The organism is Streptomyces sp. NPDC003247, assembly GCF_042888135.1.
In the GTDB taxonomy this organism is placed as follows: Bacteria; Actinomycetota; Actinomycetes; order Streptomycetales; family Streptomycetaceae; genus Streptomyces.
The window spans coordinates 572,665-628,984 of the sequence record NZ_JBIAPF010000005.1 but is presented as its reverse complement, the minus strand read 5'-3'; the positions used below and the strand labels follow the sequence as shown (position 1 = coordinate 628,984).

At 74.7% G+C, this 56,320-nt stretch carries 48 protein-coding genes and 2 pseudogenes (2 of these 50 running past the window's edge); 19 read left to right on the top strand and 31 right to left on the bottom strand.

From position 1 onward, the window contains the following. Positions 1-267 carry the end of an ATP-grasp ribosomal peptide maturase gene (gene tgmB, locus ACFYWQ_RS20365; protein WP_389518206.1) on the top strand. Its footprint begins 720 nt before the window's first position, so 267 of the gene's 987 nt are visible here — the last part of the coding sequence; the start codon falls outside the window, past its left edge; the stop codon is at positions 265-267. A gap of 107 nt (positions 268-374) precedes the next feature. Here the strand turns inward: tgmB and ACFYWQ_RS20360 are convergent, their stop codons facing one another. The 11 genes and pseudogenes from ACFYWQ_RS20360 to ACFYWQ_RS20310 all read right to left on the bottom strand — a co-directional run bounded on the left by ACFYWQ_RS20360 (position 375) and on the right by ACFYWQ_RS20310 (position 15,951). Then, complete coding sequence (locus ACFYWQ_RS20360) at positions 375-680, bottom strand: DUF5133 domain-containing protein (RefSeq protein ID WP_389518205.1); 306 nt, start codon at positions 678-680, stop codon at positions 375-377. A 122-nt stretch (positions 681-802) separates the two neighbouring features. Next, the gene (locus tag ACFYWQ_RS20355; protein ID WP_389518341.1) at positions 803-2,572 is read right to left on the bottom strand and encodes an ABC transporter ATP-binding protein; all 1,770 of its coding nucleotides are present in this window, start codon (positions 2,570-2,572) and stop codon (positions 803-805) included. Positions 2,573-2,707: 135 nt separating this feature from the next. Next, positions 2,708-3,239: pseudogene (locus ACFYWQ_RS20350) on the bottom strand (aldo/keto reductase); the annotation flags it as partial. A gap of 241 nt (positions 3,240-3,480) precedes the next feature. Further along, positions 3,481-4,758 carry an ABC transporter substrate-binding protein gene (locus tag ACFYWQ_RS20345; RefSeq protein WP_389518204.1) on the bottom strand — a complete coding sequence of 426 codons (1,278 nt, stop codon included), beginning with the start codon at positions 4,756-4,758 and terminating at the stop codon, positions 3,481-3,483. Further along, positions 4,755-5,882 carry a branched-chain amino acid ABC transporter permease gene (locus ACFYWQ_RS20340; protein WP_389518203.1) on the bottom strand — a complete coding sequence of 376 codons (1,128 nt, stop codon included), beginning with the start codon at positions 5,880-5,882 and terminating at the stop codon, positions 4,755-4,757. Before ACFYWQ_RS20340 ends, ACFYWQ_RS20345 begins: the two co-directional genes overlap by 4 nt. Continuing rightward, positions 5,875-6,771, bottom strand: coding sequence for a branched-chain amino acid ABC transporter permease (locus ACFYWQ_RS20335; RefSeq protein ID WP_389518202.1), 897 nt, complete (start codon positions 6,769-6,771; stop codon positions 5,875-5,877). The genes ACFYWQ_RS20340 and ACFYWQ_RS20335 overlap by 8 nt, the downstream gene beginning before the upstream one ends. Then, on the bottom strand, positions 6,768-7,583 hold the full coding sequence (locus ACFYWQ_RS20330) for an ABC transporter ATP-binding protein (protein WP_389518340.1): 816 nt from the start codon (positions 7,581-7,583) through the stop codon (positions 6,768-6,770). Before ACFYWQ_RS20330 ends, ACFYWQ_RS20335 begins: the two co-directional genes overlap by 4 nt. A 170-nt stretch (positions 7,584-7,753) precedes the next feature. After that, positions 7,754-8,536, bottom strand: a complete 783-nt coding sequence (locus ACFYWQ_RS20325) for an ABC transporter ATP-binding protein (RefSeq protein WP_389518201.1) — start codon at positions 8,534-8,536, stop codon at positions 7,754-7,756. A gap of 1,412 nt (positions 8,537-9,948) precedes the next feature. Next, positions 9,949-11,349 (bottom strand): PucR family transcriptional regulator, encoded by a 1,401-nt coding sequence (locus ACFYWQ_RS20320; protein WP_389518200.1) that lies wholly within the window; start codon positions 11,347-11,349, stop codon positions 9,949-9,951. A 139-nt stretch (positions 11,350-11,488) separates the two neighbouring features. After that, positions 11,489-14,539 (bottom strand): LuxR C-terminal-related transcriptional regulator, encoded by a 3,051-nt coding sequence (locus ACFYWQ_RS20315; RefSeq protein ID WP_389518199.1) that lies wholly within the window; start codon positions 14,537-14,539, stop codon positions 11,489-11,491. Between the two features lie 479 nt (positions 14,540-15,018). Next, positions 15,019-15,951, bottom strand: coding sequence for an alpha/beta hydrolase (locus tag ACFYWQ_RS20310; protein ID WP_389518198.1), 933 nt, complete (start codon positions 15,949-15,951; stop codon positions 15,019-15,021). 300 nt (positions 15,952-16,251) lie between these two features. On the opposite strand from ACFYWQ_RS20310, the gene ACFYWQ_RS20305 reads away from it, so the two are divergent. The 3 genes from ACFYWQ_RS20305 (at position 16,252) to ACFYWQ_RS20295 (ending at position 19,218) form a co-directional block, all read left to right on the top strand. Continuing rightward, complete coding sequence (locus ACFYWQ_RS20305) at positions 16,252-17,616, top strand: diaminopimelate decarboxylase (protein WP_389518339.1); 1,365 nt, start codon at positions 16,252-16,254, stop codon at positions 17,614-17,616. A 94-nt stretch (positions 17,617-17,710) separates the two neighbouring features. Continuing rightward, on the top strand, positions 17,711-17,941 hold the full coding sequence (locus tag ACFYWQ_RS20300; protein WP_389518197.1) for a hypothetical protein: 231 nt from the start codon (positions 17,711-17,713) through the stop codon (positions 17,939-17,941). A gap of 392 nt (positions 17,942-18,333) precedes the next feature. Continuing rightward, a complete protein-coding gene (locus ACFYWQ_RS20295) occupies positions 18,334-19,218 on the top strand; it encodes a Gfo/Idh/MocA family protein (RefSeq protein WP_389518196.1) in 885 nt (294 codons plus the stop codon). 30 nt (positions 19,219-19,248) lie between these two features. Here the strand turns inward: ACFYWQ_RS20295 and ACFYWQ_RS20290 are convergent, their stop codons facing one another. Beyond that, entirely contained in the window at positions 19,249-19,527 is a 279-nt protein-coding gene (locus ACFYWQ_RS20290; RefSeq protein ID WP_389518195.1) for a GlsB/YeaQ/YmgE family stress response membrane protein, read from the bottom strand. Between the two features lie 475 nt (positions 19,528-20,002). Between ACFYWQ_RS20290 and ACFYWQ_RS20285 the strand changes: the two genes are divergently transcribed. Both ACFYWQ_RS20285 and sthA read left to right on the top strand, forming a co-directional pair. After that, on the top strand, positions 20,003-20,209 hold the full coding sequence (locus ACFYWQ_RS20285; protein ID WP_385068197.1) for a hypothetical protein: 207 nt from the start codon (positions 20,003-20,005) through the stop codon (positions 20,207-20,209). A gap of 74 nt (positions 20,210-20,283) precedes the next feature. Further along, positions 20,284-21,687, top strand: a complete 1,404-nt coding sequence (sthA, locus tag ACFYWQ_RS20280) for a Si-specific NAD(P)(+) transhydrogenase (RefSeq protein ID WP_389518194.1) — start codon at positions 20,284-20,286, stop codon at positions 21,685-21,687. Positions 21,688-21,724: 37 nt separating this feature from the next. Here the strand turns inward: sthA and ACFYWQ_RS20275 are convergent, their stop codons facing one another. Next, a complete protein-coding gene (locus ACFYWQ_RS20275; RefSeq protein WP_389518193.1) occupies positions 21,725-22,198 on the bottom strand; it encodes a DUF5709 domain-containing protein in 474 nt (157 codons plus the stop codon). A 114-nt stretch (positions 22,199-22,312) separates the two neighbouring features. Here ACFYWQ_RS20275 and ACFYWQ_RS20270 point away from each other — a divergent pair, with 114 nt between their 5' ends. Next, positions 22,313-23,110 (top strand): Type 1 glutamine amidotransferase-like domain-containing protein, encoded by a 798-nt coding sequence (locus ACFYWQ_RS20270; RefSeq protein WP_389518192.1) that lies wholly within the window; start codon positions 22,313-22,315, stop codon positions 23,108-23,110. Between the two features lie 114 nt (positions 23,111-23,224). On the opposite strand, the gene prcB is transcribed toward ACFYWQ_RS20270, so the two are convergent. The 5 genes from prcB to ACFYWQ_RS20245 all read right to left on the bottom strand — a co-directional run bounded on the left by prcB (position 23,225) and on the right by ACFYWQ_RS20245 (position 29,816). Next, the gene (gene prcB / locus ACFYWQ_RS20265; RefSeq protein WP_389518191.1) at positions 23,225-24,085 is read right to left on the bottom strand and encodes a proteasome subunit beta; all 861 of its coding nucleotides are present in this window, start codon (positions 24,083-24,085) and stop codon (positions 23,225-23,227) included. A gap of 75 nt (positions 24,086-24,160) precedes the next feature. Further along, on the bottom strand, positions 24,161-25,105 hold the full coding sequence (locus ACFYWQ_RS20260; RefSeq protein ID WP_389518190.1) for a lysylphosphatidylglycerol synthase domain-containing protein: 945 nt from the start codon (positions 25,103-25,105) through the stop codon (positions 24,161-24,163). Further along, complete coding sequence (locus ACFYWQ_RS20255; RefSeq protein WP_389518189.1) at positions 25,102-26,598, bottom strand: hypothetical protein; 1,497 nt, start codon at positions 26,596-26,598, stop codon at positions 25,102-25,104. The genes ACFYWQ_RS20260 and ACFYWQ_RS20255 overlap by 4 nt, the downstream gene beginning before the upstream one ends. Before the next feature lie 126 nt (positions 26,599-26,724). Then, positions 26,725-29,067: a glycoside hydrolase family 65 protein gene (locus ACFYWQ_RS20250; RefSeq protein WP_389518188.1), complete on the bottom strand. Its 2,343-nt coding sequence runs from the start codon at positions 29,065-29,067 to the stop codon at positions 26,725-26,727. Further along, the gene (locus ACFYWQ_RS20245) at positions 29,064-29,816 is read right to left on the bottom strand and encodes a beta-phosphoglucomutase family hydrolase (RefSeq protein WP_389518187.1); all 753 of its coding nucleotides are present in this window, start codon (positions 29,814-29,816) and stop codon (positions 29,064-29,066) included. The genes ACFYWQ_RS20250 and ACFYWQ_RS20245 overlap by 4 nt, the downstream gene beginning before the upstream one ends. A gap of 173 nt (positions 29,817-29,989) precedes the next feature. On the opposite strand from ACFYWQ_RS20245, the gene ACFYWQ_RS20240 reads away from it, so the two are divergent. Next, entirely contained in the window at positions 29,990-30,700 is a 711-nt protein-coding gene (locus tag ACFYWQ_RS20240; protein WP_389518186.1) for a nucleoside/nucleotide kinase family protein, read from the top strand. Next, positions 30,636-31,247 (top strand): hypothetical protein, encoded by a 612-nt coding sequence (locus ACFYWQ_RS20235; RefSeq protein WP_389518185.1) that lies wholly within the window; start codon positions 30,636-30,638, stop codon positions 31,245-31,247. Before ACFYWQ_RS20240 ends, ACFYWQ_RS20235 begins: the two co-directional genes overlap by 65 nt. A 56-nt stretch (positions 31,248-31,303) precedes the next feature. Here ACFYWQ_RS20235 and ACFYWQ_RS20230 read toward each other — a convergent pair whose 3' ends face one another. The 5 genes from ACFYWQ_RS20230 to ACFYWQ_RS20210 all read right to left on the bottom strand — a co-directional run bounded on the left by ACFYWQ_RS20230 (position 31,304) and on the right by ACFYWQ_RS20210 (position 37,797). Continuing rightward, on the bottom strand, positions 31,304-33,130 hold the full coding sequence (locus ACFYWQ_RS20230; RefSeq protein WP_389518184.1) for a hypothetical protein: 1,827 nt from the start codon (positions 33,128-33,130) through the stop codon (positions 31,304-31,306). An 8-nt stretch (positions 33,131-33,138) separates the two neighbouring features. Beyond that, positions 33,139-34,026, bottom strand: a complete 888-nt coding sequence (locus ACFYWQ_RS20225) for a carbohydrate ABC transporter permease (protein ID WP_389518183.1) — start codon at positions 34,024-34,026, stop codon at positions 33,139-33,141. An 18-nt stretch (positions 34,027-34,044) separates the two neighbouring features. Next, positions 34,045-35,022 carry a carbohydrate ABC transporter permease gene (locus ACFYWQ_RS20220; RefSeq protein ID WP_389518182.1) on the bottom strand — a complete coding sequence of 326 codons (978 nt, stop codon included), beginning with the start codon at positions 35,020-35,022 and terminating at the stop codon, positions 34,045-34,047. 47 nt (positions 35,023-35,069) lie between these two features. Further along, a complete protein-coding gene (locus ACFYWQ_RS20215) occupies positions 35,070-36,389 on the bottom strand; it encodes an ABC transporter substrate-binding protein (protein WP_389518181.1) in 1,320 nt (439 codons plus the stop codon). Between the two features lie 274 nt (positions 36,390-36,663). Next, complete coding sequence (locus ACFYWQ_RS20210) at positions 36,664-37,797, bottom strand: ROK family transcriptional regulator (RefSeq protein WP_389518180.1); 1,134 nt, start codon at positions 37,795-37,797, stop codon at positions 36,664-36,666. Positions 37,798-38,593: 796 nt separating this feature from the next. On the opposite strand from ACFYWQ_RS20210, the gene ACFYWQ_RS20205 reads away from it, so the two are divergent. From ACFYWQ_RS20205 to ACFYWQ_RS20190, 4 genes are all read left to right on the top strand, one after another. Then, positions 38,594-40,510, top strand: a complete 1,917-nt coding sequence (locus tag ACFYWQ_RS20205; RefSeq protein WP_389518179.1) for a phosphatase PAP2 family protein — start codon at positions 38,594-38,596, stop codon at positions 40,508-40,510. A gap of 224 nt (positions 40,511-40,734) precedes the next feature. Further along, a complete protein-coding gene (locus ACFYWQ_RS20200) occupies positions 40,735-41,658 on the top strand; it encodes a MurR/RpiR family transcriptional regulator (protein ID WP_389518178.1) in 924 nt (307 codons plus the stop codon). A gap of 357 nt (positions 41,659-42,015) precedes the next feature. Then, positions 42,016-42,390, top strand: coding sequence for a hypothetical protein (locus tag ACFYWQ_RS20195; protein WP_389518338.1), 375 nt, complete (start codon positions 42,016-42,018; stop codon positions 42,388-42,390). Between the two features lie 148 nt (positions 42,391-42,538). Next, positions 42,539-44,899 carry a SpoIIE family protein phosphatase gene (locus tag ACFYWQ_RS20190; protein WP_389518337.1) on the top strand — a complete coding sequence of 787 codons (2,361 nt, stop codon included), beginning with the start codon at positions 42,539-42,541 and terminating at the stop codon, positions 44,897-44,899. A 40-nt stretch (positions 44,900-44,939) separates the two neighbouring features. Here the strand turns inward: ACFYWQ_RS20190 and ACFYWQ_RS20185 are convergent, their stop codons facing one another. Continuing rightward, positions 44,940-45,614 (bottom strand): peptidoglycan-binding protein, encoded by a 675-nt coding sequence (locus ACFYWQ_RS20185; RefSeq protein WP_389518177.1) that lies wholly within the window; start codon positions 45,612-45,614, stop codon positions 44,940-44,942. A 59-nt stretch (positions 45,615-45,673) separates the two neighbouring features. Then, the gene (locus tag ACFYWQ_RS20180; protein ID WP_389518176.1) at positions 45,674-46,501 is read right to left on the bottom strand and encodes a hypothetical protein; all 828 of its coding nucleotides are present in this window, start codon (positions 46,499-46,501) and stop codon (positions 45,674-45,676) included. Between the two features lie 233 nt (positions 46,502-46,734). Here ACFYWQ_RS20180 and ACFYWQ_RS20175 point away from each other — a divergent pair, with 233 nt between their 5' ends. The 3 genes from ACFYWQ_RS20175 (at position 46,735) to ACFYWQ_RS20165 (ending at position 49,012) form a co-directional block, all read left to right on the top strand. After that, on the top strand, positions 46,735-47,583 hold the full coding sequence (locus tag ACFYWQ_RS20175) for a bifunctional methylenetetrahydrofolate dehydrogenase/methenyltetrahydrofolate cyclohydrolase (protein ID WP_389518175.1): 849 nt from the start codon (positions 46,735-46,737) through the stop codon (positions 47,581-47,583). Between the two features lie 170 nt (positions 47,584-47,753). Then, positions 47,754-48,434, top strand: coding sequence for a TetR family transcriptional regulator (locus ACFYWQ_RS20170; protein ID WP_389518336.1), 681 nt, complete (start codon positions 47,754-47,756; stop codon positions 48,432-48,434). A gap of 164 nt (positions 48,435-48,598) precedes the next feature. After that, positions 48,599-49,012 (top strand): Zn-ribbon domain-containing OB-fold protein, encoded by a 414-nt coding sequence (locus ACFYWQ_RS20165; protein WP_389518174.1) that lies wholly within the window; start codon positions 48,599-48,601, stop codon positions 49,010-49,012. Between the two features lie 52 nt (positions 49,013-49,064). Here the strand turns inward: ACFYWQ_RS20165 and ACFYWQ_RS20160 are convergent, their stop codons facing one another. Both ACFYWQ_RS20160 and ACFYWQ_RS20155 read right to left on the bottom strand, forming a co-directional pair. Beyond that, positions 49,065-49,445, bottom strand: a complete 381-nt coding sequence (locus ACFYWQ_RS20160; protein ID WP_389518173.1) for a PPOX class F420-dependent oxidoreductase — start codon at positions 49,443-49,445, stop codon at positions 49,065-49,067. Positions 49,446-49,504: 59 nt separating this feature from the next. Continuing rightward, entirely contained in the window at positions 49,505-50,683 is a 1,179-nt protein-coding gene (locus tag ACFYWQ_RS20155; RefSeq protein ID WP_389518172.1) for a MalY/PatB family protein, read from the bottom strand. Between the two features lie 212 nt (positions 50,684-50,895). Between ACFYWQ_RS20155 and ACFYWQ_RS20150 the strand changes: the two are divergent. Further along, positions 50,896-51,505, top strand: a pseudogene (locus ACFYWQ_RS20150) (SAM-dependent methyltransferase); the annotation flags it as partial. A gap of 117 nt (positions 51,506-51,622) precedes the next feature. After that, positions 51,623-53,023: a S1 family peptidase gene (locus ACFYWQ_RS20145; RefSeq protein WP_389518171.1), complete on the top strand. Its 1,401-nt coding sequence runs from the start codon at positions 51,623-51,625 to the stop codon at positions 53,021-53,023. Positions 53,024-53,227: 204 nt separating this feature from the next. Here ACFYWQ_RS20145 and ACFYWQ_RS20140 read toward each other — a convergent pair whose 3' ends face one another. Next, a complete protein-coding gene (locus ACFYWQ_RS20140; RefSeq protein WP_389518170.1) occupies positions 53,228-53,401 on the bottom strand; it encodes a hypothetical protein in 174 nt (57 codons plus the stop codon). A gap of 121 nt (positions 53,402-53,522) precedes the next feature. Then, entirely contained in the window at positions 53,523-54,218 is a 696-nt protein-coding gene (locus tag ACFYWQ_RS20135; protein ID WP_389518169.1) for a L,D-transpeptidase family protein, read from the bottom strand. Between the two features lie 172 nt (positions 54,219-54,390). On the opposite strand from ACFYWQ_RS20135, the gene ACFYWQ_RS20130 reads away from it, so the two are divergent. Then, positions 54,391-54,927 (top strand): hypothetical protein, encoded by a 537-nt coding sequence (locus tag ACFYWQ_RS20130; protein WP_389518168.1) that lies wholly within the window; start codon positions 54,391-54,393, stop codon positions 54,925-54,927. 28 nt (positions 54,928-54,955) lie between these two features. Here the strand turns inward: ACFYWQ_RS20130 and ACFYWQ_RS20125 are convergent, their stop codons facing one another. Both ACFYWQ_RS20125 and ACFYWQ_RS20120 read right to left on the bottom strand, forming a co-directional pair. Beyond that, positions 54,956-55,870 (bottom strand): SDR family oxidoreductase, encoded by a 915-nt coding sequence (locus ACFYWQ_RS20125; protein WP_389518167.1) that lies wholly within the window; start codon positions 55,868-55,870, stop codon positions 54,956-54,958. A 153-nt stretch (positions 55,871-56,023) separates the two neighbouring features. Beyond that, a protein-coding gene (locus tag ACFYWQ_RS20120) for an MBL fold metallo-hydrolase (protein ID WP_389518166.1) crosses the window boundary here: on the bottom strand, positions 56,024-56,320 show its 3' portion. 333 nt of this gene lie beyond the right edge of the window; the window shows 297 of its 630 coding nt (coding positions 334-630); the start codon falls outside the window, past its right edge — the gene reads right to left on this strand; its stop codon occupies positions 56,024-56,026.

Here is a 56,320-nt window from a genome sequence, read left to right as displayed (position 1 = left end):
TGGCGCCCGGCGGAGGTCCCGCCGCGCCTGGCCGACTCCGTGCGCACGTATCTGCGTGAGGCGGAACTGGCCTACGGCGCCTTCGACTTCGCGGAGGACGCCGACGGGACGTGGTGGTTCCTGGAGTGCAACCAGTCGGGGCAGTTCGGTTTCGTCGAGGTGGACACCGGCCAGCCGATCGCGCTCACCGTGGCGCGGTGGCTCGCCCGGGCCGAGCCCGGGGGGTACCCGCGGCCGGCGGACTGCTGCGGTTCGGCGGCCCACTGATCCCCCTCCCTGTTCCTCCGCCCGCCCGGGCCGGAAGCCTGTGGAAGCGCTTCCGGCCCGGGCGGGCACAAGGGTGCACATCGTCTGTTCCCCGGTGGTCCGGGCGCTCAGACGGCCAGGGACAGCCCGCTCTCCCCGTCCCGCTCCGGGTCCCTTCCCTGGCTCTTCCCCTGGTCCGGTTCCTGCCTCGGCACGCGGGCCGCCGGAGGGCTCCCCACCGCGGAGACCAGCAGGGCGTCCGCCGCGGCGACCGCCTCGCGCACGTCGGAGGTGCCCATGAGGACACACAGCGTGTAGGTGACGTCCTCCAACTCGCGGGCCGTCTGCGGGCTCTCCCGCTCCGCCTGAGCGATCTTCAGCGACGCGTACCGGGTCAGCAACGTCCTGACGGCCTTAGGGTCCGGAACGATCACGAGCGCCCCTCTCTCCAGATGTAGTGCGCAGCGTGTGCCCGAACCCGGGCGATTCATGCGTGGGCGCGCCGGAGGTCACCCGCCGGGGGTACGATTTCCGCCACTTGGTCCCCGTCCGGGCATCAGGCGGCCTGACCCCCGTGCAGTGCCGTGTACGCGCCGCCGCGGTGCAGGAGTTCCTCGTGGGTGCCGGTCTCCAGGATCTCGCCGTCCCCCATCACGACGATGCGGTCGGCGCCGCGCACGGTGGACAGGCGGTGCGCCACCACGAACGTGGTACGGCCGCGCAGCAGACGGGCGAGGGCCTGCTGGACGAGCGCCTCGGAGCGGGTGTCGAGCGCGGAGGTGGCCTCGTCCAGGATCAGCACCTTGGGGTCCCTGATCAGGGCGCGGGCGATCGCCAGCCGCTGCTTCTGCCCGCCCGACAACCGGGCCCCGCGCTCACCGACGAGGGTGTCCAGGCCCTCGGGCAGCCGGTCGACGAACTCCAGGGCGTTGGCGTCCCGCAGGGCCGTGCGCACCGCCTCCTCGTCGGCCTCGTCCTCCATGCCGTAGGCCACGTTCTCCCTGACGGTGCCGTCGAAGAGGATCGACTCCTGCGGGACGACGGACACGAAGCGCCGATAGGTGCGCAGGTCCAGCGTGTTCATGTCGGTTCCGTCGAGCAGCAGCCGTCCCGAGGTCGGCCGGATGAAGCCGATGACGAGGTTGAGGACGGTGGACTTGCCCGCTCCGGAGGCGCCGACCAGGGCGACGGTCTCGCCCGGCGCCACGGACAGCGTGAAGTCGCGCACCGCCGGCCGGCCGCTCTCGTACGCGTACCCGACGTGATCGAAGGTCACCGCGCCGTGCAGACGGGCCAGTTCGGCCTTGCCCTCGTTGTCCTCCAGTTCGGGCGCCTGGAGCACCTCGCCGACCGAGCGGACCGACTCCAGTCCCTTGGTGATGATCGGGGCGAGACCGGTGAGCGTGGTGGTGGAGTTGGTGAGGGTGGTGAGGAAGGCGCTGAGCATGACCACGTCGCCCGGGGTGACGCCCCACACCTCGTAGTACGAGACCAGCGCGGCGCCGGTCAGCACGAGCACCCCGACGACGTTGAGGACGACCCAGGAGATCGAGCCGAAGCGGCCGTTGAGGAGGTCGAGGCGCATCCCGGAGGTCAGCAGGCGGTGCAGGGTGCCGTCCATGCGGCGCAGCGCCTTGCCCTCCAGGCCGTGGGCGCGGGTGACCGGGATCAGCCGGGTCATCTCCGTCACCCGCGAGGAGAGCGTCTCCACCTCGTGGCGGAAGTCCTCGTTGTGGGTGCGCAGCCGGGACCGGAGCCGGGCCACGACGAACGCGGCGGCGGGCACCACGACCAGGAAGACCGGCAGGAACTCCGGGGTGCGCACGGCGATGATGACCAGACCGCCGGTGAGGACGGTGATCGCGCCGAGGCCGTTCTCCGCGGTCTGCTGCACCATCTGCTCGACGGCCTCGACGTCCCGGACGACCTTGGCCTGGAGGACGCCGGCGCTGACCCTGGAGTGGTAGCCGATGGACAGCTGCTGCATACGGGTGCACAGCGCGGAGCGCAGGGTCGTGCCCATGCGGCGGACGCTGCCGTAGAGGAGGCGGACGTAGAGCAGGTGCAGCGGGAAGTTGACGACCAGGATGAACATGATGACGCCGGCGCTCGTCCAGAGTTTGCCGATCGGCTGGTGCTGGACGACGGTGTCGATGATGGACGCGGTGATGAGGGGCAGCAGCCAGATGGGGCTGTGCTTGACGGTGAACACGACGACCGCGCCGGCCAGGCGTCGGCGGTCGGCGCGCAGGAGGTAGGCGAGCGTGCGGATCGGGTGTTCGTCCCGGTAGCGATGGTCGAGGGGTCTGTCGTGCGACGACGCCATCGGCGGTGGTCCTCCCTGGTGCCGGATGAAGGGGCCGTTGCGGGGGGGCTCTGGTCGCACCCCCGCACGGCAAGCGCTTTCTTTCCCTGTGCGGCCGGGGATAACCCCCGCGCCGCGCGGTCCCGTCGGCCGGACGGCGTCGGGCTCCGCCGGTTCACCGGCCGTCAGGACGGGGCCGGCGGCGGCCGCCGAGTCGCGGATCGTCTCCGGGCGGATCGCCCCCGGGATCGGCACGACGACCGGGGGCTTGGCCGGCATCCGGGCCCGAGCATCCGGGCCAGGCAGACGCGCCGCGGACCGACGCCGTGCGCCGCGGCGCCGAGCCGCCGCAGCGACGCCTCGCAGGCCGCCTCGAGGTGTTCGGGGCGGCCGTCGACGGTCCAGCTGCCGTCGCCGGGGCGCCGATGGCCGCCCTTGCCGGCGACCAGACGTCCGCGCCCCGGTCGTGGCCGGTGAGGGCCCGGGCGGTCAGGGCCTCGTCGGGGCCCCGCTCGCCGGCGCGGAGGCGGCCGGCGTCCGCGGTGTCGATCAGCGTCACCCCGGCGTCCGGGGCGGCGCGCAGGGCGGCGAGGGAGCGCGCCTCGTCGGGGCGGCCCTCGATCGACAGGGGCATCGCGCCCGGTCCGACCGCGCTGATCTCGGCCTCACCGGTACGGCGGGTGTGCATGACCTCGTGACCTCTCTGCGACGGTCGGGGGAGGACCGTCGCGGGAACCGGACAGGTCCGGTGCGCCGACGGGGGTACGGCACACCGGACTCGACGGGTCCGGTGCGCCGACGGGGGGGTGCGGCACACCGGACTCACAGGTTCCAGCCTGGCCCGGCCGACGCCGGAGGTCCAACGACAGAAAGCGATTCCATTCAGCAGCGCGGGCGCTGAATCCGGCCGGGTGTCACCAGGTCCCGTGTCACGAACGGGACGTCAGGTACTCCTCCACACCCGGGGCGACGTGCGCCTCCTCGACGTTCACCGTCCCGCCGACCGCCTTAGCGTCGGGCTTGAGCACGTACGTCGACTGCGAGGCGGGCCGGGAGACGTCGGAGAAGTCCTGCGGGGTGCCCAGGCCGGTGTCGGCGTTCTTCTGCGACCGGTGCGCCTTCACCAGGTCCTCCCGGGTCAGGCTGCCGGCCGCGCAGGCCTTCTCCAGGTCGGCGCCCAGCAGCCGGGCCGCGTTGTAGCCCGACAGGACACCGGAGTCGACCTGCGAACCGGGGTACTTCTTCGTGTAGGCGGCGACCATGCTCCTGACCCCGCCGAGGTCGGAGCTGACGGCCGGCGCGGCGCTGACCACGTTCAGCAGGGCCGTCAGGGCGGGCGCGGCCGGGGTCTTCATCAGCTGCGGGGCGAAGCCGGGGGCGCTGCTCACCACGGGGACGCTGAGGCCCCGGGAGGCGGCGACGCCCACCAGGGAGGCGGTCTGCGCGGGTCCGGCGCTGATCAGGACCGCCTTCACCCCGGCCTTCTTCAGCGCCGAGACCTGGGCGGACAGATCCGTGTCCGTCGCCTTGATCTTCTGGTCGACGATCTTCAGGCCGGCTTTCCGCGCGGCCCAGGTGGAGCCTTCGAGCGCGTTGGAGCCGTAGTCGCCCTCGAAGTAGACGTGGCCGACGCTGTCGCCCTTCTTCAGGCCCTTGGTGCGGGTGAGGAAGTCGACCGCGGCGATCATGTCGAGGTCGTAGGTGGTGCCGAGGACCTGGATGGAGTCCTTGCCGAGCAGCGAGGCGGCCCACGCCTGCGGGAAGGTGAGCAGGTGGTCGCGTTCGACGTCGTCGAGGAGGGCCGCGACCACGGGCGAGCCGATGACCTGCGGCAGGGCGAGGACGTCGGGGGCGATGTCGGCGTAGGCGGTGACGGCCTTCTGCACGTCGTAGCCGTGGTCCTTGACGACGATCTCGACCTTGCGGCCGCAGATGCCGCCGTCCGCGTTGGTCTCGTCGGCCCACATCTGCTGGGCCTGGACGATGCTCTTGCCGAGGGTGGCGTAGGGGCCGGTGAGGTCGGTGAGGGCGCCGAGCCTGATCGACTTCTCGGTCACGCCGGGGCCGGACTTGACGCCGTCGGCGCCGTCGGAGGTGCTGCCGCCGTCCGCCTTGGAGCTGCAGCCGGTGGCCGCGATCAGCAGCGCGGCGAGGGCCGCGGCGAGGGCGGTGCCGGGGGTGCGGTGTCTGTGGTGCTCGGTCTTCACGGGGTGGGCTCCTTGGCTCGTGCGGGTGAGGCGGGTGTGGCGGGCGGGCGGGGCGCCGGGGCGCGGTCCGGGGAGGGGGCGCGGCGCCGGCGGGCACGGAGGCGGCGGGTCAGGCCGTGCAGTCCGTCGGGCGCGTACAGCAGGATGAGGACGATGGCCGCGCCGTACAGGTAGCGGGCCGCCTCGGTCGGGCCGACCGCGCCCTCGCCGCCCGTGCCGGGGGCGGCGACCAGGGGCAGCTGGTCGGCGTAACGGGTCATCAGCAGGGGCAGGGCGGTGACGAAGACGGCGCCCGCGGTGGCGCCGGCGACGGACCCGAGACCCCCGATGACGATCATGGCGAGGTAGTCGACGGAGAGGGCCAGGCCGAAGTAGTCGGGCACGACGCGCCGGAAGGACAGGGCGAGGAGGACCCCGGCGAGGCCGGCGTACATCGACGACACGACGAAGGCCGCCGAGCGGTAGCGGGCGACGTTCACGCCCATCACGGCCGCCGCGGTCTCGCTGTCCCGTACGGCCGCCAGGGCGCGTCCGGGACGGCCGCGCAGCAGTCCGCGCGCGGTGAACCAGGTGAGCGCGAGCAGGGCGAGGCCGAGGTACCACAGGCGTTCCTCCGCGCCGAACGGCACGCCGAGCACGACGAGTCCGGGGTCGTCCGCGGTGAACCCGAAGCCGCCCAGGGTGAGCGGCGGGACGGACCGGCCGTTGAAGCCGCCGGTGACCGAGTCGGCGGTCAGCAGCACATGGTGGCCGAGGAAGACCAGCGCGAGGGTGGCGACACCGAGGTAGATGCCGCGCACGCGCCCGGCGACGGGGCTGAACAGGCCGCCCGCCGCGCCGGCCAGCAGGACGGCGAGGACGGCGGCGAGCGCCGGGGGCAGCGCCGGACCGGGATCGCCGGCCAGCCAGGTGTAGCCGTAGGCGCCCACGGCGAGGAAGAAGGCGTGGCCGAGGGAGAGCTGGCCGGCGGTGCCGGAGAGCAGGCCCAGGCCGACGGCGCCGATGGCGGCGGCCATCGAGAACAGGCCGATGCGCAGCCAGAAGGCGTCCAGGTAGAAGGGCAGGGCGCACAGCAGGAGGGCGGGCAGCAGCAGCCGGGCCGCCTTGGGGAGCAGCTCAGACACGGACGGCTCCCTTCCCGCCGAACAGGCCGGTGGGCCGCACCAGCAGCACGACCACCATCACGGCGTACGGGGCGACGTCGCCGAACCCCTCGCCGAGGACGTGCAGTTCGGACTGGTAGCCGGCGGCGAGCGCCTCGGTCAGGCCGATGATCAGGCTGCCCGCGAGGGCGCCGGGCGGTGAGGCCATGCCGCCGAGGATGGCCGCCGGGAACGCCTTGAGGGCGATCTGGCCGGTGGTGCGTTCCAGGCCGGGCGCCGGGAAGGCGGCGAGGAACACGGCGGCGAGGGCGGCCAGGCCGCCGGCCAGGCACCAGGCGAGCATGCGCACCCGGCTGAGGCGTACGCCCATCAGGGCGGCCGCCTCCACGTCCTCGGCCGCCGCCCGCAGGGACAGCCCCCAGGGCGTGAACCGGAACAGGGCGAAGACGCCGCCGATGACGACGGCGGAGACCAGGATCGCGGCGAGCCGGCTGTCGGCGACGGTCACCGGGCCGAGCCCGGTCACCGCGTCCCCCCAGGGGTCGCCGAGGGTGAGCAGGTCGCCGCCGATGCGCCGGGCCAGGTCGGTCAGCAGGACGATGTCCACGCCGATGGTGACGATGGTCTGCACGTGGGCGGCCTTCGGGTCGGGGTCGCCGCGTTGCAGCAGCAGCCGGTCCAGGGCGCCGGCGACGGCCGCGGTCGCCAGGACGGCCACCGCGAGGGCACCGGCGAAGCCGAGGTCGTCGTGGAGGACGGCGACGAGGTAGCCGCCGAGCAGGAGCAGGGAGCCGTGGGCGAAGTTGAGGACGCCCGAGGCCTTGAAGATGACGACGAAGCCGAGCGCGACCAGGGCGTAGACGGCGCCCAGGGCGAGGCCGTTGAGGAGGGTGTCGAGGAAGGTGGTCATCGGGTCTCCTCCCCGGACGCCGCCGCGCCCGCGGCGGCGTCCGTGCCGTCCTCGGGTGCGGCGGCGTCCGCGTCGTCCTCGGGTGCGCCGGTGCCGAGGTAGGCGCGCAGGACCTCGGGGTGGCGGCGGACCTCGTCGGGGGTGCCGTGGGCGAGGGGGCGGCCGAAGTCGAGGACGGTGACCTCGTCGGCGAGGCGCATGACCAGGCCCATGTCGTGCTCCACGAGCAGGACGGACAGCCCGAGCCGTTCGCGGACCGTCCGGACGACCTCCGCGGTGCGCTCGCGTTCGGCGCCGTTCATGCCGGCCACCGGCTCGTCCAGGAGCAGGACACGGGGTTCCAGGCAGAGGGCGCGGGCCAGCTCGACGCGTTTGCGGTCGCCGTACGACAGCAGGGCCACGGGTGCGTCGAAGCGGTCGGCGAGGCCGGTGAGTTCGGCGATCTCGCGTACCCGGTCGAGGTGCTCGCGCTGCTCGCGCACGGCGTGCGGGAGGCGCAGGGCGCTGGCGGCGAAGCCGGCCCGGGTCAGGGCGTGCCGGCCGAGCATCAGGTTGTCGGCGACGGTGCCCTCGGTGGTGACGATGTTCTGGAAGGTGCGGGCCACGCCGAGCGCGGCGATCCGGTGGGGGGCGAGCCCCGTCACGTCGGTGTCGCCGAGCAGGACCCGGCCGGCGGCCGGACGGTACAGGCCGGACAGGACGTTGAAGCAGGTCGACTTGCCGGCGCCGTTGGGCCCGATGAGGGCGTGCACGGACCCCGGTGCCACGGTGAAGGAGACCCCGTCCAGGGCGGTGAGCCCGGCGAAGCGCACGGTGACGTCCCGGACGCGGAGTTCGGGGGGCGCGGCCGGAAGCCGGTCCCCGTGAGCGCCGAGCGGGTGGGCCGTCGCGCGGCCGCCGGCGGGGCCCGGTGCGCGGCGGGCGGAGCGGTCCGTCGTACGGCCGGTGGAGCGGTCTGTCGTACGGCCGGTGGAGCGGATGTTCACGCGGCCCCCTGGTCGCCGGCCGTGTCGCCGAGGTACAGGCGGCGCACCTCGTCGGTCCGGGCCAGGTCGTCGGCGCGGCCGGAGAGCCGGATCTCGCCCACGTCGAGGACGTACGCGTGGTCGGCGAGGGAGAGCGCCATCCCGGCGTTCTGCTCGACCAGCAGGACGGCCGTGCCCTGCTCGTTGATCTCCCGGATCACCTCGGCGATCCGGAACACCATGCGCGGCGCGAGGCCCAGGGAGGGCTCGTCGAGCAGGAGCAGGCGCGGGGCGGCCATCAGGGCGCGGCCGATGGCGAGCATCTGCTGCTCGCCGCCGGAGAGCAGACCGGCGGCCTGGCGGCTGCGCTCCGCGAGCACCGGGAACAGGCCGTAGACCCGGTCGCGGGCCTCGCGGACCTGGTCGGGCCGGCGTCGGCCGAGGCCGAGGCCGCCGGTGCGCAGGTTCTCCTCGACGGTGAGACCGGCGAAGACGCGTCTGCCTTCGGGGACCTGGACGACGCCCGCCCGGACCGCGGCGACCGGGTCGCGTCCGTCGAGTTCGGTGTCGCCGTACCGGGCCCGGCCGGCGGTGACGGTGCCGCGGTGCAGGCGCAGGGTGCCCGAGAGGGCCCGCAGCAGCGTGGACTTGCCGGCGCCGTTCGCGCCGAGCAGGGCCACGACCGCGCCGTGCGGGACGGTCAGGGACACGGAGCGCAGAGCTGACAGGGCTCGCCCGTACGTCACGTCCAGGTCTTCGACGCGCAGCGCGGGCGGGTCCTGCGGGGGTGCTTCGGGCATCGCGGCTCCTCGGGTCCGTGCCACGGGGACACGGCACTTCGTGGGACTTCGTGGGAAGGGGAGCTCACGACAGCACGCGGGCTACGCGCCGGTACAGGCGTGCGAGCGCTCTCGCTGCGCGGGCCCAGCGAGGGCCGGGGAGGGTTGTGCGGGTGCCCAGGGGGCGGGGGCGGGGTCTGAGGGCGGCAGGGTGGGCGGGGTCTGGGGGCGGCAGGGTGGGCGGGGTCTGGGGGCGGCAGGGTGGGCGGGGTCTGGGGGCGGCAGGGTGGGCGGGGTCTGGGCGGGGCGGGGTCTGGGGACGGCGGAGTCTTGGGACGGCGAAGTCTTGGGGGGCGAAGTCTGGGCGGGGGGCCGAGACTTGGGAGAGTCTGGGGGCGGGGTCTGGGCCGGGGGACGGGGTCGGCGGTGGGGTGGGGCTTGCCGACGGGCCGGGAGCGGGTCGGCTGCCGGGGTGGGAACCAGGCACCGGGCGGGAGACCCGTCACCGGGGGGCCGAAGCGGGCGACGGCAGGAGACTCGTCACCGGGCGGAGTCAGCCGCGGGGCCGGAAGCTCGCCACCGTGGGACGGGAGTCGACCATCGGACGGAGAGTCCGCCACCAGGCTGGGGCCGTGCCCCGGCCGGGGCGCACGGCCGGGCCGGGGCGCACGGCCGGGCCGGGGCGCACGGCCGGGCCGGGGCGCACGGCCGGGCCGGGGCGCACGGCCGGGCCGGGAACACACAGCCACGCCGCAAGCGCACGGCCGGGCTGGAAGCGCCCACCGTGGGCGGGGGGCCTGCTCCGCACGGCGGCCCACGGTCCAACCGGACCCCTGCCGCCGGGCCGTAGGCACACGACCGGGCCGGGAACGCCCACATGGGCGGGACCTGCCCCGCACGGCGGCCCACGGTCCAACCGGACCCCTACCGCCGGACCGTAGGCACACGACCGGGCCGGCAACGCCCACACGGGCGGGACCTGCCCCGCACGGCGGCCCACGGTCCAACCGGACCCCTACCGCCGGACCGTAGGCACACGACCGGGCCGGCAACGCCCACACGGGCGGGACCTGCCCCGCACGGCGGCCCACGATCCAACCGGAAGCCTGTCCAGGGCCCGGACCCCTGCCATCGGACCGGGGCCGACAGCCTGGCGGGAGCCGACCGTCGGACGGTCCGCCGACCGGCGGAGGGGCCAGCCGCCCGGAGGGGGCAAGGCCCCGGAGCGGGCAAAGCCCCGGGCCGGAGGCCGGCCGGCGCAGGACGGTCGGTCGGCTGACAGGGGCCGGCCTGCTGACGGGGGCCGGCCGGCAAGGCAGGAGGTGGGCGGCGGGCGGCGGGCGGCGGGCGGCGGGCGGCGGGCGGGGGACTGTCGGTGGTGTGTGGCGGTGTGCAGGGGGTGGCGAGGGCCGGGGTTCAGGGGCGGCTTTGCGTCATTCTCGGTGCGGGGTTCGGGTCGCCAGGGCCAGGCTGATCTCCACGACGTCGGCCGGGCGGGAGAGGCTGCGTCCGGTGAGTTGTTCGTAGCGGCGCAGGCGGTTGAGGACGGTGTTGCGGTGGCAGTAGAGCCGCTCCCCCGCCCGCTGCGCGGAACCGTCGCAGGCCAGCCAGGTGGCCAGGGTGTCCAGCAGGACGGCCGTGTCGGCGGGCTCCAGGGCGCGCAGCGGGCCGAGGACGCGCTCCGCGAGCGCCGCGGCGAGGTCGGGTGAGGAGATCACCAGCGCGGCCGGGAGGTGCTCGGTGAGCCGGATGGTTCCGCCGGTCTGCGGGCACATCCGCAGGGCGGTGTCCGCGAGCCGTCGGGCGTCCCCGACGGCGGCCAGCCCCGACACGGCCGTACTGATGCCCACGCGCGCGGCCGAGGGCGGGCCGCCGTCACCGGCGGCCATGCCCGGACACGGGCGGCCGAGCGGGCCGGCGGGCGTGCGGCCCGTGCCGCCGCCGATGCCGCCACTGCCGCCGACGCCGCCGATGCCGCCGACGCCACGGCCCTCGGAGGCGCCCTCGCCCGCACCGTCACCGTCGCCGTCACCGTCGCCCAGCAGGACGATTCCGTAATCGACGTCGACGCCCGTGTGCCAGTACACGCGTGCCTCCCGCCCGGCGGCGGCGCGGGCCGTCGCCGCCTCGGAGGGGGTTCCGCCGGCCACCGCCACGACCGCGTAGCGGCCGTGCTCGGGGAGGTCGAGCGCCTGCGCGGCCTCCGGGAGGTCGGCGATGCGGCTGGTCCCGTCGAGGAGGGCCGCGGCCAGCAGCCGCAGCCGGTTCTCGCGCCGCCACGCCAGCTGCCGTTCGACCTGCCGGTAGGCGTCCGCGACGAGGGTGCAGTGCTCGTCGACGAAGTTCCACACGTCGGCGGCGACATGCACGAGGAGGCGTACGTCCTCGGGGGCGTTCCGGGAGGTCTCCTCCACCAGGCACTGCCACACCAGCGAGCCGCCGAGCCGGAACGCGTGCAGCAGGGCGTCCAGCGGCAGCCCCTGCTCGGCGCGGGTCGCCCCGATCTTCCAGGAGCAGCGGCGCGCCGCGTCCCTGCTGCCGCGCGGGTCGAGCAGCGAGGACACGCTGTGCCGCAGTGAGCGGTGGGCCTCCTGCCAGGTGGCGGCGGCGTCGCTCTCCAGGGCCGCCCGGTAGGCGGGTTCCTGCTCTTGGAGCGCTACGACCAGCCGGTCGGTGAGGTCGGGCAGGTCGTCCAGCAGGGCCCTGGCGGCCCGGTGCAGGACGGTCAGGGCGTCGGCGTCGATCAGCGAGCGGACGCGCGGCGGACGCGGCCGCAGGGCCGGTCCGGCCGGTGCGGGGCGCAACGCGGTCCGTGGCCGTAGGGCGTGGTGCATCCCGGTCCTCCCCCAGGTCGGTGTGCCGGTGGCCCCGCGCGGCGGGGCTCCGGCCGGCTGCGGGTGGGCCGTGGAGTCCGCGCGGGGCAGCCGTCCGGCTCGTCCTGCCCCGCAGGATGACATACCGTCCGGTCGGTCCCTAGGGGTGTGCACCGCTCTTTTCGGCCTGTTCGACCATTCTGGCCAGTTCGAGACGGGAGCGGACGCCGAGCGCGGCGAAGACCTTCCTGAGGTGGTAGTCGACGGTGCGGGTGCTCACGGAGAGGGTCAGGGCCACCTCCCGGTTGGTGGCGCCCTCGGCGACGCACCGCGCGATGCGCAGTTGTTGCGGTGTCAGCAGCGACAGCCCGGCGCCGGCCCGCGCGCCGCTCGGCGAGGCACCGTTGGCGCGCAGCTCGCCCCGGGTCTGCTCCGCCCAGGCGCGGGCGCCGCAGCGTTCGAAGCCGACCAGGGCGGCGCCGAGACGGTCGCGCGCCTCGCCGAGCCGGCGCCGGCGGCGCAGCCACTTGCCGTGCAGGAGCTCGGTGCGGGCCCGTTCGAAGTCGCCGCCGGCCGCCTCGTGCAGGTCGAGGGCGTGCCGGTAGAGCGCGTCGGCCCGGTCCGGCGGGGCCAGCAGGGCCCGGCAGCGCAGCAGCAGGGCGGGGGCCTGCGGGTCGGCGCCGAACCCGGCCCACAGCGCGTAGTCCTCCACGGCCGCCCGGGCGCCGTCGGGCTGTCCGGCGGACGCGGCCGCCTCCACGAAGCAGGGCACGGCCAGCATCCACACCGCGAAGTGCCCGCGCCGGGAGCCCGGCCGCACCAGCGGTCCGAGCCGGTCCGCGGCCTCCCGGGGGCGCCCGCGGGCCAGGTCGGCACGGGCCGCCGCCCACTCCGCGAGGGTCGTGGCCTGGGCGAGTCCATGGCGCCGGGCGATGGTCAGCGCCGCGGCCACGTGCCCGGCGACCAGGTCGGTCTCCCCCTCGATGGACGCGGCCAGGGCCAGTACGGCGTGGTGGTGGGCGGCGGTGTTGCGCTGCCGGGCCGCCTGCGCGGCGCGCAGTCCCTCCTCGGCGTGGGTGCGGGCGAGGGCGTGCCGTCCGGCGCGCAGTTCGACGTAGGCGAGGTACTCCCGGGCCCGGGGCACCGCCGGGACGGTGCCCCGCGTGCGGGCGGCGGCCAGCGCCCGGGTGCCCGCCCGGCGCCCGGCGTCCAGCTCGCCGAGCATCAGCGCCGCTCCGGCCGCGCGCAGGGCGTCCTCCGGCTCGTCGCCGCCCTCCGCCCGCTCCAGTACGCGCCGCAGTGGCTCGGCCGCCGCCGGGAAGTCGCCTTCCAGCAGGGCGAGCAGGCCGCGCCGGTAGTCGGAAGCGAGTGCCACGCCCCTCTCGGCGGCCGTGCGCCTCACCTCCGACGCGGGGCCTTCCACGACCATGGCCTCCACGGCGGCGGCGCCGCCCGAGGACGACGTCCCCGAGGACGACGCGGCGTTCGCCACGGCAGCGCTCCACGCTCCCGCCCCCGCGCGCGCCACGGCGTCTGCCGGGCGTGCACCGCTCCGCCCGGCCGTGCCGTTCGCCACAGAGGCACCCGGCTCCCCCGCCGTGGCCGCCTTCCCGGCAGCCGCCCCCCTCACTACGGCCGAGCCCACCCGCACGGCCAGGCCCGCCCGCACGGCCGCCGCCTCACCCGCCGTCGCAGCCTCACCCGTCGTCTCAGCCGCACCCACCGTCTCAGCGGCACCCGCGGTCTCAGCCACACCCGCCACCACGTCCGTACCCGCCACCACGGCCGTACCCGCCACCACGGCCGTGCCCGCCACCGCGGCCGCGTCCTCGCTCCGGCCCAGCGCCCGCAGGCACCCGGCGGGATCGCCCGCCGCCCAGGCCGCGTCCGAGGCGCCGAGGGCCGCTCCCGCCGCCTGGCCGGGGGCTCGCCCGGCCAGCAGGGAGGTGGCGAGCAGCAGGGAGGCGCGGGCCTCGTCGACCGGCCCGTCGTGCAGCAGCGTCGTCCCGCGCAGCAGTTCGGCACGGCCTCGTACGAGAGCGGGTGCCCCACCGGTCCGGGCGGCGTCGAGCAGCCGTGACGCCCGGTGCCGGCGTCCGGCGAGCAGGGCCTGTTCGGCGGCGGCCAGGTACCACTCGGCGCGTCGTGCGGCGTCCTCGGTCAGTTCGGCGGCACGGGTGTACGCGGCGCACCGCAGTCCCCGGGGGGCCGAGCCGGCCGGGTCGGCCGCCGCGGCCGCCAGTTCGGCCGCCGTGCCGGCTCCGGCCCACGCGCGGTGCAGCAGCGTGCGCAGCGCCGGGTCCCCGCCCTCCGAGGCCCGGGCCAGTGCGCGGTGCACGGCCCGGCGCCGCTCGGCCGGCGCCGCCTCGTACACCGTCCTGCGCAGCAGTTCGCTGCGGAACCGCACCTCGCCGTCGGCCTCCGTCAGCAGGTCCGGCAGCGGGTGGCCGGGAGCGGCCGGGGGACCGCCCTCGCGGAGGTGCTCCACCGCGCGCAGGACGAGTCCGACGTCGACGGCGGGGTGTTCCGGGACGACGGCGCCGGCGGCGGGGCTCCCTCCGGTGGTACCCGCGTGCTCCCCGCCCGCCGCGTACCCCGCGCCGTCGGCGTCGCGTACGGCGGCGGCCACCGTCAGCAGGACGTCCCGCTGCTCCGGCGTCGCCCCGGACAGCAGGCCACCGGCCAGGCCGGTCAGCACGTCGCTGTCGGCCAACGGCAGCGGCAGCCGGCGTTCGCCCCGCACCTGGGCGGGCGAGAGCCGCCGGACGACGGCGAGCAGCAGCGCCGGGTTGCCCTCGGCCGCGTCGACGATGTCGTCCCGTACGCCCGCGTCGACCGCCCCGCCCGTCGCCTCGTCCACCAGTGCGGCCGCCTCCTCCGGGGACAGCGGGTCCACCCGCAGCGGCGGCAGTCCGGCGAACTCGAGGTCGGGCGGACGGTGTCCGGGGATGCTGAGGAGCAGGCTCACACCCGCCGTGGCGGGAAGGCGCGCGGCGGCGTGGCCCAGGGCCGCGCGGGAGGTGGCGTCCCACAGGTGGGCGTCGTCGACGCACACCAGGAGCGGGGGCTCGACGGCGCGCAGCACGTCGAGCAGCGCCCCGCCCGACGCCCCCGCGGGTGCTCGCCCGGTGATCTCGCCGAGGGCGCGCAGCAGGGTGCGCAGACCGCTGCCGGGTACGGCCGCGAGCGCCGGATCGGCCCGGACCCGCACCACCGCTCCCCCGCCGGCACCGGCCGCCCCACCCCCGACGCGTTCGGCGGCACCCGGGCCCGCGACGGCCTCCGCACCTCCGGCGGCTCCGGTGACTCCCGTGACTCTGGCGGTCCCGTCGATTCCAGTGGCTCCGGCGGTCCCGGCGGCCCCCGAGGAGAACGCGTGCGCCACGGAATCGAGGAACCACGTGCGGCCGCAACCGGGTTCGCCTGTCACGGCCCGTACACACCCGCCCTGAACGGTCAGCTGTCCGGTCATTTACGCGACGTTACGCACGCGTAACGAGAGACGGAAGGCTTGGGTCCGCGCCTCGGGTGACGCGCCTGCCGCCGGTGAGCTGGGCGTTCACGGGTGACGGACCGGATGCGGCTTGTGCCGCCGCCCAACGCCGGCTGTTCCCGGCCGTGCGCGGGCACAACGACAGCGGCGGTCGCGCGGGATGCGCGGCCGCCGCTCGTCCGGTGCCGGGACCGGCGTCACGAGGTGTGCGGGCAGTTGCCCCGGTACTCCTCGATCGTGAGGCTCGCCGTGGGCAGCGGGCACAGGAACTGCTCGTAGCGGGTGTCGTTGTCGATGAACCGCTTCAGCCACGAGATGCTGTACTTCGCGATCGTCGTGTTCGACGTGTTCGGGGTGAAGTGGGTGGCGCTGTTCAGCTCCAGGTAGGCGCGGTCGAGCGAGGACGGCAGGGACGTGTAGAACGGCTCGGCGTGGCTGGCCACCGGGGCGACCGTGTCACCGTCGGCTCCGACGATCAGGGTGGGGGTGGTGATCTCCGGCCAGGTCTTGTCGAGGTTCCAGGGCGTCAGCGGGATCGAGGCCTGGAGGGAGGGGCGGGTCTTGGCGGCTTCGAGGCTGCCGCCGCCGCCCATCGAGTGGCCCATCACACCGAGCCGCGAGCTGTCGACACGGGTGCGGACGGAGCTGCTCTGGGTGAGGTAGTCCAGGGCGGCGAGCAACTGGTCCCCGCGCGAGTCCGGCTGGTCGGCCGTGGTGATCGTGTCGATGGTGAAGACGACGAAGCCCTGCGAGGCCAGCCGCGGTCCCAGCCAGGCGATCGAGGACTGGTAGGCGGTGTAGCCCGGGGAGATGGCGATGGCGCCGAACGTGCCGTCCGCGGTGCTGGTCGGGTAGTAGATGGTGCCTCCGCCGAAGCCGCTGACGAGCAGTGAGGAGACGGAGGTCTCCGAGACGGCGTACGAGCCCCGCGAGGCCTCGATGCTCGCGGTGGTGGGCGCCGGGCCCCGCTCGTAGGGGTTGTCCGCGGCCTGCGCCCCGGGGCCGCTGAGGGTGGTGAGTCCGACGACCGCGGCAATCGCCGCCGCCAGGCCGGCGATCCGGCCGGGCCTGTGGTGGGGGGAGCCGGTGGGCCTGCGGTGGGCGGCACCGGTGCGGGCTGTCTGCTGCACGACGAGTCGTCCTCTCTGTCGCGACGGCCCCGCCCGGTCGGGCGGGGCCGTGGGCGGGCTGGAGGTGCCACTGTCGGAGCAGCGTGGTGGCGGGGGACCGGCAATGTCACCGGTCTTCGGCGCGACGAGGCGCGGGGAGGGGCGACCCTGGAGTGGACCGCCCGTTCCCGCCGCAGCGAAGGAGACCAGGACGTGTCGTTCCTCAGGGAGAACAGGGAGACCGAGGGCAGTAAGGAAAGCAAGGAAGGTAAGGAAGACAAGGAAGGCAAGGGGAGCGAGGAGACGAAGGAGTCCAGGGCGATCCGGGAGACCCGGGAGGCCCGGGACACCGCCGAGGGCGGCGCCGTGCGGGTGGCGTCCGTCCTCCGCCGGGCCGTGGCCGAAGGGCTGATCGGCGAGGACCGGCCGCTGGCAGGGTTCGTCGACGTCCAGGGGGTGCGCGGCAGCGTCGCCGGGCTGCACGAGGCGTTCGCGGGGGTCCCGGAGGTGCTGCACACCTTCGCGGCCAAGGCGTGTGCCCTGGTGCCGGTGCTGCGGCTGCTCGCCGACGCCGGAATGGGCTGCGAGGTGGCGAGCCCGGGGGAGCTGCGGCTGGCGCTCGACGCCGGCTTCCCCCCGGCGCGAATCGTGCTGGACTCCCCCGCCAAGACCCGCGCGGAACTCCGCGAGGCCCTCTCCCTGGGGGTCGCGGTGAACGCCGACAACCTCGCCGAACTCGAACGCGTCGACGCCCTGCGCCCGGCGGACTGCGCATCCGTCGTCGGACTGCGGGTCAATCCGCAGGTCGGCAGCGGGACCATCGGAGCGATGAGCACCGCGACCGAGCACTCCAAGTTCGGTGTGGCGCTGCGCGATCCGGGGGCCCGCGCCCGGGTCGTCGAGGCCTTCGCGCGGCGGCCGTGGCTGACCCGGCTGCACGCCCACGTCGGCTCGCAGGGATGCCCCCTGCCCCTGATCGCCGAGGGGCTCGCCGCCCTGCACCGCCTCGCCGAGGAGATCGACGCCCGGGCCGGCCGCCAGCAGGTGACCAGCCTCGACCTCGGCGGCGGCCTCCCGGTGAACTTCGCCGACGACACCGTCACCCCCACCTACGCCGAGTACGTGGCCGCGCTCGCCGCGGCCGAACCGGCCCTGCTGGACGGCCGCTACCGGCTCGTCACCGAGTTCGGCCGCTCCCTGCTCGCCAAGAACGGCTTCCTCGCGGCGCGCGTGGAGTACGTCAAGGACGCGGGCGGCCGCCGGATCGCCCTCACCCACGCCGGCGGGCAGGTCGCCACCCGCACGGTCCTCATGCCGGGCGCCTGGCCGCTGCGGGTGTCCGCCCACGGACCGGACGGGAGCCCGAAGCGGACGCCGCCGCTGCCGCAGGATGTCGCCGGGCCGCTCTGCTTCGCCGGGGACGTCGTGGCGCACGAGCGCGCGCTGCCCGAACTCGCCGAGGGCGACCTGGTCGTGCTGCACGACACGGGCGCCTACTACTTCTCGGCGCCCTGGGCGTACAACAGCCTGCCCCGGCCGGGGGTTTACGGCTGCCTTTCGCGGGACGGCTACGTCACGTTCGCCACGGTCCGCCCGCCGCAGACGCTGCGGGAGATCTCCGTGGAGAGCGGGCTGGAACAGGCCGACGCGCTGCTGACCGGCTTCCCGGCGCCCGCCCTGCCCTGACGGCCGCACGACCCGATGTCCCGGCGCTCCCGGCGCTCCCGGGCCCGAGCGTGCACCCGGCACAGGCATCACGGGCCCGATTCGGAGCACCCGGGTGGTGTCGCCTGACGAGGAGAACACCGTGCTGTGGGTCGCCGTTCTGCTGCTGCCGCTGATGTCCGCGCTGCTGGTGGTCATGGACCGCGTCGAGGACCGTCTGTCCGACCCTGCCCCGGCGGGGCCGCGGCATGCCGCCCGCAGGCGGCACCTGCGCCTGGTCCGGAACCCCGCCGGGAGCGGGGAACCGGCGACGGACGACGGACACCCGGAGCCCCGGGCGGCCTGACCGTCCACGGACACCGGAGCCCCAGGGCCGCCTGACCCGCCACGGACACCGGAGCTCGGAGGCCGCCTGCCCGCCAGGGGCACCTGGAACCCCCGGGCCGCCTGACCGGCCACGGACGTCCTGACCGGCATGGGAGGTCCGGCCGTCCCGGGAAGTCCCGCCGCCCCGGGAAGTCCCGCCGCCCCGGGAAGTCCCGCCGCCACGGGAAGTCCCGCCGCCACGGGAAGTCCCGCCGCCACGGGAAGTCCGGCCGCCACGGGAGGTCCAGCCGTCCCGAGGTCCGGCCGCCCCGGGGCTGCCGCGGGCGCCGCCCGTGTGCGAGGCTCGCCCGCGGGCGGCGCCGCTCCCGGCACCGGCCGTCACCTCCTCCGGCAGCAGGGAGAACCAGCGACATGCGCATCGGTCTGCTCGGCACGGGCCCCTGGGCGCAGATGGTGCACGCCCCCGCCCTGAGCGCGCACGGGAGTGTCGACCTCGTCGGGGTCTGGGGCCGCCGCCCCGCCGCCGCCCGGGAACTGGCCGAGCGCCACGGCACCCGGCCCTACGCCGACGTGGACGCCCTGATCGCGGACGTGGACGCGGTCGCCGTCGCGCTGCCGCCGGACGTCCAGGCGGACCTCGCGGTACGCGCCGCCGAAGCCGGCCGGCACCTGCTGCTCGACAAGCCCGTCGCCGCGACGGTGCTGGGGGCACGGGCGGTGGCGCGGGCCGTACGGGAGGCGGGGGTCGCCTCGGTCGTCTTCTTCACCACCCGCTTCCTGCCCGAGCCCGAGGCCTGGATCGCCGAACAGGCGTCGGCGGGAGGGTGGTTCACGGGGCACGCGCAGTGGCTGGGGGCGGTGTTCACGGGGGACAGCCCGTTCGCCACGCCGTGGCGCCGGGAGAAGGGCGCCCTGTGGGACGTGGGGCCGCACGCGCTGTCCGTGCTGCTTCCGGTGCTGGGGGACGTGCGCCGGGTGTCGGCCGCCGGGCGGGGGCCCGGGGACACCGTGCACCTGGTCCTGGACCATGCGGGCGGGGCGTCCAGCACGCTGACGCTCAGTCTGACGGCTCCGCCCTCGGCGGCGGGCTCGGCCGTGGAGCTCCGGGGCGAGGCCGGGGTGGTGCGGCTCCCGCCGAGCGCCTCGGACGCCGTCTCGGCCCTCGGCCGGGCCGCGGACGCGCTGGGCGCCGCGGCCCGGGACGGCCGTCCGCACGCGTGCGACGCGGCGTTCGGTCTGCGGGTCACCGAGGTACTCGCCGAGGCGGAGGCCCTGTCGGCCGGCGGCCTCGGCTGAGGTCGCGGTGTCCGCGGTGGCCGCGACCGGTCAGGCGTGCCGGTGCGAGCGCCGGTTGCCGGTGACGGCCCGGTAGAGGATGAGCAGGATGAGCGAGCCGACGATCGCGGCGACCCAGGTGGACAGGTCGAAGAAGCCGTCGATCGAGTCCACGCCGAAGATCACCTTGCCGAGCCAGCCGCCGAGCAGACCGCCGGCGACGCCGATGAGCATCGTGACGATGATGCCGCCGGGGTCCTTGCCGGGCAGCAGCAGCTTGGCGATGGCACCGGCGAGCAGGCCTATCAGAATCCACGCGATGATGCCCACGGTTCCTCCCTTTTCCTTTGGACAACGTGTACGTCTCCCGAATGCACGGACACGGGATCCGCAAACCTGCCGGAGGCCACCAGTCGTTCCCAACGGCCGGTGACCGCACGGGAAGCGGGCCGTCTCTCCCCCCTCGGACCGCGTCGCCGCGGGCGCCGAGCGGGTCGGGGCGAGGCGACGCGTCGGACGGACGGACGTCGCTCGCAGACGGAGATCGGTCGCAGACGGAGATCGGTCGCAGACGGAGATCGCTCGCAGACGGACGTCGCCCGTGTCGAGCGCGCGCAGAGCCGGATCGGGTTGTGTCGCGGCCGGTGCGGTACTCGTGCGCCCGAGGGAGCCTCCCGGTTCCGGCCCGGTGCCCCGGCGTGTCGGCGTCTCCGGATGCGGGGTGCGCTCCCTCGGTGAATGGTGATAGGGGACCCGGTGACCGCACCGGGTCCGAAGCAGCCCTCCGGACCGAGGAGCACTGATCATGTCGACCTCACAGCCCGACGCCTCCCGGCCGTCCTCCGACCGCACCACCCCGGACAACCTGCTGCACAGCCGCACCGGCACCGAGGTGTCGCCGGAGGACATGGTGCTCGCGGCGGGCAGGGACCTCACCCCGCGCAACCTGGAATGGGCGCGGCGCAAGCTCGACGAGGAGGGTCCCGCCGCCATCGAGAAGCTGCTGCCCTGACCGTGCGGCGGACCGTCCCCGGTCCGCCCTCCCGCCCTTCCGCAGGGAGCCCCCCGGCTGTCAGACTCCGGAGGGTGCCCGACTTCGACATGCTCGTCCTCGGATCAGGTCCCGGCGGCCAGAAGGCCGCCATCGCCGCCGCGAAACTCGGCCGCCGTGTGGCCGTCGTCGACCGCCCCGACATGCTCGGCGGGGTCTCCCTGCACACCGGAACCATCCCCTCCAAGACCCTGCGCGAGGCGGTGCTCTACCTCACCGGCCTCACCCAGCGCGACCTCTACGGGCAGAGCTACCGCCTGAAGGAGGACATCACCGTCGCCGACCTGACCGCGCGGACCCAGCATGTGCTGGGGCGTGAGGTCGACGTCGTACGCAGTCAGTTGACCCGCAACCACGTCACCCGGTTCACCGGCACCGGCCGGTTCGTCGACGGACACACGGTGGCCCTGGGCGAGGCCGGCGGCCAGGAGCGGCTGGTCACCGCCGAGCACGTCGTGATCGCCACCGGGACGCGGCCCGCGCGGCCGGAGAGCGTGGAGTTCGACGGCCGCACCATCCTCGACTCCGACAACGTCCTGACCATCGAACGGGTCCCGCGGTCCCTGGTGATCGTCGGCGCGGGCGTGATCGGCATGGAGTACGCGTCCATGTTCGCCGCCCTGGGCAGCAAGGTCACCGTGGTCGAGAAGCGGGCCGGCATGCTCGACATGTGCGACGTCGAGATCGTCGAGTCGCTCAAGTACCACCTGCGGGACCTGGCGGTGACCTTCCGGTTCGGGGAGACCGTCGCCGCCGTCGAGCGGCACCCGCGGGGCGCGCTGACCGTGCTGGAGAGCGGCAAGAAGATCCCCGCGGACGTGGTGATGTACTCGGCGGGCCGGCAGGGCCTGACCGACGGGCTGGACCTGGAGCGGGCGGGGCTCGCGGCGGACGCCCGCGGCCGGATCGCCGTGGACGAGCACTACCGCACGCGGGTGCCGCACATCTACGCCGTCGGAGACGTGATCGGGTTCCCGGCGCTCGCCGCGACGGCGATGGAGCAGGGGCGCGCGGCCGCCTACCACGCGTGCGGCGAGCCCGTCGGGCGGATGCACCGGCTCCAGCCGATCGGCATCTACACGATCCCGGAGATCAGCTTCGTGGGACGGACGGAGGACCAGCTCACCGAGGAGCGGGTGCCGTTCGAGGTGGGCGTCGCCCGCTACCGGGAGCTGGCCCGCGGCCAGATCATCGGGGACGCGCACGGCATGCTGAAGCTGCTCGTCTCGCCCGCGGACCGCACGCTGCTCGGCGTGCACTGCTTCGGCTCGGGCGCGACCGAACTGATCCACATCGGGCAGTCCGTGATGGGCCTCGGCGGCACCGTCGACTACCTCGTCGACGCCGTGTTCAACTACCCGACGCTCGCCGAGTCCTACAAGGTCGCGGCCCTCGACGCCACCAACCGGCTCCGTCAGCTGGACCGCATCGGGGAGTGAACGGGGACACCGCCCGCGGGGCGGGGGCGGCCCCCTCTCAGGGCAGCTCGTCGTCGTCCACCACGTGGACGGCGGCCTCCTCCGCGCCCGCGGCCCCGGCGTCGATGCCGACGTCCTCGGCGATCTCCTCCTTGGTGGCGTCGGGGTGCGCCCCCTCGTCGGGGGCGACCAGACGGCCGGCGCGCTCCCCGCCCGCCTCCGGGTCGACCGGCTCGCCCTCACCGCCGGGGACGTCGCCGATCCCGTCCCCGGCGGGCCCGGTCACGTCCGGGACCTCCTGCGCGAGGCGCTGGTCCAGGGTCTCCCCGTCGTGCTGTTCGGCCGCGGTGGTGCCGTACTTGGTGACGCCGAGCGGCTTCTCCGGCGGGGAGTAGCCCTCGTCCAGGATGTCGTCGTAGGTGCGTTCGCCGACGGCGTCCTGGAGGTCGAGAGGAGCGGCGTCCTCCTGCTCCTCGTTGGTGCCGGTGGGCTGGTGGACGTCGTCCCCCGTCGTCTCGGGCTCCGTACCCATGGATCCTCCCTGTGCCGATGCGTCGCGCTGTCCCCGTCCGCGTATCCCGCCACGCACACCCCAACCCCGCGGACCCGCCGCGGAGCCGTGCCGACGGCCGACCGACAATGGCCCATGCCCTTCCCCCACCAGCCGGGCACAGCCGGGCACGCACCCGCGCCCACCCGCCCCGGCCCCGGCCCCGGCCCCGGCCCCGGCTCACGACGCATAGCCCTCCTCGGCGGAGGCTTCTCCACCGACGGCGACGGTCTGCTCGACGACTGGGTGCTCGGCCGGGCGGGCGCGCCGCGCCCGAAGGTCTGCTTCGTGCCGACGGCCAGCGGCGACGCCGAGGGCTACGTCGACAGGTTCCTGGCGGCCTTCCGGCCCCGGGCCTGCGAGCCCTCCGTGCTGCGGCTGTTCCGGCGAGAACTCGACGACCGGGCCCTGCGTTCCTTCCTGCTGGAACAGGACGTGGTGTACGTGGGCGGCGGCAACACGGCCAACCTGCTCGCGGTGTGGCGCGCCCATGGCGTGGACCGGCTGCTCGGCGAGGCCTGCGACCGGGGGACCTTGTTGTGCGGCATCAGCGCGGGCGCCAACTGCTGGGCGGAGGGCTCGCACACCGACTCCTTCGGTCCGCTGACCTTCCTGCCGGACGGACTGGGCCTGCTGCCCGGCTCTGTCTGCCCGCACTACGACAGCGAACCGGGCCGTCGCCCCTCCTACCGGCGGGCCGTCGCCACGCACGCCCTCTCCGCCGGGTGGGCCCTGGACGACGGGGCGGGCGCGCTGTTCGCGGACGGCGTCCTGACGGAGACGGTCGCCCGGACGGCGGGGGCCCGGGTCTACCGGGTGGAGCCGGACGGACGGGGCGGCACCACCGAAGTGCCCGTCGACGGCGAACACCGGCTCGTCCCACACGGCCGGTGACCGGTGATCGGCGCGGCCGGTAACCGGTGGCCGGTAGCCGGTTCTCCAGTGGGGAGCGCGGGGTGTTCGGGTCGTGTGGGTGACGAGCCGCCCCTAGAGGTCACGGTGTCGCGGTCATCGGGCGGGGTCGGCGTTGGGGCCGTCCGGGCGGGTGCGGCGCTGGGCGGCCGTTTCGCGGCTCAGCTCCTCCGTCTCCGGCTCGGAGAGCCGCTCGAAGCCGTCCTCGGTGATGACCGAGACGACGGGGAAGATCCGCCGGCTGAGGTCGGGGCCGCCGGTCGCGGAGTCGTCGTCGGCCGCGTCCCACAGCGCCTGGAGGGCGGCGAGGACCGCCTCGCGCCGGTCCATGTCCCTGCGGTAGAGCTTCTTCAACGCGCCCCGCGCGTACGGCGAACCGGAGCCCTCGGCGTGGAAGTCCCGCTTCTCGTACAGGCCGCCGGTCAGGTCGAAGGAGAAGATGCGGCCGCGCCGGCCCTCGGGCGCGGCGGGGTCGTAGCCGGTGAGGAGGGGGACCACGGCGAGGCCCTGCATGGCCTGGCCGAGGTTCTGCCGGATCATTCCGGCCAGGCGGCGCGCCTTGGCGCCGAGGCTCATCGCGGTGCCCTCGATCTTCTCGAAGTGCGCCAGCTCGACCTGGTAGAGCTTCACCAGGTCCAGCGCCAGTCCCACGGTGCCGGCGAAGGCGACGGCGGTGTGGTCGTCGGCGGGGTACACCTTCTCCAGGTCGCGCTGGGCGATGAGGTTGCCCATGGTGGCCCTGCGGTCGCCGGCGAGCAGCACGCCGTCGCGGAAGGCGAGGGCGAGCACGGTGGTGCCGTGCGGCACCCGGTCCGGCGCGGCCCGTACGCCGTCGGGGAGGATGCGGCGCGTGCTCAGCAGCTCCGGGCGGTGCGCCGCGAGGAAGTCGGTGAAGGACGAGGTGCCCGGGGTGAAGAACTCCTCCCCCAGCCGCCCGCCGTGGTCGTTCCCTGCCATGGCACTCCCCCTCGTCCGCCGGACCGGCCACCGGACTCCTACCAGGTGCCGGCGGCCGGGAAACCCGGGCCCGGGTCAGAGCGTCCCGCGGCGGACCAGGACGCCGAGCACCAGCAGGCCGGGCAGCAGCGGCAGCCAGACGGTCAGGAGCCGGTAGCCGAGCACCGCGGAGGCGGCCGCGGAGGCGGGCGCGCCGGTGGTGGCCGCCAGCGCGAAGGCGAGCGCCGCGTCCAGTGGGCCGAGTCCGCCCGGTGTGGGCAGCAGGGCGGCCGCGCCGCTCGCGGCGAGGTAGAGCAGCGCGACCCGCGCCGCGGGCAGGGGCAGCGCGACGGCCCGGGTGACGGCGATCAGTACGCACGCGTGCAGCGCGGCGAACGCCGCTGAACCGCCCCACAGGGCGGCCGCCCGCCGCGGCAGCGCGTGCACGGCCCGGATGTCGGCCGTCACCCCGGCCACGATCCGCCGGCACCGCGGCCGCAGGAGGCCTGCCGCGAGGAGGCAGGCGCCGAGGGCCGCGCAGGCGCCGGCCGTCCCGGCGTGCCCGTCGTGCGGGATCCGCGGCAGGCCCGGGCAGGCGGCGGCGAGGACGGCGACGAGGGCGGCGCGCGCCACCCCGCCGGCCGTGGCCTTGACCCCCACGGCGGTCGCCGCGCGGCCGGCGGGCAGTCCGCACCGCATGAGGAAGCGCAGGGTGACGGCGCCGGCTCCGAGCCCGGCGGGCAGGACCTGGTTGGCGGCGGAGGCGGCGAACTGCGCGGCCACCAGCCGGCCCGCCGGCAGCGGCCGGAGCACGGATCCCTGCTGGGCGAGGGCCGCGCACGGCCAGGTGGCGCAGGCGGCGGCCGCCCCGGCCAGCAGCCAGCCCTGGTCGGCGACCGCGAGCCGCCGGGCACCGGTCTCCAGGACGGGCCAGTGCCGGCCCGCCAGCCAGCCGGCGGCTGCGAGGACGGCGAGGGTGAGGGCGGTCTGCCAGTAGGGGCCCTTGCGGGCCGCCGCGACGAGGACGTGCCCGGACGTCATGCCGGTCCGTTCGCGCGGGGCGGGGGCGCGAGGCGCAGGTCGAGACCGGCGGAGGGGTGGCGCTCCCAGTCCCGGGCGTAGGGCGGCGGCGGGCCGCCGGGGCGGGAGAGGGCGGCGGTCGGGATCCGGCGGGCGGTGCCCAGGATGCCCGCCTCGGTCGCGTTGGCGTTGTGCCCGCGCGGGTTGGCCGAGGAGCAGCCGGTGTAGAAGGCGACGGGGACGGCGTCGGTCCCGGTGAGCAGACAGGGCGGGCGGACGCCCAGCCGGTGCAGGTCGGCGGCAGTGCGGCTCCAGTCGCGGCGGTCGGCGGCGGTGCGGTCCACGGTGCGGTGCAGGACGGCGTACTGCACCGCCAAGTGCCCGGCCAGGCCCACCGCGACCAGGGCGGCGGCGACCGGGCGGCACCGGCCGTCGGCCCTGGTGACCAGGTGGAACAGGGCGTCGGCGACCGGGATGGCGAGCAGGAGGTACGCGGGGAGCAGGAAGCGCGGTGCCGCGTAGCCGATCAGGAACAGGTAGGGCAGGGCGGCGGTCGTGGCGCAGGCCAGCGGAAGCAGGGTGGGGGCGGTGCGCCGGGCGCGAACCGCGATCGCGAGACCGGCGGCGGCGAGGACCGGCAGGAGGCACCACCACGCGGTGACGGCCGGGTGCGGCAGGGGGCCGGTGCAGGGGCGGCACAGGGTCCGGCCGACCAGGCCGCGCAACTGGTCGTCCACGGCGATGTTCCAGCCGAGCCCGCCCTGGACGCGGGATCCCTCGGACAGCCGCTCGGTGAGCCCGCCGAAGGCGAGGTGGGCCTCGATCACCCACTGTCCGACGCCCGTCGCGAGCCCCGCCAGGAGGACGAGTCCGAGGCGCGCCCTGCGGCCCGCCACCGCCCAGGCGAGCAGCGGCAGAGAGATCCACACGGCGTCGGTGGGCCGCATCCACGCCATGAGCGCGGCGCCCGCGGCGACGCCCCACGGCGCGGCCCGGTCCCGGTGGTCCGCGCGGACGCGCAGACAGCAGCCGGCGCAGGCGAGGGCGCCCAGGGCGACCCAGAGGTTGGGCATGGCGGCCGGGCCGTAGAACAGCGTCACCCACAGGGAGGCGAAGAGGGCGCCGGCGGCGGCGAGCACGCGGGCCGGGAAGAAGCCGCGCCAGACGCGCAGGGCCAGCAGGAGGCCGAGGCCGGACAGCAGCGCGAGGTAGACGCGGAGCAGTGCGGTGGAGGTCGACCAGGTCGTGATCGGCGCGACCAGCAGGGAGACGCCCCGGGCGCGCGGGGCGCTGAAGAACGCCGGGGGCGCCTGTGCGCTGTTCTGGCTGACGTACACGGTCTCGTCCCAGCCGAGGCCCAGACCGGGCCGGACGAGGACCAGCTGGGCGACGGTGAAGGCGGCGGCCACGGCGGTGAGCAGCCACGCGCCGCGCGTGCGCCAGGAGTTGCCGGGCCCGGCCGCCGGGGTGCCCCGTCGCGCGCCGACGAGCGTGACGTTCGTGCCGTGGGCCATCGTCCACCCCTTGGGTCCGGAGCCGGAGAACCGGAGAAACCGCAGAACCGTTGAAAACACGGCCAAAGTAACCCGAGGGGGACGGACCCGCAGGGCGGGGCTGGGCCGGCCGGCCGACGCCGGCCGTCAGCGGGCGTTGGGGCGGCGGTGCGGGGGCTGCTCGGGCGCCGGGCGCTCCGGCGCCGGCGGGATGTCCCGTACGGCCGGGCCGTCCCCGTTGAGACGCACCCGGGTGCCGTGGTGGCCGATCGTCAGGGGCGGGCCGGAGAGCAGGGTGTAGGTGGCCTTGTCCGGGCCGACCTCGACGTGCAGGCGGCGGCCGAGGATCTGGAGGGAGAAGGCGAGGCGGCCGAACCGTTCCGGCAGGCGGGGGGCGAAGCTCAGGCGGTCGCCGTCGCGGCGCAGCCCGCCGAACCCGGCGACCAGTGCCGTCCAGGTGCCGGCGAGGGAGGCGATGTGCAGACCGTCGCGGGTGTTGTGCTCCAGGTCCGCCAGGTCCATCAGGGCGGCCTCGACGGTGTAGTCGTAGGCCAGGCCGAGATGGCCGGCCCGGGCGGCGACGACGGCCTGGCAGCACGCCGACAGGGAGGAGTCGCGGACGGTCAGCGGCTCGTAGTAGGCGAAGTTGCGGGCGATCTGCTCCTCGTCGAAGAAGCTGCCGCAGGTGTACATCGCCAGGACCAGGTCCGCCTGCTTGACCACCTGCTTGCGGTACAGGTCGAAGTAGGGGAAGTGCAGCAGCAGGGGGTACTGGTCGGGGCGGGTGCCGTCGAAGTCCCAGCGCTGGTAGCGGGTGAAGCCCGCGTGCTGTTCGTGCACGCCGAGTTCGTCGTTGTAGGGGACGGCCACCGCCTGCGCGGCGTCCCGCCAGGACGCGCTCTCCTCCGGGTCGACGCCGAGCGCCGCGGCCCGCTCGGGATGGCGTTCGACGACGTCGGCGGCGGCGAGCAGGTTCTGCCGGGCCATGAGGTTGGTGTACAGGTTGTCGTCGGCGACGGCGCTGTACTCGTCGGGGCCGGTGACGCCGTCGAGGTGGAAGACGCCGTGCGCGTCGTGGTGGCCGAGGGAGCGCCACAGGCGGGCCGTCTCCACCAGCAGTTCGACGCCCGTGTCCCGTTCGAAGAGGGTGTCGCCGGTCGCCGCGACGTAGCGGACCACGGCGTCGGCGATGTCGGCGTTGACGTGGAAGGCGGCCGTGCCGGCCGGCCAGTAGGCGGAGCCCTCCGAGCCCTCGATGGTGCGCCAGGGGAACGCGGCGCCTTGGAGGCCGAGTTGGGCGGCGCGCTCGCGGGCGGCGGGCAGGGTGTTCTGCCGCCAGCGCAGCGCTTCGGAGACGGCCTCGGGGGCGGTGTAGGTGAGCAGGGGCAGCACGAAGGTCTCGGTGTCCCAGAAGGCGTGGCCGTCGTAGCCGGAGCCGGTCAGCCCCTTGGCCGGTATGGCGCGCTGCTCGGCGCGGGCGCCGGCCTGGAGGACGTGGAAGAGGGCGAAGCGGACGGCCTGCTGGATCTCCTCGTCGCCGTCGACCTCGACGTCGGCGCGCGCCCAGAAGTCGTCGAGGTAGGCCCGCTGGTCGTCGAGGAGGCCCTGCCAGCCGCTGTGTCCGGCTGCCGCGAGCGCCGCCTCCACCTGGTCGCTCATCGCGGGCCGGGACCGGGCGCCGGACCAGCCGTGCGCGACGAGCTTCTCCACCCTCAGCCTCTCGCCCGGCTCCAGCACGGAGGTGACGGTCAGCCGGGCCACGTCGACGTTGCTCTCGCTGTCGGTGGTGGTGCGTTCGGGGCCGGTGACGGTGTGGTCGGCGGCGACGGCGACGCGCAGGCCGCTGCGCCGGGTCCGGTGCACCAGGCGCAGGCGGTGGCCCGAGGTGGTGTCCTCCTCCGGTTCCAGCGGTGACTTCAGGGCGCGGGCCGCGCGCGGGTCGCCGTTCGGCTCCGGGATGCTCTCGTTGGCGACCAGCTCCGACTGGATGACGACCCGGGAGCGGCTGCCGACGGCCTCCACCTCGTAGGCGACGGCGGCGACGGCCCGCTGGGTGAGGGAGACCAGCCGTGTCGAGCGCACCCGGACCGTGGTGCCGGCCGGCGAGGTCCATTCACAGGTCCGCTCCAGCACGCCCCGGCGCAGGTCCAGGACGCGCTCGTGGGAGACGAGGCGCCCGTAGCGCAGGTCGAACGGCTCGTCGTCGACGAGCAGCCGGAGGACCTTGCCGTTGGTGACGTTGATGACGGTCTGGCCGGACTCCGGGTAGCCGTACCCGGCTTCCGCGTAGGGCAGCGGGTGCAGCTCGTACAGGCCGTTGAGGTAGGAGCCGGGCAGGCCGTGGGGTTCGCCCTCGTCGAGGTTGCCGCGCCAGCCGACGTGCCCGTTGGACAGGGCGAACACCGACTCGCTCTGGGCGAGGACGTCGAGGTCGAGGTGCGTCTCGCGCACGCACCAGGGGTCGACGGCGTAGGACCGGTCGGTGATCAAGCGTGTCCCCCCGTTCCGGCCAGGTCGGCCAGGTCCTTCACGACGACGTCCGCGCCGTGTGCGTACAGGGCGTCGGCCTGACCCGTCCGGTCGACGCCGACGACGTATCCGAAGTGCCCGGAGCGCCCCGCGTCCATGCCGGCCAGCGCGTCCTCGAAGACGGCGGCGCGGGACGGTTCGACACCGAGGTCGCGGGCGGCGGCCAGGAAGGTGTCGGGGTGCGGCTTGCCCGGCAGTCCGCGCTCGGCGGCGACCACGCCGTCGACGCGCACCTCGAAGAGGTCCTCGGCGCCGATCGAGCGCAGCACGTCCCGGGTGTTGGCGCTGGAGGAGACGATCGCGGTGCGCAGGCCCGCCGCGCGGACGGCCTCCAGGTAGCGCAGGGTGCCGTCGTAGGCCTGGACGCCCTGGGTGCGGATCTTCTCCAGCAGCAGTTCGTTCTTGCGGTTGCCGAGGCCGTGGACGGTCGCGGCGTCCGGCGGGTCGCCGGGTCCGCCCTCGGGCAGGTGGATGCCGCGGGAGGCGAGGAAGGTGCGGACGCCGTCGGCGCGCGGGCGGCCGTCGACGTACTCGTCGTAGTCGCCGGAGCTGTCGAACGGCCGGAAGTCCTCGCCCTCCCGTTCGCGCAGGAACGCGTCGAACGTCTCCTTCCAGGCGGCCGCGTGCACCACCGCCGTCCTGGTGACGACCCCGTCGAGGTCGAAGAGGCAGGCCTGGATGGTGTCCGGGAGTCCGAGCGTCGTCGTCATACAGGACCGGTTCCCCCGCACGAGGGCGCCCAACGGTGTGGCGCGCGCCACACCGGACGGTGACGGTGTGTCAGTCGCGCGGGGTCGGCCCGGCGGGTGATCGGGGCGCGGAGACCGGTCTCTGTCCTCCCCTCCCCGTCCGGGTCCCCGTCCGGGCTGCGACACTCTGCTCCGTGCTCACCTTCGACGATCTGCTCCGGCGCGCGCGTTCCCTGGTCCCGGACGGCCGGCGCGCCCTCCTCGGCATCGCCGGCGGCCCCGGCGCCGGCAAGACGACCCTCGCCGAGCAGTTGGTGCGGGAGCTGAACGGCACCGGGGAGCCGTGGGTGGCGCACGTCCCGATGGACGGCTTCCACCTCGCCGACGCCGAGCTCGACCGGCTCGGCCGCCGCGGCCGCAAGGGCGCGCCCGACACCTTCGACGCCGCCGGGTACGCGGCCCTGCTGCGCCGGCTGCGTGAGGAGGCGGGGGGCGACGACATCGTGTACGCGCCCGGCTTCGAACGGGTCCTGGAGCAGCCCCTCGCGGGCGCGGTGCCGGTGCCGCCGACGGCCCGGCTCGTGGTCACGGAGGGCAACTACCTGCTGCTGGGGACGGGCGCGTGGGCGCGGGTGCGGCCCGAGCTGGACGAGGTGTGGTTCTGCGAGACGGCCGAGGAGGAACGCGTCCGCCGGCTGGTCGCCCGGCACGAGGAGTTCGGCAAGGCGCACGAGGAGGCGGTGGCCTGGGTGCGGGGCACCGACCAGCGCAACGCCGACCTCGTCGCGACGACCCGGGAGCGGGCCGACCTGGTGGTGCGGGACGTCGTAGGGTGGCCGCATGGGGCTGGACATCACCGTACTGGGGCTGGACTGGGCGGAGTTGGAGCGGACACCGGCGGCTGAGCGGCTCGCGGTGCTGTACGAGGCGGATTGCCCGGACGACGACACCGACGGGCCGGCCGGCCCCCGAACGGGCTGGGTGATACCGGCGTCACCCGAGGTGCCGTGGAGCGGACGCTACGAGTTCCGCGGCACGCTCGGCTCGTACAAGCCGCACTTCTGGGCGGCGAACGGCTGGGACACCGTCCGGGGGTTCGCCGACCCCGCGCTCCGGGAGGCGCTGGACGGCTTTCTCGGCGGGCTGATCTGGTGGGGCGACGACGACGAGGACGGCGAGACGGCCGCCGGCGTCTTCCCCTCGGACCCGGAGCCCTGGCGGCCCAGCCTGCAACTCCTGGTTCCCCCGCCCGCCGTCACCGCGCTGGCCGCCCACTGGAACCGAGCAGCACCCTTGCTCACAGGTCTGCGCGAGGCGTACGACGCCCATGCTTCCCGGCCGGGGGGCTGGATCGCGGACTTCGAGGAGTTCGCGGCGCTGCTGGGACAATGGGCGGACCTGGTCGACGGGGCGGCGCGGCGCGGCTGGGGGCTGCTGGCGCTGCACGTGTGACGCGCCCCGGCACCGGGTCGCTCGGGTCCTCGCCAGGGGGCGACGCCCGCGCCCGCTCAGGCCCCGCGCAGCGTCAACTCCGGCTCGCCGTACGCGTCGTCGTCCCCGAGTACGGCGGTGAAGGCGTCCGTCCGTACGGTCAGCCCCTCCTCGCCCCACGCGACGGACACCGCCAGTGGCTCCCGCGAGCCGTACCGCACCGCGAACACGTGCAGGTCCTCCGGCGCGTCCGGGACCGGGCCGGCCTCCAGGGCCGTGGAGCTGACCAGGTGCTTCCAGCCCTCGTCGGGGTCGCCGTAGCCGCGCGGGTCGGCGGCGAGGGCGAAGGCGGCCTGCTCCTGGGTGAGGTCGGCGCGGGCGTCGAAGTGGTCCGGGCCCGTCAGGTCGGGGTGCGTCAGGCGCAGCGCGCCGGCCGAGGCGACCGCCCCCCGGGCCGTGCGCCGCACCCGGTCGCCGTCGTCCTCGGCGTACGGCATCCCGGCCAGCAGGTACGGCGTGCCGTCGAGGCGTTCCACGGCCACCGTCGTCCACAGGGCCGCGCCGTCGGTGACGTACAGGGAGCGCACATGGCGCAGGACGTGGTCGCGGCCGACCACGGGCTGGGTGACCAGCTTGGCGGCCAGGCCGTCGGCGCGGACGTCGCGGACGCGGACCTCGCCCATGGGACGGCACAGCAGGAAGCCGTCGGTGACGGGGCCGAAGCCGTGCCGGCGGTCGACGGCGGCGGGGAGGTAGTAGGTGCCGCCCGCCTCGACCACGGCCGGGGTCATCCGGTCGTCGAAGGCGACGGAGACCGTGCCGGCCCGCAGTTGGTGCCGCGTGGCCGTGGTGGACGGCTCCCGGTGCCAGCGCGTGGCGTCCTGGACCTGCCAGACCAGCATCCACGCGAAGTGTCCGTCGACGCCGCCGTCCGCCTTGACCGCGTGCCGTCCCCAGCGGGTGTCGCCCCGGTAGCGGCCCAGGTCGGAGCCGATGCGGTGGCTGAAGTAGCGCAGGCCGAGGACCGACTCGAAGGCGGAGTGCTGTTCGCTGTAGCGGGGGCCGCCGATGTCGAAGCCGCCGCCCGTCAGACGGGCGTCGATGTAGCGGGCGAGCGCGTCGCCGTCCTCGGCGAAGACGTCCTCGCCGCTGATCCGGTGGGCCTGGGCCAGGAAGGACAGGGAGATCGGGCCGTAGTTGTTGTCGTAGGCGCCGCCGTGCTCGGGGGGCAGCAGGGCGCCCCGGTCGCGGACGCGGTGCGCCCGGATCTCGTCGCGGTAGAGCGCCATCGCCCGCGCGCGGACCGGTGCGCCCTGCGCGGGCGGGAGCCGGCGCGCGAGCATCAGGCCGCCCACCACGCAGCCGATGGCCTGGTTGCCCGCGTGCTGCGGGTTGAAGAAGGTCGCCTCGGTCAGCCGGCGCCAGTAGCCGTGCGCCACCTCCAGCAGTTCCGCGCGCAGGTCGTCGTCGACCAGGCCGTCGGCCGTGTCGAGGACGTTCACCGCCTGGAGCAGCGCCCACACCGTGCTCGGCCAGTCGCCGATGGGGTGGGCTCCGGCCGCCAGGGTGTAGCGGGCGTACGGCAGGCCGGAGGCGCGCACCCTGAGGTTGGGGTAGCCGGCGTTGTCGTCCCGGTAGACCCGCTCGCGCAGGTGGAAGGCGAGGCTGCGGCGGACCGCCTCGGGCAGCCGCGGGTCCCGGGTGCGCTGCCAGGCCAGGGCCAGCAGGGAGGTGATGCCGAGGGAGGTGTCGCCGATGTCGTCGACGCAGTCGGGGTGTTCGAGGTTGCCCTCGGGCGTGAGCCGGGCGAGGGCCTGCTCGGTGACGTCGGCGAGGACGGCGTCGTACGCCTCGGGGGTGTCGGGGAGGTCGTGCAGCGGGCCGCGCTGGTGGGGCAGGTGCATGTCGCGGATCAGCCCTTCATACCGGAGGTCGCCAGGCCTTCGACCAGCCTCTTCTGGAAGACGAGGAAGCAGATGAGCGTGGGCAGGAGCGCGAGTGTCGACATGGCGAACATCGCGCCGTAGGAGGAGCCGCTGGTCTGGTCGAGGAAGAGGGTCAGGCCGAGGGGGACGGTGAACTTGTCGTTCTGCTGGAGGTAGACGAGCTGGTGGAGGAAGTCGTCGTAGGTCCAGATGAAGGTGAAGATCGTGGTGGTGACCAGGGCCGGCTTCATCAGCGGCAGGATGATCTTCCAGTAGATCTGCAACGGGTTGGCGCCGTCCATCATGGCCGCCTGGTCCAGTTCGCGCGGGATGGAGCGGATGAACTGCACCATCAGGAAGATGAAGAAGGCGTCCACCGCGAGGAACTTCGGCACGATCAGCGGCAGGTAGGTGTTGATCCAGGTCAGGTTGTAGAAGATCGTGTACTGCGGGATCAGGACGGCCTGGGTGGGCAGCATGAGCGTGCCGAGCATCAGGCCGAACCAGATCTTCCTGCCGCGGAACTCGAAGCGCGCGAAGGCGTAGGCGGCCAGCGAGCAGGAGATCACGTTGCCGATCACCGCGCCGATGGTGACGATCAGCGAGTTGGTGATGTAGAGGGAGAAGGAGTTGCCGGAGCCGCTCCAGCCCTCGGAGTAGTTCTCCGGGCGCAGCGCGTTCGGGACGAGTCCGGGGTGGGTGAAGATCTCGGTGTCGGGCTTGAAGGAGCTGCTGAGCATCCACAGCAGCGGGTACAGCATGACGACCGCGACGCCGACGAGCAGGGTGTGGAGGAGGATACGGCGCGAGCCGGTGGCCGAACGCAACCGGTGCAGCGGGGACTTCGGGGTGCGGGCCGGGGTGATGGCGGACATGGGGTGAGGACTCCTCGCTCAGTCGTCGTAGTGGACCCAGTAGCGGCCGGCGATGAAGTTGACCGCCGTGAAGCCCGCGATGACCAGGAACAGCACCCAGGCCAGCGCCGAGGCGTATCCCATCTGGAGGTCGGTGAAGCCCTTCTTGTACAGGTAGAGGGAGTACAGCATGGTCGAGTTGAGCGGTCCGCCCGAGCCGTTGCTGACCACGAAGGCCGGGGTGAAGGTCTTGAAGGCGTCGATGATCTGAAGGACGACGTTGAAGAACACGATCGGGGTCAGCAGCGGCAGGGTGATCCTGAAGAACCGGGTGACGGGGGTGACGCCGTCGATCGCGGCCGCCTCGTACACGTCCTTCGGCAGTTGCTTGAGGCCGGCGAGGAAGATGACCATCGGGGTGCCGAACTGCCAGACGGCCAGCAGCACGAGCGTGTAGAGCGCGCTGTCGGGGCTGGAGATCCAGTCCTGGCCCTCGATGCCGAACCAGGCGAGGAAGTCGTTGAACAGGCCGTCACCGCCGAAGACCTGCCGCCACACGATGGCGACGGCCACCGCGCCGCCCAGCAGCGACGGCAGGTAGAAGGCGGCCCGGTACAGGCCGATGCCCTTCAGGTCGCGGTTGAGGAGCATCGCCACGCCCAGCGCGAGCGCGAGCTTCAGGGGGACGGAGACGGCGACGTACACGAGGGTGGCGTGCACCGAGTCCCAGAAGACCGGGTCGTCGGCGAACATCTTCTCGTAGTTCCGGGTGCCGGCCCACTCCGGTGGGGTCAGCAGGTCGAACTTGGTGAAGGACAGGTACAGCGAGTCGAGCATCGGGTAGATCGTCAGCCCGAACAGGCCGACGAACCAGGGGGCCAGGAAGAGGTACGGCCACCATCCCCCGCCCCGCCGTCTGGCGAGGCGGCGGCGCATCCGGTCGCGCTCCCGCGGGTCGGACGGCGTCGCCCCGGCGGGCGGCTCCTCGACGACCCGGTCGGTCTTCGCGGTGGTCATACTCATCTCCCTGGCCCCTCTCCCGGTGTGCTGACGTGCGCTGCGGCCTACTCGGCCAGGATTCCGGCCGCCTGGTCGAAGAACTCGCCCAGCTGGGCCTTGACGGACTTCTTGCCGAAGGCCACCGCGAGGTTGGACTGGAACAGCAGGTCCCAGATCTGGTCGGCGCCCTGCGGCGGGGGAACCGGAGCGGGCAGGGCGTTCGTGGCCTTGGCCACGCGCTGGGAGATGTAGTCGGCGTTCTCCATGTTCAGCTTGTCCGTCTCGGACAGGCCCGAGGCGATCAGGGTGCGGGCCTTGTCCGTGGGCGGGATGCCGCGCAGCAGCTGCATGTCCTTGATGGCGGTCTCGTCCTGCGCGAAGAACGACATGATCTGGACGGAGTCGCCGATCTTCTTGCTCGTCCTGGTGGCGCTGAGCAGCACACCGCCGTTGACGAAGTTGCCCTCGCGGGCTCCGGAGAAGTCGCCCTGCGGGGTGGGCAGGAAGTCCAGCTGGGCGTCGGTGATGGAGCCGCCCGCGCCGTAGACGCCGGAGTCGAAGGTGAACAGGGCCTTGCCGATGACGACAGCGTTCTTGGTGAGGTCGTTGTGGGCGGCGGAGGTGATCGCCGGCGGCGGGGAGGCGTTGGCCTTGCGCATCCCGGCCCAGAACTCCCACCACTCCTGGAGGGTGTCGGAGGTGAAGCCGAGCTTCTTGCCGTCGTCGGAGAAGAAGGTCTGGCCCTTCTCCCGGGCGAAGATCTCGAAGCACTGGAGGGTGGAGCCGCCGCCGTCGTCGACGCCGTAGGTCTTGCCGCCGCTCTTCTTGTACACCTGCTGGGCGACGTCCTTGAGGTCCGCCCAGGTCCACTCGCGGTCCGGCAGCTCAAGGCCCAGGGCCTCCAGGCCGCTGCGGTTAACGGTGAGCTGGTTGACGCCGATGCCGGAGGGGACGCCGTAGAGCTTGCCGTCGACGGTGCCGGCGGCCAGGAGCGTCGTGGAGAAGCCGGTGAGGTCGAGGGTCTTGCCGACGTAGGAGTCGAGCGGGGCGAGGACACCCTTGCGGGCGTACTGGGCGACCAGCGCGGTGTCCATCTGCATCAGGTCCGGTGCGCTGCCGCCGGCGACGTTGGTGTTGAACTTGTCGAAGTAGCCGTCGTACCCGGAGTAGGTCTCCTGGACCTCGATCTTCGGGTTGTCCTTCTGGAAGGTGGCGAGCGCCTTCTTGTAGGCCGCGTGGCGCTCGTCGCTGCCCCACCAGATCATCGTCAGCTTGTCGCTGGTGGTGCCGGCGCCGGTACCGCCGGCACAGGCGCTCAGCGCGCCGGCGGCGGCGAGACCGCTCGCGGTGCGGAGAAGGGTTCTGCGCGAGAAGTGGTGACCCACCGGGTCCTCCCTGGAAGGTGCGTGACGGATTTCCCGGCCGGTCGCGGCGGCTCGGGCACGTTCTGCTCGGAAGGGCGCCTTCCGGGGGTGCGGCCTCGCCCGGCCGCGCCGTCCTCATGGGTGGGGATCCCCGGCCGTCCTGGCCGTCGTCACGCGAGCACGCCCTCGCGCGGCTGCCGTACCTCCGGTACGGGCGGGACGCTCACCCCAAGCCGGTGTCCCGACCGGCTTAGAAAGCGCTTGTCCGGACATTGGCAGACCGAGTCCGAAGCCGTCAATCCTCCGCCCTCGCCGCCCGGGTCACGTTTTGGACTCCCCGGGCCACCGCGAGCCGCGCCGCGCCGACGACGGTGCCCAGCTCCCCCACCGTGCTGCTGACCACCTCGGTGGGCCAGCTCAGCCGGTCCAGCTCGGCCCGCACGCCGGGCAGGAGCCGCGGGTCGGCGCCGGTGCTGCCGCCCAGCACGATCAGCCCCGGATCCAGTACGGCGGTCACGGCGGCGGCGAGCCGGCCCACGTCCACGGCGTGGCGGTCGATGACCGCGCGGGCCGCGGGCCGCCCCTGCCGGGCGAGCGCGAACACCCGCTCGGCGGTGCGCGGGCACGGCCCGTCGCCGTCCCGCCAGGCCTCGGCGGCCCGCCGCACCAGGGAGCGCTCACCGATGTACTCCTCCAGGGCCTCGCGGCGGGGCTCGCTGCCCTCGGCCCACGGGTAGGGCAGCCGGGCCAGTTCCCCGGCGGCGCCGTTGGCCCCGCGCAGCACCCGCCCCCCGACGACGATGCCGAGGCCGACGCCCACGCCGATCCGCAGGTAGCCGAAGGTGGACCGGCCGCGGGCCGCGCCCTCGTGCAGTTCCGCGAGCGCGGCGCAGTTGACGTTGTTCTCGACGTGGACGGGGACGCCGGACGGCAGCGCGACGGCCACGGCGTCGAAGACGGGACCGGCCTTGGCGGTCGCGGGGCGCGTCCCGGTGCCGCCCTCGCCCCGCGCGGTGACGTCGCCGACGGCGACGACGATGGTCCGCAGCGGGGCGCCGCCGGGCAGCGCGCCGAGCGCCCGGCGTACGACGTCGGCGGCGTCCGCCCGGGAGCCGGTGGCCTCGGCGAGCGGGGTGCCGTCCAGGGCGCAGCCGCGCACCCGGGTGAGGGCGGGTCCGAGGTCGACGGCGAGCACGGCCCCGGCGGCCGGCCCCAGCCGGTAGACGGCCGCCGAGCGGCCCGTGCCGCTGGAGGCGGTGCCGGAGTGGGCGGCGAGCCGGGCGCCCTCCAGTTCCGCGACGGCGGAGGACACCGTCGGCTTGGACAGGCCCGCCAGGCTCGCGAGCTGCGGCCGGGTCGCGCTGCCCGCCCCGGCCAGCACGGCGAACACCGCACCCGCGCTCTCGGTCAGGCGGGGGGCTCTTGCCACGTCGTGTTCCACAGTTCCCCCACTCGGGTCAGGGGCCGCGCTCCCGGGTCGACGGCCCGTGCGGGACGCGGCGACGGTGCTCCCGGGCCGACGCCCCGCGCGGGACGGCGGCGGTGGGCCCGGGCGCCACGCCGTCGCGCTCCCGTTGCGCTCCCGTTGCGCTCCCTCGCGCTCCCTCGACGACAGGTCGGACGACCGGCCGCGTGACGACTCTTGACGCACTGTACTTCGTTAGTTAACTTCCTAACGAACGTCACGGTACTCGCCTGCCGTACTCCGTCCGAGGCCCGTCCCGGGGCTTCCCCGACTTCTCGACTCCCGGTCTTCCAGGCGCGGTTCACTCCTGGTGTCCCGGCACGGTCGACTCCTCGTTCGCAGGCGCGGCTCGCCCGCCGCCGCGGCCCGGCGCGACGCCCGCGCGGGGCCGCCGCCGCACGGCCACACGGCGGCGGCAGCCTCACGGATCACGACCGCGCGGCTCCCGCACGCGGATCAAGCCGCGGTGCGGCCCACCCCGCTCGCGGCCACCTCCGACGGGAGAGGGGCGGGCCCGCCCCCGTGGTCGCCCCCCACCGGCCCGCAGGCAGTTCCTGTGAACCCGCGATCCCCGTTCACCCGCAGGACGCACCACGGTCGCCGTGCCCTCCCCGACGGGACACGGCCTGGCCGTAGATCTTCGCTCGGGCGCACCGCGCGGCTCGGCTCACCGACTGCCGTGGCCGCCGGACCCGCACCGGTCCGCGCGTCCTCCCCCGCTCCCGGCCCCCCGGCCGCAGAACCGAAGAGAGGCACATCCATGCCGTCCCCCGCCGGGCACCGCACGCACTCGGCCGTGAACAGGAGGGGCTTCCTGAGGGCCTCCCTGGGAGGTTCCGCCGCGCTGGTCGCCGCCCCGACGCTCGTCTCCTGGCTCGGCGCCGCCGACGCGAAGGCCGCCACGGCACCCCTCGCGTTCGTCGACGACTACCGGACGAACGTCCTGACGAACCTCACGCCCGAGACCAACGCCGTCGTGCGGATCCTCGGCGGCATGGCCGAGGTCTGGAAGACGGGCGCCGCCTGGAACACCGGCACCGCGCTGCGGCCCGAGGTGCTGCGCGCCAACATGCGCTACTGCGCCCGCGTCACCGCCGCGCGGACCGAGGCGCAGGCGAAGGAGGCGTTCGTCCACGACCGCCAGCACCAGAGCTACGCGATGATCGCCGCCCTGGGCCCGCTCGCCGAGCTCTACAAGGCGGGCGCCCAGGCGGTCACCTCGATCACCAGCGCCCCGGACACCACGCCCGCGACCACGATCAGCGACGCCGTGCCCGCCGACGCCCCGGCCGGTTCCGCGATCGGCGCGGGCTCGTACACCTCGGACCTCGGGCAGGTCGCCCGGCTGGTCGACACCGTGCGCGGGCCGTACGCCTCCGGCAACCCCGGCAAGTACGCCTTCCAGTATCCGCGGCCGTGGCGGATGAACGAGGACAGCGAGGTCGTCGACACCGGCCGCACGGACGCGCTCGGCTACCCGGTCTACGACTCGAAGGTGGTCGTCGTCCCCCAGCTGCTGCGCCAGCGCAGCACCTCCCCCGTCGACGACGGCGGCTTCCCCAGCGGTCACACCAACGCCTTCCACCTGGCCGCCCTGGCGTTCGCGTACGCCGTGCCGGAGCGGTTCCAGGAGCTGGTGACGCGCGCGTTCGAGCTGAGCCACACCCGGATCGTGTCGGGCATGCACTCCACCGTCGACGTCCTCGGCGGCCGCGTCATGGCCACCGCCCTCGCCGCCGCCACGCTCGCCGACCCGGCCAACGCCGAGCTCAAGCAGGCGGCGCGGGCGCAGGCCCTGGCCTACTTCACCGGACGGACGGGCAGCACGCCCGACACGCTGTTCGCGTACGCCCACTCCGACGCGGACGACGCGTACGCCGACCGGGGCGCCAACGCCCGCGCCGTCGAGCCGCGTCTGACCTACGTCCTCACCCGGGAGGGCCGTGACGAGCCGCTGACCGTGCCCAAGGGCGCGGAGGTGCTGCTGGAGACGCGGCTGCCGTACCTGGACGCCGCCCAGCGCCGCGAGGTGCTGCGCACGACCGCGCTGCCCTCGGGCTACGTCCTGCTCGACGGCTTCGAGCAGTGGGGGCGGCTCGACCTGTTCACGGCGGCCGACGGCTACGGTTCGTTCGCCTCGGACGTCACGGTCACGCTGGACGCGTCCGCGGGCGGCTTCCACGCGGCCGACGCCTGGCGCAACGACATCGGCGGCCGGGGCGGTCTGACGAAGCGGGGCACCGGCACACTCACCCTGTCCGGCCGCAACCGGTACACGGGCGGCACCGTGGTGGAGGACGGCGTGCTGGTCTCCGCCGCCGCCCACGCCCTGGGCCACGGTGACGTGCGGGTGCTCGGCGGGACGCTGCGGATCGACGAACCGGCCGAGGTGCGCGGGCTGTTCGCGCAGGAGGCCGGCACGCTGGAGGCGACGCTGCGCGCGGGCCGGCGCCAGGCGGTCCTGACCGCGACCCGGCGGGTCGTGCTGGGGGCGGGCGCCGTGCTGTCGCTCCGCCTCGACACCGAGCGGCCCCCGGCCGCGGGCAGCACCGTGCGCGTCCTCGACGCCCCGGCGCTGCGCGGCCGCTTCGACCGCGTCGAGCTGGACTCCGACACGCTGCGGGCGGTGCCCGTGTACACGGCGGACGGCCTGTCGGTGCGGCTCCTGAAGCGGTAGTGCCCCGCCGGCCGGGAGCCGCCCACCGGCTCCCGGCCGCGCCCGGCCCGCCCGGCGCCCCCTCTGCTCTCCTTCCCCCCTCTCTCCCCGCTCCCCTTCCCCTCCCGCTCCCCCGCCGGCTCTCCCCTCCCGCGCCGCCCCTCCCGCCCCTCCCCCGCACGGCACCCGGCACGGCACGGCCCTGAGCTATGTTGAGCCTCGTGGGAGACAAAGGAGGAGGACCGGTGCCATCGCCTCAGCAGGCACGCGCACAGGCGACCACGATCACCTCGGGCAAGACCGCTCCGGAGGCGGAGGCGTCCCCCACCTCACAGCTGCGGGCCCTGTTCGACGGGCCCCACCTGTCGCCGGGGCAGCGGCGCATCGCCCAGTACCTGATCGAGCACCTCACCGAGGCGGCGTTCCTGTCGATCACCGACCTGGCCGAGCGCGTCGGCGTCAGCCAGCCCTCGGTGACCCGGTTCGCGGCCGCGGTGGGGTTCAGCGGGTATCCGGCGCTGCGGGAACGGCTCCAGGCGATCGCGCTCGGCACCCGGGCCGGCGGTCCGGCGGCGGCCGAGGTGAACCGGAGCAACGAGCTCCAGGCGGCGGTCGACGCGGAGATCGAGAACCTGGAGAACCTGCGGCGCGACTTCGCCGACCCCGACGGGGTCATCGACCTCGGCCGGCAGCTGTCGGCGTCGACGCCGCTGACGATCCTGGGCCTGCGCATCTCGGCCTCGCTCGCCGAGTACTTCGCCTACGCCGCCCGGCGCATCCACCCGGACGTGCGGCTGGTGACCCGGGGCGGCAGCGTCGCCTACGACGCGCTGTTGCAGTCCCGGGAGGCCGGCGGGACCTGGGTGCTGGCGTTCTCGATGCCCCGGCACGCGCACGAGACGCTCACCGCCGTGCGGGTCGCCCGCAGCGCGGGGCTGAAGGTCGCGCTGGTGACGGATCTGGCGCTCGGCCCGGTGGCCGACGAGGCCGATGTCACCTTCGCCACCGGTACCGGCTCCCGGCTGGTGTTCGACTCCTACGCCGCCCCCGGGGTGATGGCGGCCGCGCTGCTCCAGGCGATGACGGACGCGGGCCCCGAGCGCACCCAGGCCCGCCTGGAGGAGTACGAGCAGATCGCCGAGCAGCACCGTTTCTTCCTGCGGGAGTGACCCCCGGCCGCCGCGTCCCCGACCGGCCTCCGTCGCCCGTCGCCCGCGCGACGCCTCCGATACCCCCTCACAGGAGAGGCACAGAAGAACGTTTCCGGCCATTTCACGCATGAATGTTTTCATACGTCTTGCGCGGGACACGGCATATATAAATACTGCTCACGGCCGCACCCGCCCGTCGAGGGCCCGAGTACGGGCATCCGAAGCCGCCGTGCCCTACCCGCGTCGGCACCCAGGATGTCCGGGCCTCGCCGACGCGAGGCCCCCCGGAGCGGCCCCGGTCACCCCCTGGGCCGGGGCCGCCCCACAACGTCGGACCACCCGTCACGACGCCGCACACCGGAAGCGATGATCATCATGCCCCTGACGACGACGCGCATCAGCCCGGACTGGCCGTGCCAGGTCAAGACCCCCGGCAGCTACGACTGGCAGCGCTCCGCGGCCAAGTGGCTGCGCGAACTGGTGCCCGCGCGGTACGCGAGCTACCCGGCGCTGCTGCGCCACCCCGTGCTGCTCGCCCGCCACGCGCAGATCCAGGTCCAGCACGAGGTGCGGATCGCCCGCACCGCCCTCCAGACCGCCCGCGCCGACCTGCCGCGCCTCGGCGTGCCCGAGTCGGTCATCGAACACACGATCAAGCTCTACGCCGCCGAGGTACTCCAGCTCCAGCACATCGCCCGCAGCGTCCGCGCGGTCACCGAGGCCCTGGCGGACACCGGCTCCGGACGCTGAACGGCGCCCTCCGTTCGGCGTCCGCGCCGGACATCACGCCTGGCGACGGCGTTGGCGCAAGACCCCGGTCGAAGGCTGACCGGTGTGCCATGCTCGTGCCGTGACGAGCGAACCCGCCCGGCCGGCCCCGTCAGGCGCCGCGCCCGACATGGCCGCCCTCACCAGGGTCGTGGCGCGCCAGCGTGCCGAGATGGACCGGTTGCAGGACCTGGCGGCCACCACGGCCGTCGTGGAGCGTGCCAAAGGGGCCGTGATGGCGCTGGCCGGGTGCTCCGCGGAAGCAGCCCAGGAGGAGCTGCGACGGCGTGCGAAGGACGCCCGGCGGACCCTGCTGGAGGAGTGTCTGCTCACCCTCGACGGACTGGGCGCGCCGGCGGGTCCGGCCCCCGGGCGGCCGGACCCGGCCGACGCCGTCACCGGGGTGAGCCCCGACGCCCCGCGGGAACCGACGGACGCCGCGGCCGTCGGGCTCGCCGGGCTGGGGCAGGCCCTCGCCCACGTCGGCAGCCCCCAGGACCTCGCCCGCTGCCTGCTGGACCACCTCGCCCCGGACACCGGCGCCGACGCGGTGCTGATCGTCGCCCGGCCGCCCTCCGGCGGACTGGAACTCCTCGGGCACGCCGGCATCGACGCCACCCTCGCCGACCGGTGGAGCAGGGTGGCGCCGCCCGGCGGGACCGCCGCCCTGGACGCCCTGGACGCCGGGCGGCCGCGCTGGCTGGAGGACCCGGAGGAGGAGCGAACGCGGTGTCCGCTCACCGGCGATCCGCCCGAGCGGTGGCCGAGCGGGGCCTGGCTGCCGGTGCAGGCCGGGGAGCCGGCCGGCCTGGCCCTCGGCATACTCCGCCGCCGCGGAGGCCCGCTCACGCCCGAGGTCCGCCGGCGGCTGCTGGCCGCCGCCGGGCTGTGCGCCGGGCCGCTGCGCGTGCTGGGCACCCGGCAGGACCCGCCCGTCGCGGCGGACACCGACGCCGTGCAGACGGTGTTCGACCGGCTGCCCGTCGCCGCCGTCCTGCTCACCCCGCTGCCCGCCGCCCAGGGCCGGGTGGAGGACTTCCGCATCGACGCCGCCGGCCCCGGCACCGTCGATCCCTTCGGCCGCAGCGGCCGCCGACTGGTCGGGCTGCGCGTCCTGGAGTGCTGGCCGGAGCTGGCCGGCGAGCCGCTGTGGCAGGGCTGCCTCACCGCGCTGGCCTCGGGACAGCCGTACGAGAGCGAGCCGGTCGCCCACCGGCAGTCCGGGACCGGGGCCGGGAGCGGTGAGCCGCCCGCCTGCTCGGCGCGGGCCACGCGGCTGGGGGACCGGCTGGTCGTCAGCTGGATCCGGCAGGACCCCTCGGACCGGCAGGAGCAGCGGCTCGCGGACGTGCAGCGGCTGGGCAACCTCGGATGGGTGAACTGGAACCTGGTCACGGGCGAGGTGAACTGGTCCTCGCAGGTCTTCACCATCTTCGACCGCGACCCCGAGCGGGGCGCCGTGCCCCTGCCGCGGCTGCCGGGACTGGCGCTGCCGGAGGACAGGCCGGCGCTGGCCCGCGCCCTCGGCAACCTGATGCGGGAGGGACGGCCGTGCGACGCGCCGTTCCGGATCACCGCCGGGGAAGGCGTCCGCCATCTGCGGGCGGTGGCCGAAGCCGTCACCGACGCCGACGGCACGCCGGTCGAGGTGCACGGTTTTGTACAGGACCTCACCGACCGGCGCACCACCGAACTCGCCCTGCTCGCCAGCGAACGGGCCATCCTCACCCAGCACGGCGTGCTCGAGGCCGAACGCACGGTGGCGGCACGGCTCCAGGACGCGCTGCTGCCGCTGCCCAAGCGGCCCACCCGGCTGACGGGGCTGCACGTCGACATCGCCTACCTGCCCGCGCAGTCGGGGCTCAACGTCGGCGGCGACTGGTTCAGCGCCATCGAACTGCCCGACGGCGACGCGCTGTTCGCCGTAGGGGACGTCGCCGGGCACGGCATGGACGCCGTCGCCACGATGGCCCTCCTGCGCTTCACCGCCAAAGGCATGATCATCACGGGTTCGTCGCTGACCGGGGCGCTCGCCCGGCTCAACGCCCTGCTGCTGCACTCCCGCGACCCGCACGGCACCGCGACCATGGTCCTGGCCCGCTACACCCCGGCCCGACGGCGGCTGGTCTGGGCGCAGGCGGGTCACCCGCCGCCGCTGCTGCTGCGCGACGGCGAGGCCCGCTACCTCTCCCGCCCCCGGGGAGTGCTGCTCGGCGCCACCGAGACCCCGCGCCACGAGGAGGCGGAAGTCGTCCTCCGGCCCGGGGACCGGCTGGTGCTGTACACCGACGGTCTGGTGGAGCGGCCCTCGGAGAGCATCGACCGCGGCCTGGAACGGCTCGCCCGCGCCGCCACCGCGCCCGCCCCGACCGGGGCGTCGCCGCTGGACCGGCTGCTCGGCACCCTGCTGGAACCCGAGCAGCGGGACGACGTGTGCGTACTGGACATCCGCGTCCCGGACGACGGGGAGGGGCCGGCCTCCGCCCCGTAGGGCGTTTCCGATGAGTCTCCGCCGAAGGGGAACGGTCGCGTCATCCGGTGCGGGACTCCAGGTCGCGGCGGGTGTCGTCGCCGTAGACGCCGGTCTCGTCGCCGCGGACGCCGTACCAGAGCTGGAAGCGAGCCACGGCCTCGGTGAGGACGGTGCCGTAGCGGCCGTCGGTGGGGCCGTCGTCGTAGACGTTCGGGATACGGCGCAGACGCTGCTGGAGGTCGGTGACCTCGGGGCCGGTGTCGCCCTCGCGCAGGGTGCCGGGGCCGTCGGGGTCGCTCGTGGCGGCCTGGCCGCCGGCCGAACCGGTGGCGGGTGCGGGGACGGTGGCCGGGAGGGTCCGCGCGGTCGCCCCGCCGTCGCGGTCGGGCAGCAGCAGGGCGCAGGCGAAGCCGGCCAGCGCCGCCGCGAGCACGGCGACCGAGGCGACGGCCGCGCGGTGCGGCCGGGCGCCGCGCCTCCCCGGCGGCCCGCCTTCCCCCACCGGCGGCAGTTCCCGGGTCTGCGCCTCGGCGTCGGTGGGCCCGTCCGGCAGGGGGACGGCTTCGTAGGGGCCGGTGTCCTCCGCCATCTCCCGGAACAGCTCCGCGAGGGCGTCGGTGTTGCGCGGTCTGAGCACCCGGATGGGCTCCAGGACCGGGCGGTCCGCGCTCTCCGCACCCTCCCCGGGTTCCGGGCGGTCCGGCGGTCGCCCGGGTTCGGCCGGTGTCGGCACGCTGCTCTCCCTCCGTCCCGTGTCCCCGGGGAGGGATACGTGCGCGGGCGCGGTGGGGTTCAGCCGGCGAGGAAGCGGTGCAGGGAACGGGTCAGGGCGGCGACGAAGGCGTCCCGTGCGGCGTCGTCGAGGGCGTCCAGGGACAGGTACGGATTGAGGTCCTCCAGCTCCACCAGCAGCAGCTCGCCGCCGGGGGCGCGGCAGGCGTCGACGCGCTGGACGCCGTGCGTAAGACCGTTCCAGTCGATGAAGCGGCGGGCGAACGCCAGGTCCTGCGCGGTGGCCTCGTACGGCTCCAGCCGCCAGCGGCGGTCGGGGTGCGGGGCGTACAGGGCGTACTGGAAGGCGTCGTCGACGAAGTAGAAGGAGACCTCGTAGGCGAAGTCGACGTGGGGCTGGACGAGGGTGGCGCCGTCCGCCAGGGCGGGCAGCGCGTCGGCGGTGACGATGCGCAGGCCCAGGGAGTCGGCGCCGAGCTTGGGCTTCACGACGTAGCGGTCGGCCGGGGGCAGCCGGTGCAGGTCCTCGGGGCGGTCGACGGTGGGGACGACCGGGAAGCCGGCCGCGCTCAGGTCGACGAGGTACTGCTTGCCCGCCATGTCGGCGCGGCCCGTGAGCGGGTTGTAGACACGGGTCCCGGCACTCGACGCGCGCTCGCGGAAGGCGTCGTACGCCTCCCGGTGGCCGAGCACGGGACCGCTGTTGCGCACGACGACGGCGTCGAAGGCGTCCATCAGCGCGGCCGCGTCCCCGGGGTGGCACAGGGCGAGGTCGAAGTCGGCGCGCAGCCGGGAGGTGAGGAGGATGTCCTCGTCGCAGTAGCGGCGCCCGCGGGCCTGGTACGCCAGGTCGGTGACGTAGAGCAGGCGGGGGCGGACGGCGGGCATGCGGGCTCCTCGGACGGGACGGAACGGGCGGGAAGGGATGGGCGGGAAGGGACAGGTGGGCGCGCGGGACGGCCGGTGGTGCGGGAAGCGTACGCGGGCGCGGGGGCGGCGCGCGCGGCGCCCCGGAGTGCCGTCCCGGGCCGCGGGCGGGTGGAGGAGCGCGACCGGGCGTCACGGGCGGGCCGTACGATGAGAGGACCGGCTTTCTTCTCCTGAAGGGCTCCCGCACTCCCGTGACCACCGCAACTCTCCTCGACGGCAAGGCCGCAGCGGCCGACATCAAGAGCGAACTCGCCCTCCGGGTCCAGGCGTTGAAGGAACGCGGCGTCACCCCCGGGCTCGGCACGATCCTCGTCGGCGACGACCCGGGCAGCCGTTCGTACGTGGGCGGCAAGCACCGGGACTGCGCGCAGGTCGGCATCGCCTCGATCCGGGTCGAGCTGCCCGCCGACGCCTCCCAGGCGGACGTCGAGGCCGCGGTGCTGCGGCTCAACGACGACCCGGCGTGCACCGGGTTCATCGTGCAGCTTCCGCTGCCCGCCCACATCGACACCCACGCCGTGCTGGAGCTGATCGACCCGCTGAAGGACGCCGACGGGCTCCACCCGACGAACCTGGGCCGGCTGGTGCTGGGCATACCGGGTCCGCTGCCGTGCACCCCGCGCGGCATCATCGACCTGCTGCGGCGCAACCACGTGCCGATCACCGGGCAGCAGTTCTGCGTCATCGGCTGCGGTGTCACCGTGGGCCGCCCGCTGGGGCTGATGCTGACCCGCAGCACCGAGCACGCCACGGTCACCCTGTGCCACGAGGCCACGCAGGACACGGCCGCGCACGCCCGGGAGGCGGACGTGGTGGTGGCCGCCGCGGGGGTGGCGCACCTGGTCCGGCCGGACTGGATCAAGCCGGGCGCGACGGTCCTCTCGGTGGGCCTGACCCGCACGGTCGAGGGTGTCCTCGGCGACGTGCACCCGGACGTCGGCGACGTGGCCGGGTCCTTCGCACCGCCGATCGGCGGGGTGGGTCCGATGACGCGGGCCATGCTGCTGACCAACGTGGTCGAGGCCGCCGAACGGCTCTGACGCCCACGGGACGCCGGACCCGGCGGACCCGGCGGACCCCGCCCGGTCCGGCGTTGGCGCATTCGGTTCCCGACCGAGCGCACTCGGTTCCCGCCGGAGGGAACCGAGTGCCGTCCCGTGCTACGTTCCCGGGCATGAGCAGCAGCACGCCGCGGGCCGGGAGACCCCCCATGCGGGACGCCCTGGTCACGGCGGCCTTCCGGCTGTTCCTGGAGCGCGGCTACGAGCGGACGACCGTCGACGACATCGTGGCGCTGGCCGGCGTCGGACGGCGCTCCTTCTTCCGGTACTTCCCCTCCAAGGAGGACGTGGTCTTCCCCGACCACGAACGGTGCCTGGCCGACATGACCGCCTTCCTCGCCGCGAGCGGCGAGGAGCACGAGCCGGTGCGCCGGGTGTGCGACGCCGCCCGACTGGTGCTGCGGATGTACGCCGAGAACCCGGCCTTCTCCGTACAGCGCTACCACCTCACCAAGCGGGTGCCCGGCCTGCGCGCCCATGAACTGGGCGTCGTCCAGCGCTACCAGCGCGCCCTCGCGGACTACCTGCGCGGGCGTTTCGCCGGGCGCCGCGACGGGATCCTCCGGGCCGAGGTGATCGCCGCCGCCGTCGTCGCGGCGCACAACAACGCGCTGCGCGCCTGGCTGCGTTCGGGCGGCCGGGACGATGCGACCGCCACGGTGGACCACGCCCTCGGCTACGTGGAGTCGGTGTTCGGACGGCCGTCCGCCGCCGAACCGCCGGCGGCGCCGGAGGACGTGGTCGTGGTCGTCGCGCGGCGCGGGGCACCGCTGTGGCGGGTGGTGCGGGAGATCGAGACGGCCCTGGCGCACGACGGACCCCACCCCTGATTAGGGGTACGCCCACCCCTGATTAGGGGTACGCAGTGCCTTTACGCGTGGCACTGAGTGCCATACGCTGAGGTCGTGCACGGTGGCACGCTCAACCGCGCACGGGCGTGCCCGGGTGAGCCGCGCACGCGGGATTCCGGCCGAGCGCAGGGGAGTTGACCAGCGTGTACCACCACTCAGGCGGCACCGTTCAGCAGACGGCGGGCTCCCCGGCGGGAGTGCTCGACCAGCGCGCCGCGGACAGCGAGGCGATCCTCTTCCAGCGCTGCACCTGGTGCGGCACCGCCATGTACCACCGGCTCCTGTGCCCGGTCTGCCAGGGCAGCGACCTGCGCACCGAGCGCAGCGAGGGCACCGGCACGGTCCGCCACTCCACGGTGCTGCACCGCAACACGCCCTCCGCGCGCAACGTGTCCCTGATCGAGATGGCGGAGGGCTTCGTCGTGCGCGGCCGGGTCATGGGCCCGCCCATCGGCATCCACAGCGGTGACCGCGTCCGGCTGTCCACGGCCAAGGACCCGGTCCGGGGCGAGCCGGTCTTCCAGCTCGTCGACGAGCCGTACCGGGCCTGGTACTGACCCCCGCCCGGACCGGGGCCCACGCTCTCCCGGCCGGTTGCCGGGGCCCGGTTCACAGCGTGACGCGGATGCCGACGGTCCCGTCCAGGCCGCGCCGCAACCGGCTGCCCAGGAGGGTGAGGCGGCCGACGAGGCCGTACTTGCGGGCGATCAGGGTGCGGTAGCGGGCGGTGGTCTCCGGGTCGCAGACCTCGGCGGTGGCCGCGACCTGCCTGCCGGACGGCCTGCCGCGCACATCGCAGGGGCCCACCAGGACATCGCCGCGCGCCCTGATCCGCTTCACCTTCCAGGAGTCCGCGGCCGTCCAGACCCCGAGCGTGTCCCCGTCGCGCACCACCCACACCGGGGTGGCGACGGGGCTTCCGTTCTTCCGGTGGCTGGTGAGCAGCAGGTACTTGCCCGCCGCCAGTGTGTCCAGAGCCGTAGCGTCCATGCCGTGAAGTCTAGGCAGCGCGCGGCCACTTCACCTCGGTACCGGGCGCTCCCCCGGCCTCAGCGCAGCGCGGCCGCCATCCGCCGCACCCCCTCCGTCAGGATCTCCGGCGAGGTCGCGAGGTTCAGCCGGGCGTGGCCGGCGCCGCCCGTGCCGAAGTCCGGCCCCGGTGTGAGGGCGACCCGGCCGCGTTCCAGGAAGACGCGGGCCGGGTCGTCGCCGAGGCCGAGGGCCCGGCAGTCGAGCCACGCCAGGTAGGTGCCCTCGCCCGGCCGGTGGGCCACGCCGGGCAGGTGCTCGGCCAGCAGGCCGGCGAGCAGCCGGCGGTTGGCGTCGAGGCCGGCCAGCAGGGCGTCCAGCCAGGCGGTGCCGTCGCGCAGGGCGGCGGTGTGGGCGAGGACGCCGACGTGACTCACGCCGTCGATCGTCTCCCCGGGCATCCGGGCGAGGTCGGCGGCGGCCGCGGGGCCCGCCACGGCGACGGCGGCCTTGAGGCCGGCCAGGTTCCACGCCTTCGACGCCGACATCAGCGACAGTCCGCTGTCCGCGCCGGGCACGGCGAGGTAGGGCACGAAGTCCACGCCCGCGGCCGTCAGCGGACCGTGGATCTCGTCGGCGACCACGCGCACCCCGTACCGGTCGGCGAGGGCGGCCACGGCGGCGAGTTCCTCGGCGGTGTGCACGGTCCCGGTCGGGTTGTGCGGGCTGCACAGCAGGTGGGCGGCGCGCCCGCCACCCGCGACGGCCCGCCGGTAGGCGTCCTCCAGCACGGCCAGGTCGAGCCGCCCGTCGACACCGAGCGGCGCCTCGGCGATCCGCCGGTCCAGGTGGGTGACGAACGCGAAGTACGGCGGGTAGACGGGCGGGTTGACGACGACCGGGTCGCCGGGCCCGGTGACCAGCTTCAGCATCTCCACCACGCCCAGCATCACGTCGGGCACGAGCGCGGTCCGCTCCACCGCGAGCCCGTCCCACCCCCACCGCTCGGCGGCGAACTCCGACAGCGCCCGCGCGTAGGAGGTGCCCGTGGCGTAGCCGGTGTCGCCGAGCGCGACCGCCTCGGTCACCGCCTCGACGACGGGCCGGGCGAGCGGCACGTCCATCTCGGCGACCCACAGCGGCAGGACGTCCTCCGGATAGGCCCGCCACTTCTCGCTCGTACGACGGCGCAGACGGTCGAGGGAGAGGCCGCGCAGGGGATTCGGCTCACCGGACGTCTCGTGCGGGGTCCTGGTCATGGGCACACGATAGGGGGACTCCGGTGTGACGCGGGATCATGCGCACGGAACGCCCCCGACGGGCACGGTCCGACACGCGCGTGCGGCTCGTCGGCTTCCCCGCCGGGACCGCCCGCGAGATCGCGCCGGACGAGCCGAACGGCGGTGCGGGCGACCCGGCGCCCACCGCGCTGCCGCGCCCCTGCACGGGTCCCCGGGCGGTCCGGGCGACGCGCGCGGCCGGCGACCGGATCCGCCGGCTCCACCCGGGCATCGGCGAGTACGTACGCCCGCGCCGACCGGCTCTTCCTGGGTCGCGCCGTGCGCCACCTGGTGTCCGAGGCCGGGATCCGCCGCTTCCTCGACATCGGCACCGGCCCGCCCACCACGGACCACACGCACGAGGTGGCCCGGCGCCTCGCCCCCGGCTCCCGGATCGTCTGCGTCGACAACGACCCGCTGGTCCTGGCGCACGCCCGCGCCCTGCTCACCAGCACGCCCGAGGGCCGCACCCACTGCCTCGACGAGGACCTGCGCGACGTCGACGCGATCCTCGAACACGCGGCGAAGACCCTGGACTTCGGCGAGCGCCACCTGGTGCTGACGCCACACCATCACCTCCCCCGCCATGCCGGACGTGGACGAGGCCGTGGCGTTCTGGAACGAGCGGCACGCCGAAGCCGACCCGGCGGGCGCACGCCCGAGGAGGTGGCCCGCTTCCTCGACGGTCCGGACCTGCTGGAGCCGGGCGTGGTGTCCTGCTCGCGCCGGCGCCCGGAGGGGCCCGGCGGTGCGCTGCCGGAGGAGGTCGCCAGGTTCGGCGGGGTGGCCCGCACACCGTGACCCGCTCGCTCCCGGGCTGAACGCGGCGCGGCTCCGGCACGTATGGAGTCGGGGGCGCTCGACGACCGGAGGGCCCCGCGGTGCCGGCACCGCGCGTTCGGCTTTCGGGAGCCCTGCATGAGGCACGTACGACGACGGATCGTCCGGCGGGTGACACGGCTGGCGGCCGTCGGCGGCCTCCTCCTGGGAGGGGCCATGGTCACGCAGGCCGCCATGGCGGATGAGCCGCCCGCCGCGTCGGCGGTGCCGGGCGATGCGGCACGGTCCGCCGCGGGCGACGGGGCGGACCTGGTGGAGCGGCTCGGCACCGCCCGCACGGCCGGCACCTGGATCGGCGCCGACGGGCGTCCGGTCGTCGCCGTCACCGACGAGACGACGGCGACGACGGTCCGCGCGGCGGGCGCCGAGGCGAAGGTCGTCGGCCACAGCATGAACGAGCTGAGGTCGGCGGCCGCGACGCTGCGTTCGGCGCCCCGGGTGGCGGGGACCGCGTGGGTGATGGACTACCGGTCCAACCAGGTCGTGGTGCGGGCCGACAGCACCGTGTCGGCCGCCGACTGGTCGGCGCTGACACGGGTCGCGTCGGGCATCGGCGGTTTCGTCCGCATGGAGCGCACCTCCGGCACCTTCACCACCCGGGTCAACGGCGCCGAGCCCATCCTGTCGACGGGCGGGCGCTGTTCGGCGGGTTTCAACGTGACCGACGGATCGCGCGACTTCATCCTGACGGCCGGGCACTGCGGACCCGCCGGGTCCCTCTGGTTCGCGGACGGCCAGGGCGACCGTCAGGTGGGCCGCACGGTCGACTCCGTCTTCCCCGGCAACGACTTCTCCCTGGTGCAGTACGCGGACGGGGACGCGGGCGACGGGGCCGACGTGGTGGCCATCGGCAACGGCAACGGGGTGCGGATCACGGGCGTGGGCGACGCGGCCGTCGGGCAGCGGGTGTTCCGCAGCGGCAGCACGACCGGGCTGCGCGACGGCGAGGTCACCGGCCTCGACGCGACGGTCAACTATCCGGAGGGCACGGTCTCCGGGCTGATCGAGACGACCGTGTGCGCGGAGTCCGGCGACAGCGGCGGTCCGTTGTTCTCCGAGGGCATCGCGCTCGGCATCACCTCGGGCGGCAGCGGCGACTGCACGACGGGCGGTACGACGTTCTTCCAGCCGGTGGCGGCGGCGCTCGACCGGCTCGGTGTGCAGCTGATCGTGGCGGCGCCGTCCGACGGCGCGCGGGACGGCGCCTCCCCCGCGCCGTCCGAGGGCGCCGCCGAGCCGTCGTCCTCGCCGACCCAGGCCGCGGCGGCCGCCGGTGGGGCCTCACCGGGGTCGACGACACCGGTGACGGGCGCCTTCGACGGCTCGTCCCTCGTCTCCCGGCTGACCGACCCGCGCAACATCGGCCCCGGACTGCTGGTGATCGCGGGCAGCCTGGTCGCGCTCGTGGCGACGCGGTACATCCGCGCCGAGCAGGACCGCAGGGCGTACCAGCGCCACTACTCGGCGACCTGGGGCTGAGCCGCCCGCGCGCCGGGGGCGGGGCCGACGGCGGGGGCGGTGACGGTGGAGGCGGCGAAGGGGAGGCGGCGGGACAGAACGCCGCCGCCGGGGAAGTCGACGAGGCCGTGGAGGACGACCGAGGTCAGTGCGAGGAGAGCACCCAGGTGCCGGGGGGTGCCCCGGGACGGCGCTCCGCTGCCGGAGTGCCGCGGCGTACGGCCGTCAGGCCGCCCGGACGGACTGCGGGGCCGCGGCGGCCCACTCCAGGACGAGCCGCTGGTACTCCTCGCGCTGCTCGACGCTCAGTGTCCCGCCCGACCGGAGCCACAGGGCCCGGATCTCCTCGTTGACCTCTTCGGCCGATCGCTCGGAGAGGGGTTCAACAGTGGTGGACATGGTGTGAATCTTACGGCGTCGGGGGTGAAGGCCACGTGAGTAATACGGGGATCAAACGGACAAGGCGGACGTGTGACTGGTCACGTCCGCCTGTCATATGTCAGTGCTCACAGCCGCTCCGTCAGGTGCCCGGCTTGCGCCCGTAGACGAAGACGTCGTCGCCGTTCTTCAGCAGCGACCAGTACTTCTTCGCCGCCGTCTTGGTCATGTTGACGCAGCCGTGCGAGCCCGGCGGGTTCCACATGCTGACGCCGACCGAGTGGAAGGCCTGCCCCCCGTCGAAGAACTGGCTGTAGGGCATGGGCACGTTGTAGATGGTCGACACGTGGTCGATGTTCCGCCAGTAGATCTTCTTCAGGCCGGTGCGGGTCTCGTAGCCGTCGCGGCCGGTGCGGACGGGCACGGGCCCGTAGACGAGCTTGCTGCCGTCCTGGATCCAGCTGAGCTGGAGCGTGAGGTTGACGCAGGCGATGCGGCCCTTGTTGGTCGGGCACTTGCCGGCCGCGTTGGGTTTGTTCCCCACCGCCTTCTGCTTGTTCATGAGGTCCATCACACCCCAGGTGACGGGCCCCGCGTAGCCGATGGCCGGCGTGATGCCGTGCTTCTTCTGGAAGGCCTGGATGGCCTTGCAGTCGGCGGAGGACTGCTTGCCGTCGACCGGCCGGCCGAGGAACTTCTCCACCTTCTTCTGGTACGGCCCTGCCTGCGTGGTACAGCTCGCGGCCTGCGCCGGCGCCGTGCCCAGCGCGAGCGTCAGCGGAGCGACCAGCCCCGTGACCCCGAGCGCTGCCGCTGCTCGTCTGCGTATGTCCCCCATGACTGCCCTCTCCCTGGCCCGGAACGGCGATCTCGCCTTCCTAGACCCGTGGGAGGGGGCGGCGGTTGTGGTCCGGCCCGAGCTGTGACGAAACGGTGAACTTCCCGTCCGCCGGATCTTCCCGTCCGCCGACTCTTCCCGGCTGTCGGACCGGGGCCGGTAGCGTGCGCGCATGTCCGCGTTCCTTCAGCAGCTCCCCGCCCTGATAGGCGTCGTGATCGGCGCCCTGGGTTCGTACCTGGCACTCGTGCGCAGCGACCGCGAGCGGTTCCGGCGCGAGGCGTCGGCCCGGTGGGAGGAGCGGCGGCTCGCCGTGTACGCCGACTACGCCCGCACGTTGAAGAAGTCGGTCACCCTGACGTACCGGGTCGCCGCGCATCTCGGCAACGACCCGCATCCGCACCCGATGTCCCCGGCGGAGGCCGAGCCGCTGCTGGCGGAGGCCACCGAGGCCCGGGACCCGTCCGGCGAGGCGCTGATCATGCTGGGCAGCCGGGAGGTGGTGGAGAAGGCGCGGGTGTGGGTGACCACCGTGATGGAGATGGAGCGGTTCCTGCGGGAGGGCACGCACGACCCGCGGGCCTGGCAGGCGCTGCTGGAGCGGCAGCGCGCCGGCCGCGAGGGCTACTACGCCGCCGTACGCGACGATCTGGAGCTGCCGCCGGGGCACTCGGCGCGATGGCCGCTGCCGCCCGGGGCGGACGGCTGAGCGGCCACGGCCGGCGGGCGCGGCCGGCTCACCGGTACCCCGTCGTGTCCGCCGGCTTCCCCGCGTCCTGCACCTCGACGAGGTAGCGCCAGGCGTCGGGGCGGCTGCCGTCCACGTCGGTGAAGCCGTACACCGGGGCGAGGCCGCCGCTGGAGAGGGAGTGGCCGTTGAAGCGGGACACCTCGGGGTCGGCGGCCAGGGCGGCGACGGCGCGGCCGACGTAGCGCGGGGTCTCCGAGATGGCGAAGTGGGGGAAGCGGTCGAGGGCGTCCCGCCAGTTCTCCTCGCGCACCCCGAAATGCTCCAGCATGATCTCCGAGCGCAGCCAGCCCGGGGTGAGCGCGAGCGCGGTGGCGCCGCGCGGGCCGAGTTCCCGGGACAGGGCGAACGCCATGCGCAGGACGGACGCCTTGGCGAGGTCGTAGAAGAAGTTCACGCGGTAGGTGTCGCGGTTGTAGTCGGCGGTGCCGTCGGTGACCTCGACGACCAGCCCGCCGGGGCGGCTCAGCAGCAGCGGCAGGGCGTGGTGACTGGTGATCGCGTGCGTCTCGACCGCCAGGCGGAGCAGGCGGAGCCCGTTGTCGAGGTCGTGCTCCCAGAGCGGGGTGTCCCACTCGAAGAGGTTCTCGCCGCCCCAGATGTCGTTGACGAGGACGTCGAGGCGGCCCCGCTCGGCGGCGATCCGGTCGACGAGCGCGCGGACCCGCGCCGGTTCGAGGTGGTCGGTGGGGACGGCGATGCCGTGGCCGCCGGCCCCGGTGACGAGGTCGGCCGTGTCCTCGATCGTCTCGGGGCGGTCGTACTCGGAGCGCCGGTCGCGCGCGGTGCGCCCGGTGACGTAGACGGTGGCGCCGGCCGCCCCCAGTTCCACGGCGATGCCGCGTCCCGCGCCCCGGGTCGCCCCGGCGACCAGCGCGACCCTGCCCTGAAGCGGACCGGACATGTGCGACCTCCTGTGCGTCCTCGCGTCGATGCCGTCACCGAGGATCGCCGGGAAACCGGACGTCCTGTGTCGCCTTTCCGGCGAGGGTCACCCGGGTGGAGTCGCCGGCCAGGCGGGCCGGGACGTCGGTGGACGCCCCGGCCGGGCGGGTGTTCAGTGGCCCCGGGCGATCCACTCCTCCAGGTGGGGTGCCTCGGCGCCGATGGTGGTGGAGTCGCCGTGGCCGGTGAGGACCTTCGTCTCGGGCGGCAGGGTCAGCAGCCGGTCACGGACGGAGGCGATGATCGTCGGGAAGTGGGACCAGGACCGGCCGGTGGCCCCGGGGCCGCCCTGGAACAGGGTGTCGCCGGTGAAGAGCACGCCGAGTCCGGGGTCGTACAGGCAGACCGCGCCGGGCGCGTGGCCGGGGGTGTGCAGGACGGTGAGGTCGGCGCCGGCCGCCTCGATGAC

Bases quoted from the DNA above. Each gene is read 5' to 3' on its own strand.
- ACFYWQ_RS20180 (WP_389518176.1), bottom strand. From the start codon at position 46,501: ATGCCCGCCGTCCGCCCCCGCCTGCTCTACGTCACCGACCTGGCGTAC.
- ACFYWQ_RS20235 (WP_389518185.1), top strand. From the start codon at position 30,636: ATGGGGCTGGACATCACCGTACTGGGGCTGGACTGGGCGGAGTTGGAG.
- ACFYWQ_RS20335 (WP_389518202.1), bottom strand. From the start codon at position 6,771: ATGACCACCTTCCTCGACACCCTCCTCAACGGCCTCGCCCTGGGCGCC.
- ACFYWQ_RS20170 (WP_389518336.1), top strand. From the start codon at position 47,754: ATGCGGGACGCCCTGGTCACGGCGGCCTTCCGGCTGTTCCTGGAGCGC.
- ACFYWQ_RS20275 (WP_389518193.1), bottom strand. From the start codon at position 22,198: ATGGGTACGGAGCCCGAGACGACGGGGGACGACGTCCACCAGCCCACC.
- prcB (WP_389518191.1), bottom strand. From the start codon at position 24,085: ATGGCAGGGAACGACCACGGCGGGCGGCTGGGGGAGGAGTTCTTCACC.
- ACFYWQ_RS20230 (WP_389518184.1), bottom strand. From the start codon at position 33,130: ATGCACCTGCCCCACCAGCGCGGCCCGCTGCACGACCTCCCCGACACC.
- ACFYWQ_RS20295 (WP_389518196.1), top strand. From the start codon at position 18,334: ATGCGCATCGGTCTGCTCGGCACGGGCCCCTGGGCGCAGATGGTGCAC.
- ACFYWQ_RS20155 (WP_389518172.1), bottom strand. From the start codon at position 50,683: ATGACCAGGACCCCGCACGAGACGTCCGGTGAGCCGAATCCCCTGCGC.
- ACFYWQ_RS20270 (WP_389518192.1), top strand. From the start codon at position 22,313: ATGCCCTTCCCCCACCAGCCGGGCACAGCCGGGCACGCACCCGCGCCC.
- ACFYWQ_RS20320 (WP_389518200.1), bottom strand. From the start codon at position 11,349: ATGCACCACGCCCTACGGCCACGGACCGCGTTGCGCCCCGCACCGGCC.
- ACFYWQ_RS20220 (WP_389518182.1), bottom strand. From the start codon at position 35,022: ATGACCACCGCGAAGACCGACCGGGTCGTCGAGGAGCCGCCCGCCGGG.
- ACFYWQ_RS20130 (WP_389518168.1), top strand. From the start codon at position 54,391: ATGTCCGCGTTCCTTCAGCAGCTCCCCGCCCTGATAGGCGTCGTGATC.
- ACFYWQ_RS20160 (WP_389518173.1), bottom strand. From the start codon at position 49,445: ATGGACGCTACGGCTCTGGACACACTGGCGGCGGGCAAGTACCTGCTG.
- ACFYWQ_RS20195 (WP_389518338.1), top strand. From the start codon at position 42,016: ATGCCCCTGACGACGACGCGCATCAGCCCGGACTGGCCGTGCCAGGTC.
- ACFYWQ_RS20325 (WP_389518201.1), bottom strand. From the start codon at position 8,536: ATGCCCGAAGCACCCCCGCAGGACCCGCCCGCGCTGCGCGTCGAAGAC.
- ACFYWQ_RS20125 (WP_389518167.1), bottom strand. From the start codon at position 55,870: ATGTCCGGTCCGCTTCAGGGCAGGGTCGCGCTGGTCGCCGGGGCGACC.
- ACFYWQ_RS20225 (WP_389518183.1), bottom strand. From the start codon at position 34,026: ATGTCCGCCATCACCCCGGCCCGCACCCCGAAGTCCCCGCTGCACCGG.
- ACFYWQ_RS20145 (WP_389518171.1), top strand. From the start codon at position 51,623: ATGAGGCACGTACGACGACGGATCGTCCGGCGGGTGACACGGCTGGCG.
- ACFYWQ_RS20135 (WP_389518169.1), bottom strand. From the start codon at position 54,218: ATGGGGGACATACGCAGACGAGCAGCGGCAGCGCTCGGGGTCACGGGG.
- ACFYWQ_RS20355 (WP_389518341.1), bottom strand. From the start codon at position 2,572: ATGGCGTCGTCGCACGACAGACCCCTCGACCATCGCTACCGGGACGAA.
- ACFYWQ_RS20205 (WP_389518179.1), top strand. From the start codon at position 38,594: ATGCCGTCCCCCGCCGGGCACCGCACGCACTCGGCCGTGAACAGGAGG.
- ACFYWQ_RS20260 (WP_389518190.1), bottom strand. From the start codon at position 25,105: ATGACGTCCGGGCACGTCCTCGTCGCGGCGGCCCGCAAGGGCCCCTAC.
- ACFYWQ_RS20255 (WP_389518189.1), bottom strand. From the start codon at position 26,598: ATGGCCCACGGCACGAACGTCACGCTCGTCGGCGCGCGACGGGGCACC.
- ACFYWQ_RS20190 (WP_389518337.1), top strand. From the start codon at position 42,539: ATGGCCGCCCTCACCAGGGTCGTGGCGCGCCAGCGTGCCGAGATGGAC.
- ACFYWQ_RS20245 (WP_389518187.1), bottom strand. From the start codon at position 29,816: ATGACGACGACGCTCGGACTCCCGGACACCATCCAGGCCTGCCTCTTC.
- ACFYWQ_RS20140 (WP_389518170.1), bottom strand. From the start codon at position 53,401: ATGTCCACCACTGTTGAACCCCTCTCCGAGCGATCGGCCGAAGAGGTC.
- ACFYWQ_RS20285 (WP_385068197.1), top strand. From the start codon at position 20,003: ATGTCGACCTCACAGCCCGACGCCTCCCGGCCGTCCTCCGACCGCACC.